Here is a 57,671-nt window from a genome sequence, read left to right on the forward strand (position 1 = left end):
TCTCCTATTGTATTTAGAAAGTTATATGAAAAGCGATGTGCTTAATTTATTGTCCGAAATAAACGGGGAATACCACACCACAGCAAAGTTGATATATCGGGAAAACCAAAGCAGGAACCTTCGCTGTTTATTTTCAGACAAAATAGAAAAGCTGAGTAATGCTCCCAAACCAAGGGGTAGAAGCAGCATGAGTTTGATAAAACTCATGATTTTAATCAGATCATGATGCGAGTTGTAAACAAATTGAATGCCAGCTAACAGTGTAATGGCTAAAACAATCATTAAAAGAATGGTTCGGCGAAAACTTGCCAAGCAACAAACAAATGTTACGACTAAAATGGCAATGGTGCTATTCCAAACGAATAAAGTGAGATCTATACCTAGGTCACTATTCATAATTAAAAAACTTTCGTTTGAATGATTTTTGAGGTCGAAGGTGAGTAGAGCCAGTTTTATTTGGGAGCATTCTTTTTCTGGTTATCATCGTAAGTTTTGGAGAAAGTTTTCCAAAGATTCACAATTTCGGAATCGCCTTTCATACGACTAAGTCCCAAAGTAAAAAGTTGAAGTTCCGTATTCACAACTGATTGGCCATGATACAAATCCAATTGGCTTAAAAGCGACCAAATTTTAGTGAACATTACGCGAAAAATGAAATATGCAGGCCGAGAAGGATTCGGGTATTGACTGCTAGCAGTTGTTAGTTCTCAGGTATGGCTTATACTGGCAGGGTTTTTTAACTCAGGGAGCGGGAAGGGGGAAGAGACATAATCGGGTTGCTAATCCACAAACCCCCGCCCGAGTTAGGGTGGCGGGGAGTGGTTCGTGGGCAGTGCGCTTTCCCCTCTACCACAATTCTCTGAAACTGGCAATGACCTTCGAAGAACTCAAAATTTTATTCCAAATCTTTTCGCTTTTTCGAACGGCTTTCTCCCATTTCGCATCATAGATTTTTTTCAAAAAAAAATGATTTCCTCTCTTTTTTTTCTAGAACCAAATTAAAGTAGGTTGGGACTTTTAATTGTATGAATGACAAATCCTATATAGAACTTCTGGATCAGGCGAAATCTGGAGATCTGAGAGCTTGGACCGTTTTACAAAACCGGTTCTCCGGTTTTGCCAATAAATTTGCATCGAAGATTTTAAAGGACGAGGATCTTTCGCAAGATATCGTCCAGGAATCTTTTTGGGATTTGTATCAGAATCTTGAGAAAATTACAATTCCGGCCGCATTTCCCACTTTGTTAAAAAGAGCTCTCATCAAACACGGAGATCGCATCTTGAGAAAGAAGGAAAATCAAAATTTGGTTTTTGTCGATCCGAATCAAATGGATCAAAATTCTGAAGAGTTACATTCTTCTTATTTAGAAAAAGAATGCTATGAAACGATTTTCAAAAATGTAAAAAAATTGGATTTGGCTGATCAGAGGTTAATCGAACTTTATTATTACAAAAATTATTCATTGGTCGAAATTTCTAAATCAGAAGGAAAAACTTTATCATTTATCAAAAAAAGACATATTCACGTTAAAAAAATTCTCAGACACGGGATCGGTGAGACATTCCGACCAGAGGCCAGTTCAAATTTTATGATGGCAGCTTAGGAGAATCATTTGGAATCAACACAAGTTTATTCGAATGGGCAAATTGAAAATGTGTATTTGGAACAACGAAAAGTATTTCTTTGGGGAGAAGTAAACGACAACTCGGCGAGATATCTGATTGATCGTTTTTTATATCTTGAAGCTGTAGACCCGACAAGACCTATCACCTTATACATTCACTCGCCAGGAGGATCAACATATGCTGGTTTGGCGATCCTTGATGTAATGAAGAGTCTTCATAATCCAGTTTATACCACTTGTTTAGGAATGGCTATGTCATTTGGAGCAGTGTTACTTCTTTCGGGAGCGAAAGGAAACCGTTTTGCCTACCCTCATAGTAAAGTTTTGATCCACCAACCACATGTTATGGGAGAGTTTAAAGGTCCAGCCGAAGACATTCGCATTTTTGCCGAGTCAGTCAAAAGGGAAAAAGATTTATTAAATGAAATCATGGCAAAGGCAACAGGACAACCTTTAGAGAAACTTATGGAAGATACGGAACGTGATACTTGGTTTTCTGCCACGGAAGCCTTGGACTACGGGATCATTGATAAGATTATTGGTGTTTGATTTTGAATTAATGATGAGACATAATCTGATTGCGAATCCACAAACCCCCGCCCGAGTTAGGGTGGAGGGGAGTGGTTCGTGGGCAGTGCGCTTCCCCCTCTACCACAATTCTCTGAAACTGGCAATGACCTTTGTTCATACCATTTTTTTTATTAAAATTTGTTCGCCTTTTGTTTCATTTTTTCAAGTGAACATATGTTTTGCTCTCTAATTCGTAAACCCAGACGGAGTGATTCGTATTTTTATCATCATTTCGGATCTTGATTTGCGAATGTTTTGAAAAAAGAATCATCCGATTCCGTTCGAAACTTCCAAGTTTTCTGAAAGACTATTTTTCCTAATTGGTTTTTTATTTTTGCATTCACCGTATATTCAGAGTTAGGTAAAAAAGGTTCATTCGCCACGAAAGCCACAAACTTCATACTTTTTAAAAATTCTTTTGTATCGGGTGGAGGGTTCGCCAAACTTAATAAACTAATGGGAATCACTTTCTCATGTGAATCTAAAAGGGTGGCTTCTTCCCAAAACAATTCTGTTTCGGGTAAATCATCAAAAAACAGCTGTACTGTGATGGCTGTCGAATAAGAAAGATATTGTAACTGTGGAAATGGATTTGGTAATTCAGGAGGCATACGTAGACGGATATCTACATCGTTTTGGACTGGATAATGAACAAAGGCAGGTTTTTTTCCCGTGATACAATATTCTGCAAAAAAAACTAAGATGTATTTTCCATTCTCGTAAGCTACCCTTTTCATACCGACACGTTGGATTGCAGGGTGCAATACCATCGATCTATGAAAGGGAGTATCAAGCAGTCCTCTAAACAAAAATTCCGGTGATTCTCTATGATTTTTTTTCATCAAAGGTAACACAGTGTTTCCTACGTAACAACCGGTGTCAGGTTTGAATCCTACTGCCATTGCCTGGTCTTGGGGAGTTTTGCCAATGAATCCAGGAAGGCCCTCTCTTTCATTGTGAACCCAATCAATGGTTTCCATTTGACTATCAATTTTGATATTTGTATTTTGATTGAGAGATAAATAGTCCCCATGTTTTTCCGCAGCCAGATTTAATTTAGAATCTAGTTTAGGAGAAGGGAATTGGTTTGCTTGTAGAATAGTTTCTAAAATTTTCAGCCCTCTTTTTTGATACTCAGATTCTGAAATCGAAAATGTTTGTGAATAGGTAGGGAAATAAAAAACAAACAGAAACGAGTGAAGAGTTAAGGCTAAAAAAGTTTTCATAATTTTTTACCTACGGCAAAATTTTGAGAATCGAAAAGTTAAACTCAAATGACAGGCGCTTAGTTTATAACAAATGATATCGGTGTCAATTTTTTTCAAAGCCTTTATTATCGATAGGATTCAATGATAATAATCGCAGAGTCATTAGAATTGATACCTAGTTTTAAGAAATGACGGATGAATGTTTCCGATTGATAATTTTTGGTTTTGTTTTTATATAGACCATAACCTTTATTTAAAACGTTTAAGAGTTTCCTTTTCACTTTTGAACTATGTGATCATGATGTTATTGACTTTATCTATTGTATTCGTTTCTAGTTTTATTGCTTTTGCCATTAGTGCTATTTGTGGTGGTGGAGCTGGCCTGATGCTAATTCCTATTCTTGGCAGTTTTCTTCCTATCACTCAAGTTCCAGCAGCGTTATCCATTGGAACATTTACGAGTTCATCTTCAAGGATCATTGTTTTTCGTCAAAATATCCATTGGCCTATTGTAAGGTGGTTCATTCCAGCGGCTCTGCCGGCACTTTTACTAGGTGCTTGGTTATTAAAGTTTGTGAATCCATTGTATTTGGAAATTGTTTTGGGAATTTTCCTTGTGACCAATCTTCCTTTGCTTTTTAAAAAGCAGGAAGAAATCTCGGAAATCAGAAAACTATCTCCGTTTAAGATCACATGCATAGGGTTTGTGGCTGGTTTTTTATCTGGGTTTACAGGTGCCGTGGGATTGTTATTCAACAAATTTTATTTTCGTTATGGCCTTACCAAAGAAGAAATCATCGCGACTAGGGCTGCGAACGAAGTGATTCTACATTTGATCAAGATTGTGCTTTATACTTTATTCGGATTGATTTCAATGAAAGTCATCTCTGTTGGATTTTCCATAGCGGTTTCTGCTTTGTTGTCCACTTGGTTTATGAAATGGGTGTTGCCTAGATTGAGTGATCTGTTTTTCAAAAAAATAGGTTACTTCGCTATGTTTATCTCTGGTTTTTTTATGTTCGGTAATGCTAGCTCCCATCTTATCTTACAAAATGGGGGAGAACTTCTCGCCAATTCGAAAGAGAACGGTATCGAAACTAAATTGAAATGGCTCAATGGAGAGTATGCATTTGAATTAAGTTATGATGAAGGATTTGAATTCGAACAAGTAATTCCGATTTCTGAATTAACAGAAGAAAACCAACAATTGGTAAAAAGTCGCCACACGGAAGCAGATCAAATTGTAGTGGAGGTGGTTTATGCCATTGGTTCTCAGTCTTATGAGGCATATTACTTTAAGGACCAACTGTTGATTGAAAAATATGATTTTTGATATTCCCTAGCAAAAATTCTTTCACCAATTCAAGTGACAATTTCGTTTTGAATTTTAGATGATGCAAAAGCAACGGATCCTAAAAAACAAGGTATCACTATAAAAGAATTGATACTTCCATGAACCATCACCATCAAAGGATATCCAAAAATCGATTTTGGAAACCCTAAATAAAATTCATTTAAAAAAGCCAAGATCAAAGTTAAAGAAAGAAAAAATAGACTACATCTTGCCATGATTCTCGAAATAGAACTTTTGTTTTGAAATAATATCTTTGAATGAATTATGGAAAAAGGGAGTAGAAACAGATACCCAACCACACCGACTTTTTTGAGAAGGTCACTTTTATAAATTCCGAATGCGATCATCAGAAATAGAATCACAATTGTTAAACTAATGATAAGATATGTTTTTGATCTCTGGTTTCTTTGGGAAAGAAAAGTGATTCCTGATAAAAACAACCAACCAATATAACAACTATGGATGGCGGCATAGTAACTCCAGGTTCTATTATATCCAAGTAAATTGAATTCGTTCGTTCCACAAAAGAACCAAATAGAGGAAAGAAATCCAAAACCCATCGGAAATACCCCTATCCAAGTAAAACCTTGAAACAAACGATTGGTATGAATTTGGAAAAATAAAATCAATCCGAATCCACAAAAAGAAGTCCATACGATGCTTAAGATTGGTATCTTAAAGTAGATTGCCAAAATCGTGAGTAGAAAAGAAATTAAGTGAAATCGGGTGTATACCTTTGAGTGATTTAAAAAGTATCGATTACTAAAGTAGGGTGCAATTAGATATCCGAAACTAAGTAAACCGAGTAAAAAATAATTTTCATTCATTGAGCAGATTAAAAATGTCAGAGATACAAGTTCCTACACAAGAAATTTTTAGTTTCCATCAGTTTGAATTGCCATTTTATAAACTGCCTTACTATCTATTTTTCTACCTAAAACAAAAGAAAGTAAAAGGACTCATTCATGCGGAAACATTGATTCCGATGCAATTGGGAGAATCCATCATATCCAAAAATCGATATTTTTTTTCGAGAGTGGTGCTCGTGGCTTTTTGGAAATCGGAGGCGGATTTGGATCAATTTTTAAATCATTCTCCAAGAGATCCTATCCACTCTGGATGGCAGATTCGATTGCGATTGTATCGAAGATGGGGGACAATCAAAGAATTAGATTCCGCAGTTCTTCATTCTCCAAATTCTGATTTAGAAAAATCCGTGGTTGCCATCACCTTAGCGAGGTTAAAACTTTCCCAACTGTTTCGGTTTACAAAATGGGGAAAACCTGTAGAGAAGCAGGTGAGAGATCATCCAGGAAAAAAACTGGCTTTTGCTGCCTTCCGGCCATTGGGAAATTTTTTGACTTTTAGTATTTGGAATTCGGAAAGGGAAATGATCGAAATGGTTCATGGAATGGGTTCTAAAAAAGACGGATTAGAACATAAAGCGGCAATGGCAGAAAGAAATCGAAAAGATTTCCATTCAGAGTTCACAACCCTTCGATTCACAATCATAAAGGAAATGGGTAAGAGGATTGGAGATATGTCTTGAGTTAGTTTAATTAGATTCGTAATCAAAACCTGCAATGTATTTTAAATTTAATAAAGCTCTTTCGTATTCTACCAAAGCATCAATATACTTCAATCTAGTTTCATTATAGGATCTTGTTGTATCCAAAAACTCGAGTAAGGTGGAACCCCCTCCCTTATATGCTAATTCTACAATTTTAACTGCTTGTTGCGATTTTAATAAAGAAATTTGGCGCATCTGTTCCAAAGCTTCAAACCTAACTTTCAATTCCTCTTCGGTAATCGCCATTTCTTTTGCTAAATTTAAATACAACTCTTCACGAAAGAGTGCGGCTTGTTTTCCGGCTGATTGGCTTTTGGCTATTTCCCCTTGGTTTCTTGAAAAAACAGGCAAATCCATATTAAATGACATTCCATACATATATTGATTTTGTTGGACAAGTGAATCAAAAAGAATACTAACATTGGGAACTGCATTTGCCTTTTGTAATTTGAAATTGGCTAGGGCTACATCTTCTGCATTGACTAATGCTAAGTAATCTGGTCTTCCTTGTGTTGCTAATTTTAATAATTTTTCTGAATCAATTTGAGGAAATAATTTTAAGGAATCTAAGTTTCCGGAAAGAAAGATGTCGATTTCACTTGGATTCAATCCCAAAACAACGATGAGTTCGTTTTTTAATTTTAAGTAGTCAACTTGTGCAGATACTTTTGCAACAGCATATTGGTCTTGTGCTACTTCCGATCGTAACAGTTCTAGTTTAGAAATGTCTTCTTTTTTGAATCTGATTTTATTGATCTCAACAATGTTTACTAAGTTTTTATAGTTTTCTTCTGCCAATAAGTATCTTTCTCTAGCTGCGAGTGTGGCGATGAATAGATTTCCTGTTCCTAAGGAAATTTTGCGAAGAGATTCTAAAAAAATCAACTCATCCATTTTGAGTTTTTTGTTTGCGACGTTAATTCTTTCTTCTCGTTTGTTTTCTGTTTCGTAAATAAATCCTAAACTAACACCGTATTGGTTTCTGTTGGGATCAAATTGTTTTGAGTTTGGATTAAAGGGTAAAATATCTGCATTGATGTTTAAAAATGGATTGGGACGAAGGCCGGCTGTAATTCGATCCGCTTTGCTAAATTCGATTTCATATTTTGCAATTGCTACTTGTTTGTTGTTTTTGAGAGCAAAGTTTATCGCTTGATCAAAACTAAATTCTTTTTTTGTTTTTTCCTTTGGAAGAATGGGCAAACAAAAGGAAATATAAATAAAGAAAAAACATACTAAGGAAATGTTTAAATTATATTTAGAACTTTGCATTACGTAATTTTCTTTGTTCATTTAAGTAACAGAGTAGAGGGATGGTGAAATTACCAAGAATAAGGGTAAATAACAATCCACCGACAATAACTGTTGCCATTGGCCTTTGGATGTCAGAACCAATTTCATTGGTTAACATAGCTGGAAGTAATCCTATAATGGCAGTTGTTAACGTTAAAAATCTGGGACGAAATTGAATCTCCGAAACATGTAAAATTAATTCTCTAAGTGTTGCATTATCTTTTACGGGTTTATTTTCTTTTTCATGATTGAAGTTGGAAACAAATAGAACTCCTCCCATAATGGAAATTCCGAAAAGGGAAATAAGTCCTACACCCGAGGAAACGTTAAAGTGCATACCTCTGATAAATAGAAAAGATAACCCTCCGAGTGCTGCCACTGGTATACTTGACATAACAAGTAAACTATCTGAAATCTTGTGAAACATAAGATACAATATAAATAGTATGATGGCAAAAGTGAGAGGTACGGCTACCATCAAACGTTTGCTAGCTCTAGTTAGGTTTTCAAATTGTCCTCCCCATTGGATTTCTACTTCGGATGGAAGTTTGATTTGATTTTCTACGATTTTTTTGGCTTCGTTTACAAATCCACCTTGGTCCCTGCCTTCAATGTTGATCCAAACAGAGACCATTCTTGTGCCGTTTTTTCGTGCAATTTTTGCGGGCATTTCCTTTAGTTCTAACTTGGCCACAGAGGAAAGTGGGTATTTGCTTTCATATTTACTTTTGATATTTATGTTTCCAATGGAGTTAACAGAGGTTCTGTACTCTTCAGGATATCGAACCGTAATATTGTAGATATGATTGTCTAAATATAATTTGCTGATTTCTTTTCCACCAACAGCAATTTCTGTGATGTCCTGGATGTCGGAAAAATTGATCCCGGCTCTCGCAGCGGCTTCCCTATCGATAGAGATAACGAGTTCGGTGTTGGGGCCTTCTTGTTCGATTCCAATTGCCGATACACCATATAATTTTTCTAAGGCCGATTCTATTTCGGTAGCTTTTTGCCAAAGAACCGAAACATCTCGACCGGATAGTTGAATGGATAAGTCAGCTGCAGATCCAGTAACGGCTTCTGCAACATTGTCCAAAATTGGTTGTGAAAAACTAAATTTAGCTCCCGGTACAAGTCGTTCAAATTTTTCTCTTAAAAGATCAAGCATTTCAGATTTTGAATGAACTGTTTTCCATTTGGAATAATTTTCCAAGGTAATCAGTCCCTCGATCCGGTTGGGGCCAAAAGGATCTGTACCATCATCGTTTCTGCCCGATTGCGTTATGATGACTTTTGCTTCTGGAAATTCTCCTACAGCTTCTCGTAATAGGTTTGCTACATTGGCTGTTCTATCTAAATGAATTCCCGTTGGTAGTTTGCATCGAAAATTGATGGCACCTTCATCTAACTCAGGCAAAAACTCTGTTCCTAGTCCCCAAAATACAAAACAAAGTAATACGAAAACAACGATATAAATTCGATAAATAATCTTTTGAGAGTGTTCTAAAAAAGAATGAAGGAATTGGACAAAGTAGGTTCGTGCATGAGTGAGTATAAAAAATTCTTTTGTTTGGCGGCGATGTTCTTCTTGGAAGAATCGAGAAAAGATTACAGGTAATACAGTTAAAGAAAAAAGTAAGGCTCCAATTAATGTGAATGCTAAACCAAATGCCATAGGTTTGAATAATTTTCCTTCCACACGTTCAAATAAAAAAATGGGAAGGTAAGCACAAAGGATCACAGCGATAGAAAAAAAGACTTCCTTCTCCGTATGGCCAGAGGAACGAAGGATGAGTTCATCTAAACTGGATTTTTTCTTTGTACTCATCGATATGGCGATTGTAGCAATAATTCCTTCTATGATTACGATTGAACTATCAACGATGATTCCAAAGTCGATGGCACCTAGCGAAAGTAAGTTGGCTGGAATTTCTACAAGATGCATCAGGCAAAAAGAAAACAATAAGGAAAAGGGGATGGTTATGGCTACTGCCAGTGCAATTCGGTAATTGCCAAGAAGAAAGATAAGCACTATCATTACGATTGTGATTCCTTCCAACATAGTTTGGAGAACTGTTCTTAAGGTATTGGATACTAGTTCTTGGCGATCATACAAAATTCTGATACGAATTCCTTTTGTTTTGAGAAACCCTTCCAAGTTTTTGATTTTTTCTTTTACTAACTTTAATACTTCAGAAGGGTTCTCTCCTTTTCGCATCATTACAATTCCTTGTACTCCGGAATTGACTTCCTTTCCTGATTGTAACCGATAACCTAGGATTCCTTTTGGTGGATGCGGAATGACTCTTACTTTTCCGATATCTTTTACATAAATGGGGATATCTTTTTTTTCTGTAACAATGATGTTTTCAATGTCTTTTTCGTTTTCAATGGCACCTAAGGCTCTTACAGGAATGGCTTGGTTTCCATGTTTAAAAATATTTCCACCAGTATTGGCATTGTTTTCTTCAATCGCTAAAACCAAATCTCTTAAGAATACATTGTATTTGTCCTGATTGATCGGATTGATTTCGATTTGGTATTCTTTGATATCACCACCAAACGTAATCACGTCGGCAACACCTTGGATTTGTTGGATACGAGGTGCCAGTTCCCAATCCTGGATACTTCGAAGTTCCATAGTGGGCATTCCATCACCTTCCACTGCATAACGTAGAATTTCTCCAACAGGGGAAGTTAAGGGACCTAATTCCGGAACTTCGGTTCCTTCGGGTAATTGAATGGATTTTAATCTTTCGTTTACTTGGTTCCTTGCAAAATACTCATCTGTATGGTCTTTGAAAGTGAGTCGAATGACAGAAAGTCCAAAGATACTTTGGGAACGAGTTGTTGTTAATCCAGGAACACCAGTTAGCGCACGTTCCAAGGGAATCGTCACGAGTTTTTCAACTTCTGAAGAAGCGCGACCATCAAACTTCGTAATGACGATGACTTCTGTATCGGAAACATCTGGATAGGCATCTATCTTTAGATGTGTTACGGAATAAATTCCAAATGCAGAAATCATTAAAAACCCAAATAAAACGATTGGTGAGTTTTTTAATGAAAAGTTAATGAATCCCATTAGTAACCGAAACTAAGTCCTTTTAATAATGTAGATCCATGAGAAACCACTCGATCGTTTTGTGATAGTCCAGACAAAATTTGTGTATAATCTTCTGTTTCGATTCCCGTCTCCACTTGGATTCTTTGGAAACTAGAAGCATCCACTTGTTTGAAGATGTAATTTGTATCACCAATTAAAATTATGGATTCATTGGGAACGGAAAGAGCTTCAATGTTTTCTAACTCGACTTGTCCGGTTCCAAACATTCCTGGTTTGAATTGGTTTCCTGTATTTTTGGTGATGATAATGACTTTGACAGTTCGGCTCACAGGATCAATCACGTCAGAAATGGAATCAATTCGGGTTTCAAATTTTTCTCCCGGAAATGCGGAAAACTTAATATGGAGTTTTGATTGTAATTTTACACGATTTAGTTTTGTCTCAGGAATATCTCCTACAATCAAAATGTTTCCAGGTTTTAATTTGGAAAGTTTTTCAATTGGTATTCCTTGCATTCGTAACCGATTCAGATTTTCTTCCATCGATGCTGCCATTTGTTGTAATTGCACTTGGGCATCGTTTAATTCTTTGCCGGCGGCAGCTTGGTTTTCGACAAGATACTTTAAACGTGAATAGGACTTTTTTGACCCGTAGAGAGCCGCTTTACTTTTTAAATAATCAGAATAGTTAACGGATTGTTCTTCTGTTTCGAAATGATAGGAAAAGTTTGCTTCCTTCGAAGAGACACAAACCACTGAAATTCGAACGGGAATCGAAAGTCCAGCACCTAAGTTGCGATATTCGACGTTTGCGAGTGAAATGGTGGATGGTAGATCACCTTCTGATTTTTTTATGATCTCGCCATCTTGGATGGCATGAAAGCTGGCAATACGAGGTCGAGTCTCTTCGGGTTTTGAATTACAGGCAAAGGAAAAAAAGAATAGAAGGAAGAGAGCGAGATGTTTGGGCATACCGAGTCCTTTTTTCAATGTACTGGGTGAGTAAGTGAAAGCAACCGGAAAAAGGATTTTGGTTTTCTAAAAACTTGAATTCGGCCCCCAAATGCTCACTCATCTTTCGATCATTTGATTCGAATAAAACCCAAGCTTTTTTGATTTTTGCGGGCTGTTTAGATCACTCCATCTAATTTTGCTTCTTTTAGAATTGAGTTTACTTGGTATTGAATGATTTTATTCAACTGTGGTGTTTCTGGGAAAAACGGCCAAAGTGGGAGAAAAATCCAACCCAAGTAAATTTTGATTTCTGATACACGAGTATAAGATTTTGCTTTTCCAGTTTCATTGTTTCTAAAAGTAACTTCGGTAGAGATGATATCGCGCCCAATGGCAGGGATGATTCCAAATGTTGCTCCGGAAATGATTGGTCCATTGCCTCCGTCTGGTTTTCTGGAATAAAATACTAATGCAAAGATTTCATCTTCTTTATTTCCAAGTTTTACCGATTTAAAATATCCAGATTCTTCAAAAGCAAGTTTAATCCGTTTTGCATCGGCCACAACAGTTCCTGGGTGTTCGATGAATGAAGGCGGGTAGATTGTGATTGATTTTGTCGTTGGATTTTGTTTTAATCCCTTAATGAATGTTTCATCAACTTCGGATAATTTCTCTGCAAAGGAAATACAGTTTGTAAGAAATATTAAAATAATCAAATAAAAAGGAATTCGAAAGTAAGGTTGCATCGACAAATCTTAAGTAATTACCACCTAATGGCAAGTTATTTTTTGTTGACAGTGTTTAGTAATTTTCCTCATATAACAGAATGTTTTCTATCCAATTGAATATCGTACAAATTTTGTTTCTTGTCTTTGTTGTTCTGAATTTTTCTTGCAAATCAACCACGGAACGTTTGTTCGATCCTAAAGACTCAGTTGACGAAAACAAAAAAACATTAATCGGTTTTATTCTTTTTGATGAAACAGAGAGAAAAGATGTAGTCATCACTAGTAGTTATGCTTATCTACAGGCCTTGGCTGGAGACAATATCGAATTATACGAAATCGAAGAACTTGACGAAACGAAAGATACGTTTAAGGGTTCCTCCACCAAAAGTTCTTTTTACTATTATGAAGAAGAAGAAATGTCCTATATTTCTTATTCGTATTCTCCCAAAAAAACAATGTTCAATCCCAGTATGCTAAATGGTGATAAAGAGTATTTGATTCGAGGGCTAAAATGGGTTAGAAGTTGTGGCAACAATTGTTCGATGAATATGAACTCTCGTTTAAACCCTTTTAAAAGTTATAAAACATTAAAAATTAAAGGTGCCCCTGGAGAAATTGTATTTTTGGGAATTTTTACGATCAAAACAAAAGTGATTCCTTCTTCTACATCGTTATTTTCAAACTCATCAAGTTTTACCATTGAGTTCAATCAAATCTTAGATAACTCCGAATTTTATCAAAGAAAGATCGAACCGGACCAAGAAAAACAGATCTTTGATTTGAAATTCGGAAAAAACCACCGGTCGGCGGAAATAAGATTTTTACAATCCATTGTGGATATGCAGAAAACAGGATTTTGGTATTCAAAAGCGAAAGAAAAATTAAAATCTCTCGAGAAATGAAGTGAACCAAACTTACTTTTGCGAACTGGAGATGAGTCTAAACTAGAACTCATTTTCGGGAGAGAAGTTTTTGCGATATTTACCCTTATACCTTTTGGTGTTTTTTAGCCTTTCTTATGTTCAATGCAAAGCATTTGGAAAGGACCCGCATGGAGCCCACCTTGAAACAATAAAAAAATCCACACATTATGACCACACTAGGGATCAGTTTGTCAATCGTCGGCCCGATGTGATTGAGAAAATGCGGGAAAACCAAAACTTTGTTTCACTCCTCTTTAAATTTCTATTTGGCGGAGATAAACACCAAAGGCCCGATGTGCAGTTACCAGAAGAAAAACCAGATTTTGCAGAGTTTTTGAAACCAGACGAAAGTATCAAATTTATTTGGTTTGGACATTCTACCTTTCTTGTAAACATTGAAGGAAAAATTTTGTTTTTTGACCCGGTGTTTTCTGGATCTGCTGCCCCTTTTAGTTTTATGGTCAAAAGATTTCAAGATGCAGTAGTGAAGTTGGAAGAATTACCAACAATTGATTATATCATCATCTCTCACGATCATTACGACCATCTTGATATGCAAACCATTGAATTTTTTAAAACAAAAAATACAAAGTTCATCACACCACTTGGTGTCACTTCTCATATAAAAGAGTGGGGTATATCGGACGATCGTCTAACGGAACTTGATTGGTGGCAAAGTTTGGATTTAGGAAAAATCAAAATTGTTTGTACACCAGCCCAACATTTTTCAGGAAGAAGTGGGACAAATGGAAATAAAACCCTTTGGTCTTCTTGGACAGTCATTGGAGAAAAGGAAAGATTTTATTTCAGTGGTGACTCAGGATACGATGTGCACTTTAAAGACATTGGTGATAAGTTTGGACCCTTTGATCTCACCTTTATTGAAAACGGTCAATACAATCCGATGTGGGAAGCCGTTCATGTTTTGCCTGAACAAACCGCAAAAGCACATTTGGATTTAAAAGGCAAAAGACTGGTTCCTGTCCACTGGGGGATGTTCGATTTGTCCTTACACAGTTGGTACGAACCTGCCGAATCTCTAGAGAAACAAGCAGAGATTTATAAGATTGATCTCCTCACTCCTAAATTTGGACAAATTGTCAAAATTCGAGAACCCAACCTAATGGAACGTTGGTGGAAAAAATTCATCCAATCGGAATGATTTTAATCCAAATCATGTAAGAAAACACTGATTGGTTTGTTTGAGCCAATGGTTAAGGAGGTGGGAGTCCCGCCTTTTTAGCCATCTGTAGCAAAATTTTAGACAAAACAGACAAACATTTATTAGTAAAAAGCGAATCTTTTCATTTTTTCCTAATTTATGTTAATCGCTAAATTGCGATTTGACACTCAATTAGAATATTCAAATAATGAACGTTAAATTTTATATTGGTGTTCTTAAATGAGAAAATTTTCCCTATCTGTTCTTTTATTCAGTTTAATCCTTTTTTCCACAATTGGCTGTGAACCGAAGTCAGACAATAATGATTCACTCGCATTACTTTTGCTCGGGGCCGTGGCTTCGGCGAACAGTGCTTCCGAAAACTTAGCATGTCAAAATAAAACACTGAGTTGGACCATCCGTACTCCTGCGTCAGCTGATTCATGGCAATCAGTCAAATTCGCGAATGATCGTTTTGTGGCAATTGCGACCAGTGCAGCAGTAGGTGCCATGGTCTCCTCAGATGGAATCACTTGGACGGGACATGCCACATCTCAACCTTCGCAGTCATTAACCTCGCTTGCTTATGGAAATGGCAAATTTGTAGCAACATCCCCTTCTAATACAGTTAGCATAATATCCTCTCCTGACGGAGTAACTTGGACAGATAGAACTACTAATCCGACGCCTTTTATGCCAGGAGGTGTCTCTTTTGGCAATGGAGTATTTGTAGCATTAGCCTCCGGAGGTGGAGATAAAGTTTGGACATCCACGGACGGACTCATTTGGACAGGCCGTACTGTTCCCGATCCTTCCGCAGCCTGGACGCCAGTTGGATTCGGAAATGGACTTTTTGTGGCTCTCAGAGGCTCAACGGGAAAAGTTATGACTTCCCCTGACGGGATCAACTGGACAGCACGGAATGATGTGGAAGTAAATGGTTGGTCTTCTATTACTTATGGGAATGGTCTATTTGTTGCAGTAGCTAACAGTGGAACCAATAATCGGGTGATGACATCTCCTGACGGAATCACCTGGACACCACGTTCTCCTGCAGCAGGGAACCAATGGAATTCCGTCACCTACGGTAATGGTCTTTTTGTGGCAGTGTCCTCAGATGGAACCAATCAAATTATGACATCTACTGACGGAATTACTTGGAAAGCACAATCTGCCCCAGAGCAAATCACCTGGAAATCCATTACTTTTGGAAAAAATACTTTTGTGGCAGTATCTTTTAGCGGACCTTCCAAAGTAATGACAGCTTCTTGCGAATAGGCCGCTAAGACTAAAAGTTTTTTCTCACCAACTAAATCATTTTGACCCCTCTCTCCTATAGAGGTGGTCAAAATGACAAAAAAATTAATTCTATTTCTGATCTTTAAGATTGGATTGTTCGCTACGTCTTTCTTAGTTGTATGGAGTTGTTCTTCCAAAGATTCTAGCAACACGGATTCTTGGATGGTGAGCCTTCTCGGACTCGTATCCCCAGCCGCAGAGGGAAATAGAGAAACTGGACAGGATTCTGGTTTTGGATCAGAGGATGTTTTTTCTATTGAATCTGTTTCTCCAACAGTGGTATTAGAAAATTCTAATTTTACGATTGTAGGCAAAAATTTAGAAAATGTAACAGAAAAACAATTGTTTGGTGATGATCATTCTAAGTTTTTAAAATTTACAGAGGTTGGAAATACAAAAATTACCGTATCTGTGGAGTTTTGTTCAGATTCTCATTTTTTTGTTCCCTCATCTGGTAACAAAGAGAACAACCACCAAATATCAATTTCCTGTCTTGGACCTTTTCGTTATCCGATTCACTCTGCTAAGTTTGATTTAGGAGTGGCCATCACACCCATCTCTCCCAATTTTTCAGAGAATTCTTTGAAGATTCTAAAATCCTTGGGAGAAATAAAATTTGCTTTAGAATCGAAATTACCAGACGGAATTCTTTTGGATGCAAACACAGGGGAAATTTCGGGAATACCAACGGAAACAACAGGGAATGAGTTTCGGTCTTACAAGGTATTTGCAGAGTCAAAATCAAATCCTTATTTAAAGATCCAATCCCATGTGAGGATGATTGTTCTCACAGTAGAAGAGAAAATCAATCGAACCTGTCGGGCCTTTGTCGAAACGTCTACTTGCAGAGGGCCATCGCCGCACAGATGTTCTAATTCCTCAGTCTGTTATATGAGCCAGTTTGCTTGTGGTATCGATCCAAAATGTGGGTTTTTAGAATCACCTAACGCCAGCGATTGAAGCGGAAATCCTTTTGCAAAGCAAAAGATTGCAGCGGAAAGCGCGGTCGCTGCAAGGGGTGAAGTTCGATTAACAAAAGTTTGCGAGGCGCCCAAATTTTTTCTAAAATTAGGAACCAAACAAACGAATTCAAAACCTATCTAAAAAAACAATAAGTAGGTTATGTATGTTTAAATATTTGGTTTGGCTGTCGTGTCTTTCTCTCCTTTTTGGGAGTTGTGCTAACAAGGATGATAAGAATCTCATTTCTGGGACAGAACTTACGGGAGATAAAATGGTAGATGCGCTTGTGCTTTCTGTTCTTGCCATTCCCCCTTGTCAATATTTAACAGCTGCCAATTCTAGTTCTCCATTTGTTTTGGGAGAAGGTTCCATTTCCATTTGTAGTGTTCAGGCAGTCAATGGATCAATTGTGGTTCAGGCTACTGGAAATTATCAAGTCACCGCAAACTCAGGAAGGCAAACTCTTTCTTCCTCCGGATGCACAGCGAGTGTGTTTGATTATCATATTGCTTTGAAGGATGGAAATACTGAACTTTTTTCTTCTGGGCTTTCTGTTAACAAACAACTAACATTAGAATCAGGGAAATCCTATACTTTGGAATCGTCTGGGTTAGTGGATGCTTCCAAATACAACTGTCAAGGAAGAGGTGTTTCCTCCAGTAACACTCCGTATCGATTCAATCTTCGAAAATTATGATATAGAATTTTACCCAAGAATCCATTTCTCTCTTTTAGATTTAGAATGGAAATCCTTAAGTTTTAGGTAGTTTCCGCAATTGCGGGTACCTCCCATCGCATTCCGGTTAGATTTCCAGTAGAATGCCTGTATGAAACTTCTAGTTGGTATTTTACTGGTTCTATTTCAGTGCACAAGTCTTGACAGAAGGACTTTTTTTTGGACTAAAAATTCCCCGGCTGAGATCGGATGGCAAAACCAAGATACTGCGATTGCGGAATCGGGGTTTTCCTCGGAATGTTTACTTCCCCCAGATGGACAGTATCCTTTCCCTCGTATGAATTATTGTTATGTGGGAAGTCGGCCACTCACTCCACAGCCAAGTACAAATAGAAATCGAAAAGAAATGATTCCGCTCTCTTTTTCGGTCGTTCCCATTTATGCATATGAAGGGCATGCCAATCCAGAAATATACAAAGATGTTACATTCGGACGCGGGCCATTTCATAACCGTTCCTTAAAGGAAAATATCTTACGCCAATCTATGCAGCAGAGTTTGCCTGGGAAAATTTCATCACCCCAGCATTCGCTAGGAGTCGGGAGATGAAACCTTCTCGAAAGAAGTTCCATCTATGGTATGTTTTCCTTTCTCTGATTGTATTTTTATCCATATTCGAGTGTACTACTTTGGATAAAAAAACGGCTCTCAGAGGATTGGTTGATACCACACATCTTCGATCGCACCAACAATTGGCATATGCAGAAAAAAATGGATACAATTCGGAATGTTTGGTGTTAATGGAAGGGCCAGTTCCCAGTCGGATGGAACCATGTTCGATTGGAGATAGAAGGTCTGTCAGGGATATGTATCAAGAAACGGAGGTGGAGGTGGCAGGAGAATTTTTTCCAGATGATTGGCCCTTTACTGGATATATTTATGGGTTACATGTCAATTATGGATATTACCAAGAAGTGGTTCTCTTTAATACTTCTTTTCAATGGTGGGATTATCCGAGATACCATCGGTTGTACACTTATCGTAATATGTTTTCGACAGAAGTAATGCGAAATAATATCTACGGATCTTCAAATGCAATGGGTAGGCCCGATAGCACCTATATGAGAGGTTTCTATAGGGGAGGGCGTTAAGAGATTTCCGATTGACGGGAGAGAATTCATTCCTAAAAATTTTAAGAATCTTTTTCTTTTCAATTTTTGGAATTTGTATGAAACAGCCTTTCGCCTTCGTTTTGTTTTTTTCACTAATGGTTTCTTTTGTCCAATTTCCGTTTTCGCTTGAGGCAAAAGACTCAAATCGTTTACACATTGGATTTGGATCTTGTTTGCATCAGGATAAAGAAAGCCCAGTTTTGCATCAGTGGACCAAAGAATCCTTCGATCTCCTTCTTTTGTTAGGTGATAATATCTATGCAGATAGTTTGGTTGCTTCCGAAAAAATCCCAGCTTACAAAAAACAATTGTCGAGACCAGAATGGAAGACCATTCGCTCTAAGTCAAAAATTTTGGCCACTTGGGATGACCATGACTATGGAATCAATGATAGTGGTGGTGAATTTGAAGATAAGGAAAAGAGCCGTGAAGTTTTTATCTCCCAAATGGGTTCTCTTATGCCAAAGGGTAGGAGTTTCGGAACCAAAGATGGAAAGGGGATTTTTCATTCGTACTTTCTTGAGTTCCAAAATAAAAAAATCCATATTGTCATTCCCGATACAAGGTTTTTTCGTTCTCCACTGAAACGAAGGTTTTTGTCTTATTTCACAGGAAAAAAACAATATGGTCCAACGGATGCCGATGATGCCACAATGCTCGGCGAAGAACAATGGAGTTGGTTAGCTACGGAATTGAATAAACCTTCAGACTTACTTGTATTTGTCTCCAGTGTTCAAGTGATTCCCACCGAACAACCGTTTGAGAAATGGGGAAATTTTCCAAAAGAAAGGGAAAGGCTTTTTCAACTTTTAGATTCAGCCAAAACTTCGGATTTGGTGATTCTATCTGGGGATCGCCACATCGCGGAAATATACGAATATCCGTTATCGAACACACGTAAGTTAATCGAAATGACTTCGAGTTCTTTGAATTTACCGCTGCCGTTTTTGCAATTGGAATACGATTCCGAATACAAACTTGGTTCTGCATTCCGAGAAGAGAACTATGGAACGCTTGAGATCCAAGTACAATCAGGAAAATTGGTTTGGCGTTCTCTGGTGAAGGACAAAAATGGAAATGTTGTCCTTTCTTATCCTAAAAATGATTCTAATTAAAATTATATAAAAGGAAACTTCGGGAGTGTGTCTATTTTGAAACCAAAACAAAAAATCTTAGAAAGTTCCTTTGCCTTGTTTCGCGAAAAAGGATTCCAAGCTACGGGAATTGCGGAGATTTTAGAAAAGGCCGGCGCTTATAAAAAAACTCTATATGATCATTTCCCATCCAAGGATGATATTGGATTCGAATATTTAAATTATCTTTCTGAACAACAAAGAGTTGTGATGTTAAAGGTATTAGCCAAATCAAGTGATATGTCTGACTTCATTGAAAAATGGGTTAATTTTATTGTCAGAAACCAAAGAAATACTTCCAGAAAGGATTGTCCCATTGCCCTTTTTTCCGGTGAAATTTCTCATTTGAGCCAATTTGATACCTACAGAAATAAGGCAGTCCACCATGTTTTGGAAACAGTAGAAACTTGTATTCTAAACTTCGCACCCACTTTACGTTCTGATCTTGTAAAGGCTCTCAGTTATGAATTGTATATGAGTTATCTGGGTGGACTTCGTTTGTATGCCTTAACCAAAGATCGTAAGGTCATCGAAAGAATGAAGTCACAGATGATCGTTTCCGCAGAACGTATCATTAAAAATTAAATTTATGATACATTCTGTTCGTGGTTTCAGTTACCAAGCCCAGTTTAATTAAAACTAGGTTAGTTAAACTGAATTCCTTAGTCAGGGATTTCTGTTGTTTCCTTGGGAATCTCTTGGACAAAAAGCCAAAGAACTCCATCTTTTACTTTCCCAAGTCCTAAATAGAGATAGTAAAAAGGTAACCCTAGAGGACCTGGTTTGTATTCTTTTTGCACAACAGGTTCCCATTTCTGACGAACTTGTACATGGACAGAAGATAGTTGAACTGCGCTGGAAAGGTATTTTAATCTTCCTTCAAACCTTTCAATGGATTCAGAGACCTTACTTAGTTCGGCTTCTACCTTCAAAGTTTCTTCTAATGTTTTTGCCGTTTTTAAAATTTCTAAAAGTCGAATTCTCATTTTGAGTGAATTCTCCATTCGGATTTCTGTATCAGTAAAATCTTCTGTTACATCTTGTGCAGAAACTTCTTCTGAATAATTTTGAGATTGGTTTCGTAAGGTAAATAAAAACTGTTTTAGTTTTTCTGCAGGAATTTTTAAGTTAACTCTTCCATTCGAACTGTATTGGAGTGCAAAACCTCCGAATGACTCAGCAAGTTTGATCACTTCAGTGACTTTGGATTCAATTTCTTTGGATTGCAAATTGACATTCACCGAATACACCATCATTCGTTTTAATGGTTTTGTTGTATTTTGTGAGATTTCTCCTGATGGGGCCGCCTTGGGGCTTGCAGCCATTGATGGGGCAATCCGTTCTGCTTCATCATAAGATAAGTTTCTCTGTCTTTCCATTCCTTCGGTGGAGGAACACTGGGTAAAACTAAAGGTTAGTCCGAGGAAAATTACGGATGTGATTAATTTTTTAGAAATTTCCATGTCGGATACTTAGACGAATTTCGCACTCGCATCCGACATAGAAATATTGATTATCTGCCGATGGTTGAGGCCAAGAAACTTCCGTATCCTTTTTCTTTTCCAAGTGCTGGAACTGGTTTTCCTTGGTCAATTGCTAGTTTTCCGTTGATATATACTTTTTTTATAGTTTCATCGTTACGGCGAACCCAACGTTTGAAGTCTTCCATAAAAGGCATAGGAGCTTCCACATCCTTTGCAAGAGAGTCGTCTAATTTTGTAGGATCAATAAGGACAAGGTCTGCTCTTTTTCCTTCTTTGATATAACCGGCATCAATGCCAAACCAGTCTCCAATTTCTCCTGTTAGACGGTGAACTGCTTTTTCCATCGTCATAAAAGGTTTTTTCTCAAGTTCTGCATCCTGAACAAGTTTTAACATACGAAGTGGAAAGTTATAATGTGCCATCCCACGTAAGTGAGCACCGGCATCAGAAAAACCGATCAGAATGTCTGGATAGGATACAATCTTTTGTAACGGTTCTTTTCTATGATTGGCCATCACCGTATACCAACGAACTTTGTTTCCATGTTCGGCGACAAGATCAAGAAAAGCGGTTACGGAATGGACACCTTTTTCTTTGGCCACTTCATCAATTGATTTTCCAATCAATGATTTGTCAGGTGCATCCACAATTTTTGTTTCTTTGAAGTTTCTATGGAAAACACGGGGCAAAAACCAATTTGTCCATTGGCGTTTGAACCAAGATCGGTAAGTTGGGTCTTTCATGAGTTGTTTTCTCTCCAACTCGTCTTCGATATGATTGGCTTTGGCACCGGCTGCAAATTCTTCAAACACAACCACATCCATTCCATCAGCATACAAATCAAATGGTTCAGGGAGAGCTTGGAATTTAAAATCAGATCGAAAAATTGTATTTGTGATTCTACCAATCACATTGAGGAGTTTATACAAACCTGGATCAAACTTCACATCCATAAGTGAGATAACAGTCGTTTTGAGAGGTTTTCGAAAAATACCAAATGCTTCTTTTAAAAACATTAACACATTGATTTTTGTAGAAACATTGGGAACACCTTGAAAGATTTTCCCTCTTTTTCGTAAGGTTTTGTTTAGGTATTCGTACTCACTCCAATTTGCATAAGTGGAAGGGAGTGGTCTTGATCTAAATCTAGATCCATCCATTTTGTCCCATACTAAAGTATTAATGGATAAACCCATAAAACCGGCATCAAGAGCTTCCTCTAGATGTTGGTTCATTTTCTCTAACTCTTGTTTTGTGGGATTTTCGCCTTTTGTGAGAGAACGTTCGAGTCCCATCACATGCGCGCGAATGGCAGAGTGACCCGCAAAGGATGTGACATTGGGACCGAGTGGCATAGAATTTAGATGGTTTTTATATTCGGAGGCGGAGTTCCAATTTTTTTTACTCTCTAAAATGGATAATACATTCTTTCTGGGAATGGCTTCCACTCTGCTAAACATATCAGCAAGATCTGTCGGATCTCCCACTGCCAAACTCAAGGAACAACTTCCAAGGGAAATGGTTGTAACTCCATGACGAACCGACTCAGAAAGATCCGGTGCCATTTCAATCTCTGCATCATAATGAGTATGAAAATCTATAAATCCAGGTGTGAGCCAAAGTCCTTTTGCATCGACAACAGTTTCTCCAGAATTTGGACTCAATTCTGTTTTTGAAATTTTTTGTACAACTCCGTCTTTGATTCGCACATCACCTATAAAAGATGTATCAGTGCTTCCATCAAAAATTCTCGCTTGTTTGATGAGAGTGTCTGCCATAATACCTCCGGAAAAACCAAACAAAATTATGGCAGATTGACAATAATTTGTCAATGATTCGTTATAAATAACGAAAAAGATTCTCTGGACGAAACCCCCTCTTGTTCAGAGGGACGCTGTCAAATTGCTCGCTAAATCCACTAACTCCGCTTCGGTGATTTCTCTGTTGTTTTCGTTGGAAGAGACCGTTTTTGCTATTTCAAACAAACGATGGATTTCTTCTGTTGGAATGATTATCCCTCGTTTTTCTAATAAAAACTGGATGGCTCTATGTCCTGATTGGTTGGTAAAAGAAATGGTTTCAGAATCTTTTCTTCCCACAAATTCGGGTGAAAATGTTCGGTAAGCACCTTTGGATTGTTTTATGGTCTTGGCAACTCCATCTTGGTGGATCCCTGATCTATGAGAGAATATATCTTCCCCAATGATAGGAGTTTTTTCTCCAATCGGAATCCCTGTCATCTCTGCAATTCGTTTGGCTGTTGGATAAATTCTTTCAAAGTTGATTCCTAAGTTTTCACCATTTTGATGTAATGCGATGACAGTTTCATACAAATTTGTATTTCCCGCCCTTTCCCCTAAACCATTAAGAGCCACTTCGATTTGTTCGGCACCAACATACATACATTCTACGGAAGTTGCCGTAGCCATTCCTAAATCATTATGAGTATGAACCGATACTTTGGCTCGTTCCCCAATAAAATCCTTCATCTCTTTCACCATATTGACAAATACCATCGGACGGTATCTTTCCACTGTGTTGGGTAAGTTGATGATATTGGCACCTGCTTCTATCGCCGCTAAAAACGCTTCTTTTGTGAACGCAAAGTTTTCAATTGCATCACCAAAATGTTCACCTGAAAATTGGATCTCAACATCTGGACCTACAATGGATCTGGCAAAGGAAACGGAGTTATGAATTTTTTGGATGACTTCTTGTTCTGAAATTTTCAAAACATGGCGAATCGAAAAATCACTTACAGGATAGACAATATGCATTCTAGGTTTGTTTGCAAACCGGATGGCTTCCCAGGTTTTTCTAATTTCCGTTTCGTTGGCCCGAGAAAGTCCCGCAATGGGCATTCCCACTGGTGCTCGTTTTGCTAAGGTTTTACTTGCGACAAACTCTGTTTCGTTGGAAGAAGGGAATCCCACTTCGATCCCATCGACACGCAATGCGACAAGCAAATCGAAGACTTCGATTTTTTCCTCTAATGTCCATGGTTTGCGTAAAGCTTGGTTTCCGTCCCTTAAGGTAACGTCTTGGATTTTGATTTGTTTTGGTTTCATGGTTCCTCCGTATCCGCTCAAACTCTCGACCGGTGGGGACCAAAATAAAAAAAGCCCACTTCCCGGTTGGGAGTGGGCTTTGTCACACAGCGCTGTCTCCCTCGATCTATACTAGTTCGAGGAGGAGGAGCAACTGAATGTTAGCAGATAATTTCATTGTTAACTTTTAGACGAACTGATCTGCGAGTTCCTGTCAATTTTTTTTATAGAAGAATCGAGAAATTTGAACAAGGCATACAAGGGTTCCAAATCCGATAGGGATGAGAAGGGTAAAGGAAATTTTGAATCCGACTCCAATGGCTACGGTGCTAAGGATACTCGTGAGAAAAAATACCGAAAAAACGCTGCCGGAAACGGGTAAGTCCTTGTTTGCTTTTGCCAAAAAGAAAACGGCAATGGATGGTCCGAGTGTATAGGAAAAAATAGTGAGTCCCATTTCCAATAGCCCCTTTTCCCAAGTTTGGATGAGAAAATAAGGAATGAGGCTGGAGACAAATAAAGTGATTCCGAAGAAGAGAGATAGGCTTTTGGGAGAAAACCATTTGTCCATTCCCCAATCCCGTGCCCAGGTAAGGGAAAGGGAGTTGATGGTGGAGCTAAGTGTGGACATGGCACTGGCTAGGATTGCTGCCACAAGGATTCCTAAAATGGGAGAGGGGACTTCATTCACAATGAACTGGCTAAACACTTTGTCTGGAGCCATGGTTTGGCCTTGGTAAAATAGATAAAGAAGAGATCCGATCAGAAGAAAGAGTACGAATTGAAAGATCACAAGAATCCCACTTCCAATCAAAATCTTTTGGCCAGAAATTAAATTTTTTGTGGCAATGACTCTTTGCACTAACATTAAATCGGTTCCATGGGATCCAATAGAGATAAAGGCTCCACCTATCAAAGCAAATACGACAAAATAACTGTTATCACCTTCAGCTAGGTAATCCAATACAAATAGATTCCATTTTCCTAAAGTTTGGAGATTTGTGATTCCTTCGCCCAAAGGAATTTCTAATTTATAAATTAAAAGTCCGAGTGCAAATATACCGCCTAAGATATAAATAAACCATTGGAGTACGTCTGTAAATACAATCGCACGAAATCCCCCAACCACCGAATAGATGATAGTGACAATGCTGAGAGTTGTGAGTGCGATCATTCCTAAAACTTCTGGCGAAAATCCTAGTCCCATCTTTTCCAAAAGAAAAGCGATAGGTAAGGAACTAATGTACAATCTGATCCCATCACCAAGCAAACGAGAAATGGTAAAAACAAATGACATAGTTTTTTGGGGAGATTTGCCTAATCGGTTTCCTATATACTCATAAACAGAAATTGTGTTTCCCGAAAAATAAGATGGTAACAAATACAAAGCAACAACTGTCCTTCCAATCAAATACCCGAAAGCAATTTCAAGGAACCGGTAATCACCTTTGAAAGATAAAGAAGGAATACTTAAAAAAGTTAAACTCGAAGTTTCTGTTGCTACGAGAGACAACAAAAGAAAAATCCAATGGATTTCTTTTTTGGCTAAGTAGAAGTCTTCTTCTTTTTGGTTGTTCTTTGCAAAATGGAATCCAAAATAAAAAACGATGATAAAATAAAAAATAAGAACTAATATATCCCAGATCATAAATTTCCTTACGCGATAATATTCAAATTTGGATACTTGAGTAACAGACGAAGTAAATCCGATCTGGTGATCATACCAATAGGATGATTATCGTCATCTACCACAGGAATACATCCAATTCTTTCTTCTAAAAGAACTTTCGTAACTCCTCGAATTTCCGATCCAGGTGATCCAACTAATACTCGTTTGGTCATTATATCAGAAACCGGCCAGTCTCTTTCGTAGGATTTACTTTTTTCCAAAATGTCTCTGTCTGAAACAAAACCAACGAGAGTTCCTGATTCGTTTGTGATGGGGAGATGACGGATTCGTTTTTCCAACATAAAGTCCAAACAACGGGTGATTGTTTCTGTGGAGGGAAGGGTATAGGTTGGCGTGGACATGATTTCGTGGAGGAAATAAACCGGTTTTTCTGTTTGGGCCGCCGATTCCTTGTAAACATCCCTGGCGGAACGGTGTAAAAAAGAGGAGGAAGGTGAATTTGGGGATTCACTTCCCTCACCGGAAACCGGAAAACTTTGACCACCGGGATGGATTTTGTGAACCCGATCCGAATGACTCGGCGGGGTTGTCTGTGAAATTCGCCCATCATGAATCCAAAAGAACATAATTATGCCCTACCTTTCTGAAAAGTTTGTCAAAAATAAGAAAAAACTTGCAAAAAACGAACAGTGGTTTTTTATACACCCTACATTTCCGTAAAAGTTCCAGACGAAAAGGCAAAAACCCATGACCCAAAACTACGAAAACCTCTACCAAGCCCTCGCCCATGTCGCAGAAACTCTGCCAAACAAAGTTTCCTTTCGCAAACGAAAATCAGCCACCGAATTTCCTGGGATCAGCTTCGGGGATTTGAAGCAGTTTGTCGACCAATTGACTTTGGGATTTATCGATCTTGGTGTGGAGGTAGGAGACCGGATTGGGTTTTTCTGCGATGCCACTGTCAATTGGCTTCGAACGGATATCGCCATTTTGACCTCTGGGGCCGTGGTGGTTCCACGAGGGACAGACATTGTTCGAGAAGAGATTTTATATATTTTAAATCATTCTGAAGCCAAATATCTGGTGGTACAAAAACCAAAGGATAAAAAACGTATCGATGATTTGTTAGGCGAACTCCCTCACTTAAAACAAATTTTTATTTTGGAAACAGACCAAGGGGAATTGTATGATGGTGACAATTCTATTCTATCCATTGTAGGTAAGGGAAAAGAACGATGGAATCGTGACGGCAAACAAATATTAAAAACACGAATCGAACAAACGGATCCAGATTCTCTTGCCACTTTGATTTATACTTCAGGAACCACTGGAAATCCTAAAGGTGTGATGTTGTCTCAAAAAGGTTGGATCACTGCGATTCAAAATACCATCTCTCGATTGGATATGAATTCCAGCGATAACGCTGTGAGTTTACTTCCTCCTTGGCATGCATTTGAAAGGGCAATTGAATATGCTGGAATTTTTCTTGGATTGGATTTTTTAATTTCGAATATGTCATCACTCAAAGATGACTTAAGAGATTTTCGACCAACCATATTTCCATCGGTTCCTCGCATTTGGGAATCTGTCTATAATGGAATCATTGCGAAAGTAGCAAAAGAAGGTGGGTTCAAAGAAAAATTATTTCATTTCTTTTTGAAAGTAGGATCCACTTGGGCTCGATATTATGCAAAATGTTTTGGGTTTGAATTTGAAATTCACAAACCAAGTATTTTGGTTTCCATTGTAAAAAGAACTTATGCTTTTTTCATTTTAGTTTTGCTTTCTCCATTAAAACTTCTTAGTATCAAAATCTTTTCAGCAATTCATAAGGCGTTAGGTGGTAGAATCCGTATTTGTATTTCTGCAGGTTCCGCCCTTCCTAGTGTTGTGGATGGATTTTTATCTGCCATTGGGCTCAAAGTCCTAGAAGGTTATGGAATGACAGAAACTTCTGCTGTTGTGTCCATTCGATCCAACACCAAACCAACCAAAGGAACTGTAGGAATTCCAATCGCTGGTTATCAAATTCGTTTGAAGGATGATACAGGTAAGATTGTTACGGAAATCGGTGCAAAGGGAACTCTTTGGATCAAGTCCAAACAAATTTTAAAAGGTTATTACAAACGACCTGAACTCAACCAAGTTGTATTTGATACAGATGGTTTTTTTGATACGGGAGATCTAATGGTTATCTCTCATCGAAACGAACTTGTTTTTGCTGGTCGTTCCAAAGATACCATTGCTCTCATCGGTGGGGAAAACGTAGAACCCATCCCAATCGAAGACAAACTTCTTACCTCTCCTTTCATCGATCAAGTGATGGTTGTGGGTCATGATAAAAAAACTCTGGGAGCATTGATTGTTCCTAACTTCGAAGCAGTAGAATCTAAAGTTCCAGGAATTTCCAAAGAAAAAGCTGGAGAATGGAATTCAAATCCAAAAGTTCGGGAATTATACCGAGCTGAGATTTCACGCATTATATCTAGAGAAAACGGATTCAAAGGATTCGAAATGGTGCCAGCTAACAATTTTTATGTGGTTCCTCGTCCCTTTGATCCCGATGTCGAAATGACACGAACTTTGAAAATGAAGCGAAATGTCATTTCGGATGTATTTTTAAAACAAATTGAAGGAATTTACCAATGATACACCCGAAACTGAATCCCTATTTGAATGAGGAGGAAAGAAGTTTTTACAATACAGTATTTCAATTTTCTGAAGACAAAGTATTTCCCTCTGCAGAAGAACGAGACGAAAAAGAAATTTGGTCAGATGAACTATGGAAAGAGTTTAGTAAGGCTGGCCTTACTGGACTAACCATTCCATCGGAATATGGTGGAGAAGGCGCAAGTTGTTTACAATGTTCCATTGCTACAGATGCCTTCGCATCAGGATCGTTAGATGGCGGAATGGGGCTTTCTTGGGTTGCCCATTTGGTGATTGGTACCATGCCAATTATTTTCCAAGGTACCAATGAACAAAAATCAAAATACCTTCCTAAACTATCTACAGGTGAATGGATGGCAGGGTTTGCACTCACAGAACCTGCTTCTGGATCGGATGCGGCTTCGCTTTTGACAAAGGCTGAAGAGGTTGAGGGTGGTTGGAAATTAAACGGGACAAAAATGTACATCACGAACGGCCCCGTTGGACAAGTATTTATCGTAATGGCAAGGACTTCTGAAAAAGGAAGAGGGCCTATGGGTATCTCCGCTTTCATTGTAGAAAGTGATACACCTGGATTTAAGGTGAGCAAAATTTTAAAAAAATTGGGTCATCATACTTCCATGACCGCCGAACTTGTGTTTGAAGACATGCTGATTCCCAAAGAAAACTTACTTGGCCCAATCAACACAGGTTTTATGCGAATCGGTAAGGAAACCTTGGAATGGGAGCGGACTGTATTCGTTGCGGGTCTTGCAGGTGCTATGGAGTTTTGTTTTCGTAAAGGACTTCGATATGCAAATGAAAGAGTCCAATTTGGAAAACCAATTTCAAGTTTTTATGGGATGCGTGACATCCTCGTTCGTAACTGGGTGTACATCCAAGCCGCAAGAAGGCTGATTTATTGGGTAGCCGAAAGGAAGGATCGAGGAGTTCCATCTCCATTAGAAAGTAGTTTAGGAAAACTGATTTCTTCTGAAATTGCAGAAGATGTGGCAAAGGATTCTGTTCAGTTGTTTGGCGGGTATGGGTATATGAAAGAATACTCTGTGGAACGATTTTACAGAGATGTAAAGTTAGGAACCATTGGTGGTGGAACTAGTGAAATCCAAAGGTCCATTATTTCTTCTTTGTATCCAGGAAAAGAAAAGTTTCAGAAAGAATTTTATAAAATCGAGAACGAATCTGGATTACCAGACAAAATTCAAAACGTACTGTTTGCTATCATTCTTTCTATGGATGCTGAACCTAGCCGTAAAAAATACCAATCGGTCGAATTTGCTTTTGCAGACGTTTTGTCCGTTTTTGTGATTCTATTTCTGTCAGAAATTGACACCCATAAATCCTCAGAATACTATTCTTCTGATGAAAAATTGATGGATCGAAAGTTACTTTTGTATTATCTTGTGGGGAAGTATCTTATGTCCTTCAGTAGATTGTCAAGTTATGTTCCTTCTGAACTCGAACAGTTGTGGAGCCTTTATTCTCAATTGGGCAAAACAATCGAAGAGTCTGTACATACACGATTCCAAACTCTCCAGGATCTTTTGTAATCAATGAAAGCAGCTGGCCGAATAGCATTTTTCTATTTGTTATTCGGCTATGTCTGGATTTACTTTTCTGATCATACTATTTCTCTAATATTTGATTCTCCCGAAGAAATTCGTGAATTTCAAAGTTTGAAAGGTTGGGGTTTTGTTACTGTTTCTGCTGCGATTATTTTTGTACTACTCGTTCGAGAATTACGTCGGCAAAAAACTGTATTGTTTGAAAAAATAGAATCCGACCAACTTTTCCAGGTAATTTTAGAAAGGATTGAAGACGCTGTTATCGTTTTTAATTTAGATACTTGGAAAATTGATTTTCTTAGCGAACAAGTTTCTCGACTTTTTGACATTCCTACAAAAGAGATTCTCACCCATCCCCAACTTCTAATTGACAGAGTCCATGAAGCCGATCGTGATCGGATGACCAATATATGGATGAACAAACTAAGGGAAAATCATACAGGGCTTTTGTATCGCATTCGAAAGTTAGATGGCCAAATTAATTGGGCGTTAGAACATAGACTTTTTATACCTAGTAATGAAAGTAGTGCTAACAAAGCAGTTGCCGTCATTACTGATATGACGAGTTATATGGAAAACCAATCCAAACTCGAACGGTCATTACGAGAAAACGAAACCTTACTCACAGAAGTCCATCATCGGGTTAAAAACAATTTAGCAGTTGTTATATCTTTTTTGCAACTCCAAGTTTATTCCTCTCCGCCAGAAACGGCAGACATTTTGGAACAAAGTATCGTGCGGATCAAAGCAATTGCGTTGGTTCACGAAAAATTATACAGTAGCAAAAATTTATCGGGCCTTAGTTCGGTAGATTATATCACAAGTCTTGTTGAAAATATCAAACTAATGTACATGCGAACTGATATCAGTATAGAACTTGATATTCAAAAATTGGAATTTAATATTGTGGATGCGATCCCAATGGGACTCATGATCACAGAGATGTTAACTAATAGTTTTCGTCACGCCTTTACTGCAGGAAAGTCGGATGCTTTAATTAAAATTGATTTTATTGTCACGGATAGATTTAATTATGAATTAAAATACAGAGACAATGGAAAAGGATTTCCTCCTGAACTAAATTATAAAAAAGCAGAGTCTATTGGGTTATCTGTTATTTTTTCATTATGCAGTCAAATGAATGGTCGAGAAGTAGAATGTTCTTCCAAACCCAATGAAGGTGTGTTTTATCATTTTGCCTTTTCACCAAAAAAAGTAATTCTTAAGGAAAATTCTAATGTACCAAAAGGGTAAAAGTTTTTTAGAAATTCAAATAGGAGATTCCGCATCCTTTACCAAAACCATTACAGAAACAGATGTGTATTTGTTTGCTGGTATCAGTGGTGATTTTAATCCTCTTCACGTAGATGAAGAATATGCAAAAACAACAAACTTTGGAACAAGGATTGCCCATGGTGGACTTGCGGCTTCCTTACTGGCTCCTGTTCTTGGGATGAAACTACCTGGATTGGGAACGGTTGCCTTAGAAACCACAACCAAATTCAGGAAACCTGTTTATTTTGGAGATACAATCACTTGTTTGGTGGAAGTTGTCGAAAAGGTGGAACGATTGAAAGCAGTAAAAATGAAAATTGTTTGGACCAATCAAAAATCTGAAGTGGTGAGTAAAGGGGAAACTCTTGTCATTCCTCCCGGTTGAGAAATTGTCCAACGAGTCCAATTTCATCTTCTACATATTCTCGAATTTCTTCTAATTCATCATCATCTAGAATTTCTTCTAAAATTTCTTCCCCGGCTTCATCTTGTCCAATTCGCATAACAATGTAACCTGGAACATCGGAATCCGGATCGTCCATTTCAACATTGACAAATTGAAATTCTGCTTCGGTAGCCGGAAGGAAAACTAGATAATCATTCCCCATTTGTGAAAAGGAATAGAAGACCTCCCATTGGTAGTTGTTTCCTTTTTCATCCACAAGATCTATTTCTTCAGTGACTCGTGAAGGAAGAAAGTCGTCGCCTTGGAATCCTAAATCCTTAATGTCCATTAGGAAAAGAACTCCTTTTCAAAGGGTAGACTATGTTTTTTTTTGAAATTACATTCCTTACAAGCTGGAACCAAATTTGCCTTTACCGATTTCCCTCCTCGAATAAGGGGAATTAGGTGGTCCATTGTGATTTCTTCCACTTTAAACTTTTTTCCGCAGTAATGACAAATTCCAGTGGAACGTTTGTTTTTCCACCAAGCAGTATTTTTTAGTTCTTTCGCTTTCCTTCTTTCCCTAGCGATTTCTTCATCACTCACATCGGAAAAAAATGAATCGGAGGGAGTTTCCGTCATAGTTTAAAAAAATCTGTTTTTTTCCCTTCGTCAAGAAAAAGATGGAGGAATGGGAAGATTGATTTACCTAGACAATTTACGATCCTTTGCTCTCCTACTCGGAATTGTGTTTCATGCGGCCATTGTGTATGCTTCGGAAATCAAATATGCCATCCAAGATGAGAACAGGAGTGATGTTCTTTCTTATTTTTGTTATTGGATCCATAGTTATCGGATGCCAATGTTTTATATGATTTCCGGTTTTTTCTCTGCTATGGTTTGGGAAAAAAAAGGTGCCAAGTTTTATTTGGAGGCTAGGTTCAAACGAGTTCTTGTCCCGACAATTTTTGGTCTGATCTTTCTTGCACCCATCCAGTATTACCTCACCGAACGATTAAAAACAAGAGAGCTAGAACTTCTTCCTTTTTTGGATTATTTTTTTACTAAGGATCACTTCCAACATTCGCATATTTGGTTTCTCGTCGATTTATTTTGTTTTAGCATTCTTTATAGTTTGATTCCTAAGTCCTTCTTTACTCTAAAGTTTTGGGATAAAATCCCTAAGGGACTTGTAAGATATTTATTCCTAATTGGTTTTTGTTTTCTTTTCGTATTTTTTTCTCATTCGCAAATTTCAAAAGGGGAATCCTATTACGGAATCTTCAAACTTACGTTTCTATTTCAGTTTGCCTTTTTTCTTTCGGGAGTGTTTTGTTTTCAATGGAAAACAGTTCTGATTCAAAAAGATAACAACTCTAAAGTGAAAACTATGGCTGTCTTTGTTTGGGCAATTTTTGTGTATTTATTATTTAAAGATTTGGAAATTGAAGATCCACTCTGGATCTACTTTCAGTATGCGAATGTTTGGATCAGAGGATTACATATTTTTTTCTGGGTATTGTCTCCTTTTTTATGGACTAGTTTTCTTGTTTCTGTTTTTCAAACTTTTGGAAACAGAGAGGGGAAAGTCGGTTCTTATCTGATCGAAGCAAGCCTTCCTATTTATTTGGTCCACCATCCGATTTCTCTAGTGTATGCATTTTGGATACGGGATGTGGAATGGGGGATATGGATTAAATTTTTAGTCCATATCGTTGTGGTGTTGGTTGGTAGTTTTTTGTTGTATGAATTTTTAATCCGAAAGATAAAACCATTACGGTTTCTCTTCGGATTAAAAAGTACATAAGTTTACGTTCTGCTGATGGCTTGGATTGCGGAGGCAACAGCAGAATCCATACTTCCTGTATGGAATGCTAAATGTTCTCCCGCAAAAAATACTCTTTCGAATGGTTCTGCCCAAACATCTTTAATTCCAAAACTTCCTGGTGGAAACAAGGAAACAAATCCAGGACGTCCAGTGGTTTTTTGGAAACTATGGAATACAAAAGGTGATTCGAGGATGAGTTCTAAATCGCCCACCTCTTCTAAAGATGCGGTCATTAGATTTTTTTTCTGACGATCACTTCCTTTTTCAAACAAAGACGCTCGATCTCCCGTGCTGATCGATGTAACGGCAGTTACGTTGTTTCCGATCGCTGGTTCTGAAACATACAAAGTTTCTGCAGGAGTGTTTGTCGATAAAAAGAATTTGGACAATGAGTCCTTGGATTTTACCAAACTTAAATTCTTAGAAATTTTTCCTGTTTGCATGCGGAGAGCTGAATAAATCAAATCTTTTGGTAAACCTGGAGTCCATTTGATATCAAGAACAGCGGCAGCAGGTAAGGAACAAATAACCAAACTACCTTTCACCGTTCTTCCGGAAGATAAATCTACCGTGACTTGGTTTTTTTGTTGAGAAACTTTGGTGACACTATCACCTAAAATGATTTCTTGATTTCGCAGAGCATTTGTTAGTTCTTTGATGATCCTTTCTGCTCCTCCCCTTACTTGGAATTTAGGTTTGAGTGCTGATTGGAATGCAGAAAGATCATCGAGTACTGATTCACTTGAAATCTGATTTAGGTCAGCTCCTAGGATCACTCGGTATAAATCGTTCATAGAACGGATTTCTTCTTCTGTTAGTCCTTGGTAACGTGCGTAGGAGGAAAAATTGATTTTGTCTAATCCTTGTTTTTGTGTATTCCCCAACGATTTATGGAGCTCAATCACTTTGTCTAAGGTTTCAATGGAAGTGGAAGAAATTTTTAGTAAATCCGCATTTGATTTTTGAAGGGAAAATCTTTCCGTTACATTAGAAGAAACTAAATCTAAGTTCAGTTGTTTGATCAAACTTTTGACATCAGATTGTCCTTCTCCAATCCATTCACCACCTAGGTCTTGTAAGATGCCTAGTTCGGAATTTTCATAAGTGGCAATCCTTCCACCTAATTTTTCCCCTCTTTCAATCACAGTAACCTCATACCCAGTTTGTTTTAAAAGGTAAGCAGAGTAGAGGCCCGAGAGGCCACCACCTAAAACGATGGCTTTTTTTCCACCGCTGGACTTTGGTTTGGTTTCCGCAGTCGTGATTGTTGTGGTTTGTCCGAATGATTTTTTGGGAAGGATTAACCCTGCCCCGATGGTAACAGCGCTCAGTTTTTGTAGGAAACGTTTTCGATTCATAGAACTTTCCCCTATTTTAACAATGGAAACAAAAAAGGCTAGAAAAATTAGAAAAATACAATCTAGTAACTTTGTCTTTTTAAGCGAATTGGGAGATTTGAACTTTGTCTTTCCACCATATAAAATATTTTTTATTAAGTTTCTTTCTGTTTTTACCCGAGATTTTGTCTTCGGAAACAGTCATTCCCCTAATGGCTGAAGTCTCTGGGAAATCCATTTGGCAAGAGGTCCTGGTTCTAGAGGACAAAGACCAGTCGTTATCTGAATCAAGTATCACCAATGGATCCAATGATTCCCGATTTCAAAAAATCACCTCACCCAATTTGGGATTTTCAAAATCAACTTTTTGGGTACGGATCCAGATCAAAAATCCTACAGAGGAACTCATTCGTTGGAATTTGGTTTTTGATTTTCCGCTCTTAGATGAAATTCAAATTTATGGAAACAACCTTCCTAAAAATTTGATTCGCACCTTAGGGGACATCCATCCATTTGTGAATCGAAATTTGGATTATAGAAATCCCGTTTTTCCATTAGAATCTGTGCCGAGTTCCAGTTCCGTTTATTATTTACGAATCCAATCTGAATCAACAATTCCGCTAACGCTTGGTATATGGACAGAACGTGAGTTTTATGACCAACTGAACAAAGAACAAATGATCTTTGGATTGTTTTATGGGATTTTGTTTGTGATGGTTGCTTATAACTTTTTTATTTATATTTTTACGTATGAAAAAAGTTATCTATTTTATCTTTTTTTTATTAGTTCCATTTTCTTTTTCCATTTAATCAATAACGGTTTTGCCTTCCAATACCTTTGGCCAAACGCTATTTTTTGGGGAAATTATTCTCTTCCATTTTTTATCTCTTTCTCCTGTATCACTGGGATCTTTTTTACGGATAACTACCTTAATTTAAAAAAACACTTACCTAAAATTTCAAAACTAATGTGGGTATGGGCAGGGATTGTTTTTTTATTTTCAGGGGTTCTGTTTTTTTTGCATTACCGTATTGCAATGGTCACAGCTATTTTTCTTACTGTTCCGACGGCTCTTATCATTGCGTTTAGCGCGGTATCTACTTATTTTACGAATGTCCGCGCGGCTCGTTATTATTTGATCTCATGGTCATTTTTTCTATTAGGTGTTTTGTTGTATTCTTTAAAGAGTTTGGGTTTTTTACCTGATAACCAAATCACTCGTTGGACCATTCAAATTGGAACTGCTTTACAAACCATATTGTTATCTTTGGGACTTGCCGATAGAATCAACTTCCTCACAAGAAGTTTAAGGGATAATATTCGTGAACTTTCTCATGCAAAATTAAAAATTGAAGAATCAGAAAAAAGATTTCGAGAAATTTTTCAAGGATCTGATGAAGTCATTCTGATGATGAATGAAAATTTTGAAGTCATCAATGCAAATAGAGCTTTATCTAAACATATGGGATTTCGATTGGATGATTTACGTGGTAAAAAAATCACAGACTTATTGTATACCGGTAAGGATCAAAAGTCAGATTATAATGTTATTTATGTAAACGATAAACTCACTGATCTGAAAATGACTGGATCTATCATTAATTTCAAAACTGAATTTGAACAAAAATATGTAAAAGAACCAAAAGAGATGTATTGTCGATTGCAGTACATTGACTTTGACGAAACAAGAGAAGTCCTTGTGACCATGTCATCTCAGTATGAAGACACAATCATCCAACTCATTGAATCTGAAAAAATCGAACTTTCGATGAATAATTATCTGAGAAATGCTGAACTTGTTTCTCAAAAGATTACTTCACAACTTGCTAAGTATTTAACTACGATAGAACAAACAGAGGTCAGATCTTCCATTCGGGAAATTGTGATCAATGCAGTGGAACATGGAAATTTAAATATTAGTTTTGATGAAAAATCGAAAGCTCTCATCGATGGGAATTATTTGGAGTTTTTACAAAAACGACAAGAGGATCCGAGATACAGTCAAAAACGAGTAAAAATCGAATATTCATTTACACATGAATATGTTGCTTATCGAGTCACAGATGAAGGCCGAGGATTCGATCACAAAAAACATATGGAAAAATCTTTGGAAGAAATGAACGAAGCCCATGTACAACATGGACGTGGAATTCTAATGACAAAATCTGTGTTTGACCGTATCGAATACAACGATCGTGGAAACCAAGTTAGTTTGATTAAGTATTTAAATAAAGATTAGTTTCGAATCCAATCTAGTACCCACCATTCATTCCATTCTTTGGAGTAGATGAGTTTTCCTGGTAGGTGGCTTTGTAATAAACTAAGGAACTGGTCTTTTTTATCCGTAATGATTCCGGAAAATATAATTCTAGGAGCTTCTATTTTTGCTAGGTTACGAATGTTTTGTGAAAGAACAGCATAAGTAATATTGGCAATGGCTAAATCATATTTGGTATTTGACAACTTTGGATTGTCAATCCCTGATTCTTCTACACTAAATTGAAATCCTTTTGGGTATTCGTTTTCAGTCCAGTTCGACCAAGCGGCTTTCACAGCATTGGGATCAATGTCCAAAGCAAAAATTTTGGAAACTCCAAATTTTGCGAGGCCTATAGAAAGGATACCAGAACCCGTTCCCACATCGCAGGCTGAGGAAAACTGGAACTCACCTTTTCCGTACAATTCATCCAAATACTCTAATATAAGTTTGGTGGTCTCATGATGACCGGTTCCAAAGGCAACACCAGGATTGATGAAAAGTGGAATTCCTTCGTTTGGTTTCCAAAGTTTGATTGTATTGGGTTCGTTTTTTTCCCAAGTAGGAATCACCCAAAGTTTTTTTCCAATTGGAAATGGTTTATAGTATTCTTTGTAAGCCTCTTCATAATCACGAGTTTCAATATTTCGAGATTCGGCGTTCGAATTGTCTGGTGCGTGGATTTTTAAAAAGATAAGAACTTGTAGTTCTTTGTTTATTTCATCTGTTTGTAAATAAATTCGAATGTTGGTATTATCTCTGATGAGGCCCTGGTCTTTTTCTTTTGGAGCTTCTCCATCAAATAAAATTTCATAATAACCAGCGCATTGTAGTGTATCCAACAGTTCATAAAAACTGTCAGATAATTCTTTTGGTAGATTGACTTTGAGTTCTCTGTATTCCAATCTTAACCTATTTCGTCCGTATAATCCATTACAAGATACATTAGAGTTTCTTGGTCTGTTGGATTGGAATACTCATGCGAAACATCAGCTTTAAAAAATACAGAATCTTTTGGTTCGAGTTCCACAACCTTTTCGCCAACGCGTAATCGTAGTTTGCCGGAAACAACAACTAGGTTTTCAGTAGTTCCTGTTTTGTGTGGTTCCGCAACTTCATGTCCACCTGGTTTTAATACCAGTTCATAAAACTCAGTTTTACGATTTCCAAGAAAAGGGAAAAGGGCTCGGCTTGCAAAAACCTTGGAGTTGGAATATAGAACTTTTGAGTTTTCTACTTTGAGGATATGGATTCCATCTTGGTTTTTTTCTTTCAAAAGTTCTGAAAAGGGAACGTTGAGTCCGTTTGCAATTTTCCATAATACCGAAATTGTTGGGACTGATTTGCCTTGTTCAATTTGCGATAACATCGCGCGGCTCACACCACATCGATTTGCGAGTTTGTCCAAAGAAAAACCTTTTGTATGACGTATGAGTTTCAGATTTTCTTTGACGACATCTGTTATATAATCGCCAGATTCTGAAATTAATTGTTCTATTCCGTCACTCGGTTGCTCTACTTTACTTACCATTGTCCAAGCGTCCAATATAACAGAGGTACTGTCAAGAAACTATCGTTTGAACCTTTCTTTTTTCTCTTCAATCACAAAGACGGGAGGGAGTTTTAGGCCAGGGGGAAACTTTTTATGGATCTCTTTGGCGGAACCTCGGAAGCTCGTTTCGTTTGCCATGGAAATTCCTAGAGCTAGAAAAATCTGGCGGTCTCCTGGTAGGATTTTGGCTAAGGTTTCCAGGCAGTGTTTGGCACGATAGGGTGTCTCATAAAAGGCGATGGTAATCCCGAGACCAATGTATTGTTTCAGAGTTCGTTCTCTTTCTTTTTCTTCGCGGGGCAAAAAACCCAAAAAAAGAAAAGGGGAGGTGGCAAATCCGGAACTTGTGAGGGCTGCAATGAGGGCAGTGGGTCCAGGAGCCGAACGCACTTCCACTCCCATCTCCCAAGCCAGAGGGACAAGCCATTTCCCTGGATCTTCCAAGCCAGGACTTCCTGAATCAGAAATCAGACAGGTTCTTTTGGTGGTCGCCAGTTTCATTCCAATTTCATCCATTTCTTCTCTGGATGTATGTTCATTTAATAGATCAAAGGGTTTTGTGATTCCTAACTTTTTTAAAAAAGTGGAGGTAGTTCTTTGTTCTTCCCCAATGATCCACTCGGCTTCCTCTAACAAGGTTTTGGTGCGAGGAGGAATGTCTTCATCATTTCCAATGGAATTGGATACTAAATAGAGTCGGTTCATGTCAGTACTGGAGGAAAGGTAAAGTAGGGTTGGATATAAATTCCTTTGGCGGCACAAGCAGAAGCGAACTCTGGATTGTCGCGATTGATAGCAACAGCCATTTGTTTGGCCTGACAAAGCATTGGATAGTCATTAAAGGAATCGCCGAAGGCAAGGTCTGGATACACTCCAATTCTTTCTTCGATGGCTTTCACTTTACCTTCACCATAAGTATAAGGTTCAATAAGTCTGTGGGTGTATTTCCCATTTTCACCTAACTCTTGTCTCATCCCAATTACCTTGGATTCTTCTACAGGAAAAAAATGGGCAATGGCTGCAATCCCCGGTTCAGGGGAAGCAGTCACAATATAAACAGTCCACCGGTGGTAGTTTAAATAAGAGATAAGGTCTTTCATTTCCACTTGAGGAAAGACACCAGATTCTTTATCAGGAACGTTCACTCGATCCCATGCACGTCTAGACACTTCGTAGTATTCTTTTTGGTCCATGCCCTCAAAGATAAAACTAGTCCAACGGTATCCTCTTTCGATTCCGTATTCTTTTAATTGGTAAGTGTATTCTTCCCAAACCAATCTTTCTTTTTCGGCGGAGTCTAGTTTGGAATGGTCTTTCCAAGTTTCTTTATCACGGAAAAAATCAGATAAGTCTTTTTTTACGTAAACGAGTCCATCTCTGAGGAGTTCGTCCATGATTTTTTCGCCGAAGTCGTTGCGGATGAGGGTGTTATCGAAATCAAAACAGGCGATGCCTGGCGCTTTGGGTATGATGGTTGTCAGACGGTTGAAAATTTCATCCGTCCAACTGTTCTTTGTCAGGTTAGTCACTAATACTTAGTCTGCAAATCCAACGACGCTTGTGGCAACTCCTTCTTCATAAGGGGTAAGAAAGTTTTCTGGATTGAGATACACATTATGAAATCGGACTTCAAAATGGACATGGGGGCCAGTAGACTTTCCAGTATTTCCTGAGAGAGCAATGATTTGTCCCTTACGAACTACATCCCCTGGTCTTACGAGTAATTCTTGGTTGTGTCCGTAAACGGTATGGAAATGGTTCATGTCATGGTGGTAAATTTTGACAGCCAAACCATAGTCACCACTGCGGCCTGATTCTTCGACCACTCCATCAGCAGCGGCAAGAACGATGGAATATTTAGGAATGGCGATGTCGAGACCCGTATGCCAGGTGTTCCAACGCCTTCCAATTCGAGAAGAAATACGAGATTTATTATTGGGTAGAACAGGCCAAATGAATTGGTCGATGGGAGATTCGACTGTTTCGCGAAAGAGCTCTTTTTCTTGGAGCCCCCGCATGTATTCGGAAGAATAAGGAAAGAAAATGGGGCGTTTCAAACGTTTGAGATCTGCTTCTGTCAGCTGGTTGATCTCCATCACCTCTTGGGCAAGGATCCCAAACTCGGATGCTTTCTCGAGAAGGCTTTTTTTCTCGGTGTTTAGGTCTACCCAAAGACCCCACTGCTCGTTATAACGTTGGAATACATGGTTGTCCAAAAAAACAGGACCATTTTTTTGCTTCTGGTAGGCCGCATATGCGGAGTAGGTCACTACAAACAGGATCAGGACTAGAATGATATAGTAACTTCGGTTTCGCTTCATCTCATTTCGCCTCAAAAACTATGGTGCAATGCCAAATTCTCACGACCCCCCTTCCGGTCAAGGGGAACCATCGGCGAATCCGCCCCAATCATGGCATTTATGTGACATAACATTGGGAGTGGTTTTCAGGTCATTCTTTTTTCTTTTGGGAAAATGATTAGAGAACGCTGTTTAGGGAGGTTGTTTGCAAATTCCTACCAGAAAGTTTCTGATAGGAGGTGATTTGGTTCGGTTCTGATTTTTAAATTTGGATCAGGCGGCCTGGGCTTTTTGTCCGCTTGTTCGGTAGAGATAGATTCCCGCGACAAGAAGGCAAACAATGCCAATCAGATAGTAGTGCCAACTCAGATCAAAGTATCCAATCACAAGAAATCCAAACAGGAGTCGAGTGATTTCCATCGCTCCCGCCCAAGACTTTCCTTCAATGAGGGCATTGATAGCAAGTAAGGAAAGAGTCACCCATACGGTCACAAGAATTTGAGAGATCACTGAGAATTTTGCTACAAAGAGAAGGAAGGCAAAAGACAAAAGGAGAACGAGAACAAACCAAGTAGTGGTATAGGTTCTGACTTCTGGCTGAGGTTTTGGATCATACTTATAGAAAGTTGCGGGACTGACTTCTGGAATCGGTAAAAATCCCGCCGGTTTGGTTCCTTCTCTCGGATACCAACCCGGTGGTTTGAAAAACACCTTAATTTTATCTAAGAAATAAGGTGCGCTTGCCGCTTGTTTGATCAGTTCCCAATAATAATGAACATTCGCATACACAGGATTGAAACTACGGAGGGGTTTTACCGTTCCATAAACACAAGGTTCTGTTTCTTCTCGGAAAGTTCCAAACATTCGGTCAAAGATGATGAAGATTCCACCATGGTTTTTATCAATGTAGATTGGGTTGATCGCATGGTGGACGCGGTGGTGCGAAGGAGTAGAAAGTAAGTATTCTCCAATCTTTCCAATTTTGCCCACGGCTTTTGTATGTACCCAAAATTGGTAGACCAGGTTGATCTGTCCGCTGGCAAGATACATCCAAGGATGGAATCCCACAAGTGCCAAGGGAACATAGAAAATCCAAGAGACAATTCCACCGAGACCTGTTTGGCGGAGTGCCACAACTAAATTGTATTCTTCACTGTGGTGGTGGATCACATGTCCTGCCCAAAGGATATTGACTTCGTGGGCCAAACGGTGGGACCAATAGTAACAAAAATCTTGACCGACAATACAAAGGATCCAAGCCCAGGGGTTGGTCAGGGCAAATTCAAAAAATCGAAAATGTTCGTAGATATAAAAATAAGCAAAAAGTCCGATCCCTTTTTGGAAAAGGCCCCAAATTTGGGAAACGATCCCCGTACTTAAGTCGGCGATGGAATCGTTCAGTCGGTAGAGGGCTTTGTTTTTGCGGTATCCGATGTAGACTTCTATTCCAATGAGTAAGAAGAATACGGGGATGGCGTACGTGACTATGGGCGGAGGTGTAAAATTCTCGAACATGGCGGGAATAATTTTGCCATCATTTTGACAAATAGTCAAGTAAATGTTGACCCAAAGTCAGAAATTGTTCACGGTTCAATTCTTCTGGTCTGGCGGTGGGAGGAATTCCTGCTGACTGGATGGCCTTTCCTAGAGCCTCGCGAAACACAGGGTCTTCCGAAAAAGGAGATTCTCTTAGGCTCACTTGGATTTGCTTTCGTTTTCCCCAAAAGAGTGTGCGAAGCATCCGTGACCAGAGTTCTACTTCTCTTTCTGTTTCCAGTCTCCATTCATTCGGTCTTGTTTGGCTTTTGGGTTTCAAAAGGATGAGGGCCGAATGGATTTTGGGAATGGGAAAAAAACAGTTTTTGTGGACGGTTTTCAAATACTTCACATCACAAAAGGCAGAGAGAAAAACAGATAAGGAGGAGGTTTCTTTGACGAGGCGTTCGGCAAATTCCTTTTGCACCATAAAAATTCCGCCTTGGAAATTTCTACAATGAATGACAAGAGTGTTGATGATTTCTGTTGTTAGGTGGTAAGGTAAATTTCCAAATACAAAAACCTTTTCCTTGTAGATATGAAAAAGATTATCTATTGCATCTCCCTCGAATAACAAAGCTTTTGGAAATTTAGGTAAAATTTCATCTTTTGCCAATTGGATGTAAGCATGATCGATTTCGAAAAGAAAAGTTTTTTTGTCCAAACTGAGAACGGGATAAGTTAAGGTTCCGAGTCCAATCCCTATTTCCGCGAGCGTAATGGATTCATCTATTAACATGTGTTCAGCGGAGTTTGCAATAAAATTGACTATGTTCTGGTCGATGAGGAAGTTTTGGCCAAATTTCTTTTGGGCACGGATTCCCTTGGCTTCAAAGAAGGTCTGGATATTGGAGATGGTGGCGTAAGGGGATTTCAAAATGATCCTCAACGAGTATCATTTTCCAGGCAGTAGAAATCCCAAGTAGTTTTTGGTATTGGATCCATTCTTTCGCCTCCTTTTTTTTCCAAGGGGGAAAGTCCAAAAGAAGGATTCCTTTCCAATCTCTGTTGGTTTGGGATTTGTCGGCCTCTCTTGTTTGTTTTAAAAATCTTTCAATGGTCTTTGGGTTTCCATCAAAACGAATGATCGAAAATAAAGGATTCATATCTGACCCGAGAATTTCTTTTTCTTTGGGTTTGATCGGTAATTGGAATTTTTGGATCCATTCCATATCTTTATTTGTCCCATGCCAAAAAACATCTGTTATTTGATGTTTTGACATCTGCGAAAGAATTCCAGATAAACATGATTCCGATTCGAAAGATATTTTTTTGGGTGGGGGAAAACCGGAAGAGGATTCTGTTAGTTTTTTGGAATAACAAGTCCCAAAAATATACAAATGATCCTCCAAACGAATGGAAAGATTCCCTTTCCGGAGTTTGGTTTCGAGGTCGGGAAATTTCTCTTTGGGAAAGAAAAACGAAAAACAAAAAAACATACAGGGAAGGAGATAAAGAGAAGTTTTCAGGATGGGCCAGTTTCGGATCGGTAGTTTGGGATAAAAAGTGAAACAGAGAATGAGGAGGATGGAAATCATACAAAGTCCTGTTGGAACCACCGCCCAGGTTTGATAACCTCGCACGTAGTATGCCAATGAGGAAAATAGTTTTAGAAAGATAGAAAGTTCGAAGGAAGCCGGAACCCAAATCCAAGAAGAAAGGGATTCTATTAAAAATGTTGGGACAAGGCTTTGTAAAAACAAACTTAAATACAATGTGGGCAAAAGAATTCCTGCCAAAGGGACTAACAAAAAATTGATTCCAATCCCTCCAAAAGAAAAAGATCGAAAATAATACACTAAGATTGGAAAACTACAAAGAGAACAAGCAAACGTTAAGTGAAGGTTTTCTTTGAAAAAAGATTTTGATTTGGGAAGAAAACAAAAATCAAAACTTGGTTTGATAAAAAATATTCCAAATACTGCCCCAAAAGATAACAAAAATCCAATGCTTAAAAAATCATAAAATAGAAAAAACGCAATGGAAGCAGATGAGATCACTAGTAAATCTGCCGGCCCGATTTTTCTATAAAACAAGGAAGCCGTGAGAGATAAAAAAACAAATAAATAAGCACGCAAAAATGAAACGGGAAAATCAAGTGCAGACAAATAGAGGAAACCGAGTCCTAAGGAAAGTAAAAGAGAAATCCATTTTTGTTTAGAGAAACAAAGATTTCCAATAAATTGTAAAGAACCAATAAAAATTCCCAAATGGAGACCTGAAGCAGCAAACAAATGTAAGATGCCTGATTCTTTTGCCATCTCTTTGAAACTTGGCGGAATTTCTTTGGTGGATCCTGTAACTAGACCCATCACAATCCTTGATTCAAATTTACTAAGGGGAGAGTTTTGGATTTGGGTTTCTAAATAGGAACGAAAGAGAGGATTTATGGTTCTTGGACGTGGACTCGCCTGGATATTGGCAAAAAACAAAAATAGGAGAGAGGAAAGAATACAAAGGTAAATTCTTTTGTCATTACTTTGGGAAGTGATTTTTGGAAGGATGGTATAGAGGATGAGTAGAGTTAGAGAAATGAGGATTAGAAAAGAATGAAATCCTGGAATACGACACCCGAGTTTTAGAAAAAAAGCAGTGCTGCAAATTCCCAAACAGAACCAACCGAAATCGGATCTGGGGAGTAGGTAGATCTCCGGTTTCATAACCGAAAGAGGTGTAAAAAAAGGGATTTTGGTTCTTTAGAAATTAAAAAGGATAGATGCCGAGAGTTTTTCGAACGTCTTCTAGTTTGGATTCCGCTGCGGCTTTTGCTTTTTCCTTTCCTTCTTTTAGAACTTGGTGCACATAATCTAAGTTTTGTGTCAGTTCTTCGCGTTTTACACGGAAAGGGGCAAAATGGTTTAGAATGGAATCGAGAAGATCTTTTTTGAGATCTCCATATCCGGCTCCACCTCGTTTGTATTTTTCAATTTGTGATTCTTTTTCCGTTTGGGAAAGAAAAAGCGAATGGATTTGAAAGATAACAGAGGTTTCTGGATCTTTTGGTTCTTCTATGGCACGAGAATCGCTCACAATCGACATAACTTTCTTTTTGATTTCTTTTTCTGTTCCAAAGAAGTCGATGGTGTTTTGATAAGACTTGGACATCTTGGCTCCGTCCACACCAGGTATTATTGCCGTGTTTTCATCAATATCTGGTTCAGGGATTGTTAATACCTGTCCAAATTGGGAATTGAATCTTTCTGCGATGTCACGAGCAAATTCTAAATGTTGTTTTTGGTCTTTTCCTACGGGAACTTTTTCTGCAGAAAAAAGTAAGATGTCACTTGCCATGAGTACGGGATATGTAAAAAGTCCAGCCCCTGGAACAAATCCTTTTGCCACTTTGTCTTTAAAGGAATGAGCAAGTTGTAATTGAGAAACAGTGATGGATTGGGATAGATACCAAGTGAGTTCTGTCACTTGTGGAACATCGCTTTGAACCCAAAATACAGATTTTTTTGGATCAACACCTAGTGCAAGTAAGTCGATCGCACATTCTAAAGTGAAAGTTTTTAATTCTTCTTTGGATCGGAATGTTGTGAGTGCATGTAAGTTTGCGATGAAAAGAAACAACTCTTCTTTGGATTGGTAGTCTAAGATTTTTTTGATCGCAGAAAAATAATTACCTAAATGAAGTTTGCCTGATGGTTGTAATCCAGTAAGGACTCTCATGATTCTCCTTCTGTATCGGAAAGGTCAATTGGATCGGAAGTGTTTTTGTTTTCCAAAGATTCCGAACTCGCAATTTCACCACCTTCTTTGTTGAAAGTCGAGTAAGTGAGTCTTTCGTATTCTTTATTTAATTTGATGAGTTCTTGTTCGATTTTGCGGTGAGCTGTGAGTTTAGATGTGGTTGCTTGGTCTTTGAAGATTACCGCATAGTTGTATAAATACTTTGTGAATTGTATAAAGACATCTTCCACTTTCATTCCATTGATTCGTTCTTTGGCCACAACGGATTTTTCAGAATGAGGAATGAATCTTTGTGCAATTTTAACTTCTTCAATGACTTTATCTTTTGTAGATACGATTTTATCGTTCACTTTCCCTTTGGCTTCTGTGGCTTTTGCCATCAAATGGTTTTCTACAATGATATTGAGTTTGCCTGCAAAACTTCCGAAAAATTCAGAAGATTCTTGTAATGCGAGAACGATTGTTCCTGCAATTTGATCGTTGGCTGCATTCCCTGTGCTGTTATCCATTCCGTATTGTTGGAAACTGTATTGGAAACTTGGAAATTTTTTGTTAAAATTATCTATGGTTCTGACGAGTGAATTGAGTTGGTCAATTTCATTTCTGAATAGTCCTGGTTGGATGAGAAGGAGTTCTTGGTTTTGGTTTTTATCACCAAGGCGGACATATCCTTCAATTAAGTTGATATATACTGTTTGTAAATCACGTAACAAAAGATAAACGAGTCTATGCGGTTGTGATTTGTAACTATTTTTGACTGTTTGGCTTTTTGCCGATTCTGGCATATGGTGTGCCATAAAATCATCCACAACAACATTCAAAAAATCAAAACTGATTTTTCCTTTGTCATCAATAGAGAAATAACGAGTCCGTAAATTCGTTAGTTCTTCTTTTTTGAAAGATCTGGTATTGATATCGTCAGAAATTTTAGCAACAGTGATCTCCACTTCTTTTTGGATTTCACGAGCTGCTTGGAATTTATGTTCTTGGATGGCCGGTACTCGTAAATCAGCTACGATCTCTGGCCAAGTATACATTTTTTTCTTAGCAACAATATAAAAGGCAGTAATAGCATCAGTTAACCTGGGTTTGTTGTTCTCTAAGTTGAGAGCATAGTTCACACCTTCCATAATTTTGTTTAGTTTTGGTGTGAGTTTTTCATCCATCTTGACTATGTCGGGTAAATTGGATAAAATGATATCTTTTGCATCATCTCTTTGTAAAAAACGCACATAAAACATCTGCATTTTGAGAGAACGTTCTAAGAAAATATCTGCGGAAATTTTATCTAAGATAAGGGCATCAAGGGATGCAAAAGAATTAAAAAACTTATTAAAATTATTGATGATATTATAAACAAGCGGAGTCCAAATCCTCCAACCTTGTTGTTCTGATACACGGAGAGCTTGAATGGTTGGGATGAGGACATCTTCTTTCAGTCCACGAAAAATCTTTTCCACATTATTCGAGATAGTAGGGTTCCTACCAAAAAGTCCAATGTCGATGGTTCCTGTATCTTTTCCAAATTTACCGATAGAGTTGTTTGGATTTCCTGCTCCACCACCAAATAATCCCGCAAGTAAACCACCACCTTGTCTTTGTTCGATGGCCCTTTTTTTTGCGGGGTTTTGTTTTTGTTTGGCACTATCGATTGTGACTAAGTCACTAGAACGTTTTGGTTTAGGTTCTGGAGTATTGGTGCGAGAAATGATTTCTCTTTTTGGTTGTTCTCTTTCGGGAAGTCCTCGATCGCGGCTGTCTTCTTTTTTTGGTTTGTTTTTGTTTTCAAAATCTTCATCCACTTTTCGGATGAGGTCAATACGAATGAAGACGTCGTTTGATTTTAAGATAGCCTCATCGATGAGCTGTTGGTGTTCCGGTGTCCGCGTTTTACGGTACAAGTCGGCGAATACCCTATGTGCTTCTGTACGTGAGACTGGAGTCACAATCACTCCTTTTGGTTGAGAGGGTTCTCAACAATTTGTGAGCTTGTGGGAGGTTGAAAGTTAAATAGTCCGGTTCCAAGACCAATATTTGTAGCAATGCCAGAGAAGGCTACTTCAGTGATTTCTTCATCGGAACGTTTCATTTTGAGTACACGAGGTAGGTCGTTTTCGGAAACAACCAAGATAATTTCATTATAACGCTTTGTATTAGAAGTAAGACGAAAAGTTCTGCCACTTACCGACACATTTTCGTAACCAGAAAGAAGGCCACCAAGGCCACCCGAAACACCTTTCAGGTCTTGTTTTCCTGCAATCGATGAGTCTGGATTGTAAAACCATAAAATTCGACCATTGGAAGAAATGATCCTTCCATCACTGAAACGAACGTGGAGTTGGTTTGGGCTTTTGAAGGAAACTACACCAGTCAGACCACCATTGATGGCAACTGAGGCGCGAAAACTTTCAAGGGAATTCATTTTGCCAATGACGGCATTCAGACGATCCCTTCCATCCTCTGCCCAAAGGAAACCCGTTTGGACAGAGAAAAGGAGAACAATCGAAAATTTAGGAAGGAAATTCCTCAAAGTTTGATAGTTCGTATTGGGAATTAACCCAATACTTTTTTGAACTCAGAAGTAAGTGCAGGCACTACTTCGAAAAGGTCTGCAACCACACCGTAAGTTGCTACTTTGAAAATAGGAGCATCTCCATCTTTGTTGATGGCAACGATGTATTTAGAAGAACCCATACCTGCTAAGTGTTGGATGGCTCCGGAGATACCACAAGCAATGTAACAGTTAGGGGAGACAGTTTTACCTGTTTGTCCTACTTGGTGTGAGTGAGAAATCCAACCAGCATCTACAGTCGCACGGGAAGCACCAAGTGCTGCACCAAGAGTATCAGCCAAGTCTTGGATGATAGGCCAGTTTTCTGGTCCTTTGATTCCGCGTCCGCCAGATACAATGATAGAAGCATCAGCAAGTTGCACTTTGTTTCCACCAGAAAGATCTTTAGAGATAGACTTAGTTCTTACTTCACCAGCTGCTGCACCAGATTTTTCTACTGCACCTGCTCCGTCTTTAGGAGTTACTTCTTGTGAGTTAGCACGAACTGTAAAGATTTGAATGTCAGAAGTGACTTTGAAATTTGCATACGCTTTTCCAGAGTAAATTGGTTTCTTAGCAACCACTTTACCACCGTCAACAGAAAGACCAACCGCATCCGCAACGATTCCAGCATTTGCTTTGATCGCTACTCTTGCAGAGTATTCTTTTCCTTGCGCAGAGTGTGGAATTAAAACCACTGCTGGTTTTTTCTCTTGGATGATTGCAAAAATTCCATTTGCATAACCTTCAGGAGAAAATTCACCAAGGTTTGCACCGATTACTGTATCAGCACCAACCGCTTTCAAATCACCTGCAAACGTATCAACGTTTTCAGTAATGACTACTGTATGAACTTTTCCACCAATGGAGTCCGCAATTTTGCGAGCTGCAGAAGTGAGTTCTTTTGAGATTTTTTTAAGTTCGCCGTTTTTTAATTCACCAACTACTAAAACATCAGCCATGTTCGTCTCCTTAGATGACCTTCGCTTCTTCGCGAAGAGCTTTTACAAGTTGAGATGCAAAACCTGCTGCATCTGCTGCTTCCAGTTTTCGACCAGCGATACGTGGAGGAGGTGGTTCGAGAGATACTACTTCGAGTTTAGATCCTGTTGCTCCGAGTTCTTCCGGTTTTTTAACATCTACCGGTTTTTTCTTCGCAGACATGATCCCTTTTAAACTTGGGTATCTTGGTTCATTCAAACCTTTTTGCGCAGTGACTGCTAGAGGAGCTGTAGTTTCTACTACTTCTGTTCCACCTTCGATTTCACGAGTTGCAGTTACTTTGTTTCCGTCAAACTCAAGTTTGAGGGCCATAGCTACGTGAGGAACATTCAATCTCTCTGCAATTTGAACTACAACTTGTGAGCTGTCAGTGTCGATAGATTGACGACCACCAATGACTACATCTGCATTTTCTGCTTTGATGAGGCTTGCAAGAAGTTCGGAAGTGTATGTAGAGTCAAAAGTTACATAGTCATCCACTTTTACATGAACGGCTCTGTCTACACCCATAGCATAGGCAGTGCGAAGAGCTTCTACTGCACGGTCTGGGCCGAGGGACACCGCGATGACTTCTCCACCGCTTTTTTCACGAATTCTAATTCCCTCTTCGATTGCAAATTCATCATAAGGAGAGATGATCCATTTTACGCCAGCTTCGTTGATCGATTTGTCGCCGACTTTGATATTGGTTTCCGTATCCGGAACCTGCTTTACTAGAACAACAATTTTCATTCCTTAACCCCGTTATCGTGGATTACCTAAGACCAGAAAACGTGAGGGAAGTCATAAGGGAAGTACATTATTCTCTCCAGAACGTGTATTTGCTCCAATTGTAGGCCCAAATGATCCAAAGAATGACAACAAGGACGTTTGCATCGGTTTTCAGGTAGAAGGAAAAGCCTAGGGTCAGAGGGAAGAGAAGGAAGAGGACAAAAGCGCTCAGGAGGACGAGATTCGGAGTGGATTTCCAGTCGTCTGTGGCCAGATGGATTTGCACTAGGATATTTTCTTCGGGATTTGACACCAATTTTCGAAATCGGAAAGAATAGAGTAGGACAAAGAGAAAAAGTGCAATCGAATGTAAGATGAGTAACCACATAAACCCACCCTAAATTTTAAGGAAGTAGGGAGAAGAAAAAAAAGATCTGGGGTAGGAAGAGTGGTAGGTAGGAGAATTCGCAAAGAGACTTGAATTGAAAGTTTCCTCCTCTCAAAAAACTGCAAACACCAAGCCATAGATAGGCGAGACCCATCCCCAAAAGAAAAGGAAGCTGGAGACCACCCCAAATTCCCATCCCCAAGAGAAGGAGAGAGCCCAAACACAAAAGAAAGCGGACAAACTTTCTTACGGTTTCTGGTTTCCCAAATTGGTTTAAGGTAAAGGTGTTTTGCACGAGATCAAATTCGCGGTCAGTATTGTAGGTGAGAAGGACGTTGGCGAATACATGGATCAAAAATATCCACACCAATGGATCCAAACAGGTAATGGATGTAAAAGGGGCGATCACACCTAAGGTATAAAATACGGAGACCAAAATTTCTTTGGGTATAGGAGAACAATAGGTCACTATCAAAATTAGGAAAAAAACAAAACTAAACGTTAGGGGAAAATTTCTCAGAAGGAAAGAAAATTCAAAGTAGATACCCGTGAAAAGAGAAAGGAAAATCATGAAGATCAAAAAACTAACAATAAGAAGTCGGAAATTTTGATAAAATATTCCTCGTTCTGAAAAGGGTTCCTTCTCTCGGAATGAATCCCATAGATGGTCTGCCAAATAAAGAGCCCAAACAGAACTGGTATAAAAAATTAGGAGGGTGAAACGAATCTTCTCGTTTCCATAAAGAGAAAAAAAGGAAAGGTTTGCCAAAAGCGAAACAAGGACATCGATCGCAAGGAAGGAGCTAAGTTTTCCGAATCGAATGGCAAATCCGTTTGGGAACATGATTCATTGAAATCCTAAGGATTCAAAATTTGCAAAAAGAAAATTCCCTTGCACCAAAACTTTCCGTGTTAGAATGTCTGGCTATGTTCGCCTCTATTGTTCGTGCCGTTCGTTCTGTTTACTGCATCCGAGACCAGTTCCCTCGTTATATGTCTGATCTTTTATTTCGAGAAGAACAAATGGGTGCTTTATTTGCGGTTCGGTTTCGGTATGTGATTGGAGTGGCCCTGGTTGCCAGCGCGGTTGCCAATCTCAGCAATATAGATTCTATTTTTGGATACTTGATTAACTTTGTTGGGATCACAATTTATTTTTTAAATACGTTTATCCATTATCAAATTCTAAAGAAAAGTAGGGGTCATTGGAAAACAAAATATGATTATATTAGTTTGTTTATCGATAACCTACTCATAACGGTTACCATTTATAATTGGTACATTTTAAAAGGAGAAGGAAACCCAAACTTTCTTGTCAAAACTCCTTTGGTTGTATTTTATCTTTTGCCATTGTCTTTGAGTTTGTTTCAATACCGGTTTTCACTCGTTAATTTTTCCTTTGTTTGTTTTCTAATCAGTTATTATGGATTTCTTTTTTATGCCTTAGTCGATACAAATTCTGTTAGCGGTATGGATTGGCATGAGTATGTACTCGGAGACCAAATCATTTTGTCGGATGCTTCTGTGACCAAACCTACTGTGTATCTGGTTTTGGTTTTTGCGATCTCCTATGCGATCTTTCGAAGCCTAAGGATGTTATTGAAATTTGCGGCCGCAGAATCCCAAAAAACAACTTTGTCTCGTTACTTTTCACCAGATCTGGTTTCTGAAATTGTATCGGAGCCTGAAGTGATTGCAAAAGGCAAACGACAAAAGGTTACCGTACTTTTTAGTGATATCAGAGGATTCACTCAGTTTTCGGAACCTATGGATCCAGAAGAACTTTCCATCTTCTTAACAGAATTTCGCCGTCGTATGGTGCGTGCCATTTTTAAACACAGCGGAAGTTTGGATAAATTCATTGGGGATGCGGTGATGGCTACCTTCGGTACTCCTTCTCCTTCCGACAAGGAGGGAGAAGATTCTAAAAATGCAGTCCTTGCCGCCAAGTCTATGTTAGAGGAATTAAACAGTTGGAACCAGGAGCGAACTTCTAAGGGAGAGTCTGAAATCAAAATTGGAATCGGGATTCATGCGGGAGAAGTTTTTTGCGGAAGTATTGGTTCCGAAGAGAGAATGGAATACACCGTCATTGGAGATACGGTGAATACAGCATCACGTATCGAATCTGCGTGTAAAGATTTGGGAGTTTCTTTTTTGATTTCGGAAGCAGTTTGGTTGGAGACAGGTTCTCCTCTTGGTTGGGATAAAAAAGAATCTGTATCTCTTTCTGGAAGAGAACAAAAAATTCATTTATATGCACCAAACTTAGTTTAGGAGGCCATATTGATTTTGTAAACAGCTTCGTGAAGGGCAGGGTTCAGTTCGGGATCAATGATATAAATGACACGAGATGTACCAGCTTGTAAGGCCAAGTCCATAATGGCTTTTCTACGATCGATTTTAATACTATGCAAATCAAAATCAGCAATTTTGAATTTGTTTCCTTTTTGAAATACAGGATTGATGCTGCATATTCTTTGGAGTTTGGGTCTTGTTTGGTAACGGCCTACTTCTAATACAATACAAATGTCAAAATGCGCACGTCTCTCTGAATCCACGGAAGCAGTGATGACAAAGTCTCCAAAGTTCACAATGTTTTCGTTGTTAGTGAGAGAACTTCCTACATAATCCAATAGATGTCTGATGTTTTTGTTACTATAAGAAAAAAATGAATCGTTTAGAATCATTTTCAGTGCCGTGGAGGATTTGAATGCAGGTCTCCAAGGTTGATTGGAAGTGAGGGATGCGTATTCGCTGGCAAGGGAAAGTATGGCAATGTCTTCTTCAAAACTTCCAGAGGTAACATTGTTTTCTTGTAAGTGGAGTTGGAGCTCAATGTCTTGTGTGATTCTTTCTTTTCCGACTTCTTTATTGTATTTATCACGAACTGACATGAGTTTGGTGAATAAAGACCTTGGATCAGGAAAGTTATTGTTTACGCCGTTCCCGCGGTAAGGTCTATGATGGTTTAAAATTAAAGTGCGAACATGGGAATCAATTTCTGGAGCAGGAAGAGTCATCAAATAACTGATGATAGGATGTTGTTGGACAACGGCATATTCTTCTTTGGTGAGTTTAGGATTGTTTTTGATATCAAGCCTAGAGTATCCTACATCCGCCAAATAACTTGCCATCATTAGACTCAAATGGTCTTTTTTATTGGATTCTTCTTTCCCTTCGTTCACGATCTTTTTGGTGCGAACCTTCATCCCCATCGCCACAACAGTGCGTTTGGTCATAAGCTCTGATTCTACAGAAACCCCAGCCACTCCCAGGATTTCTAAAATATTAAAAATACCAAGTTCGTAATCAGGATTGCTAGTGAAGTCGGTGAGAAGTTCGTTCACAGAGTTTTGAACGAAAACAGCTTGTTCTGAAGAGAAAGAGGTTTTGCGAAGATCTTCGATGAGTGCTTGGGATTGTTTGGCAAAACGAGACGTTTTTTCCTGATCAAATAGTTTGGTTGTGCGACCAGGTTCTAAAAATGTATGATCATTGCCGTGATGTTTGGCTTTTTTCAATTCAGAAATAAGAAAGTAAACCCCTTGCATTTCGAACTTGAGTAGTTTTCCAAAATCTGCTTCTGTAGGGTTTCTTTTTTTATGAATGAGGATTTGTCCGTCCTTGTTGTAAAGGTCGAGAGGGATATTATTATTTTTGCGGAAGCTGTTTAAAGATTCTTCAGTTAACTCAAATTTGGCGAGCTTATCTCGAGGTACTATGTTTGTATCGTTAGTGCTCATTGCATTTCGGTTGATTCGACGAAAGATTTTTTCGAATGTTTTAGTGATGTTTCAATAGAATCAATAAATTGTAAAGTATTCCTGTATTTAATGATTAGTTTTTATCATCTAGGATTTTCCTCATAGGATAATCACTAATTATAAGTAGTTCTTCTATTGGTAAATGTAGTTTTTGTTTTATCATTATGAAACTTGTGTCAATAATGAAATTGTAGGATAACTTTGGTTAGTGTATTCCGCTATCTTTAAGCGTAACATAGATTTCTTTACTGATTATCTGTTCGTTTTTGTAGCAATTTCGCTAGTTGGAATGTAGAGAGCTCTGGTTTTTTCGTTTACAGGTTCAGGAAAAGTACGAAAAAATATTCTCTATGAGTATCGTTACTACAAAAAAATCATCACTAGATTTATTCAATCCCACAGAAGACCATTTGGCGCTCCGCGAGTCAGTGGCGTCCTTTGCAGAAAGGGAAATGGACGAACAAGCCAAAGAAAACGATGAAAAAGAAACGTTTAATACAATGTTATTCAAACGTCTTGGTTCCGAACTTGGAATTTTTGGAATCACAGTGCCTGAGGCCGATGGTGGTCATGGACTGGATCCTCTTGCCTCTGTCATCATCCATGAAGAGATGTCTAGGTTTGATCCCGGATTTACTTTATCATATTTAGCCCACGAAGTACTTTTTGTGAATAATTTTTTCTATAGTTCTAATTCTTCTCAAAGAAGTCGTTATTTGAGTAAGGTGATCACTGGGGAATGGATCGGTGGTATGGGAATGACGGAACCTGGGGCCGGAACTGATGTCCTTGGAATGACCACACATGCAGTGAAGAAGGGAGATCGTTATATCATCAATGGAGTGAAACAATACATCACCAACGGATCCATTGGTCAGGTTTTTGTTCTTTATACCAAGTTAGAAAAAAATGGAAAAAAGATGACGTCCTTTGTCATTGAATCGTCTTACAAAGGTTTTTCGGTCGGTAAAAAAGAAGAAAAAATGGGAATGCGTTCTTCACCAACAACACAACTTGTGTTCGAAGATATGGAGGTTCCTGAAGAGAATTTACTTGGTGTAGAAAATGGTGCTGTTACCCATATGATGCGCAATTTAGAAATTGAACGAGTGACACTGGCAGCACAATCACTTGGGATTGCTCGTCGCTGTATCGATATCATGTGTGATTATACCATTCGTCATAGAGAAGCCTTCGGTAAAAAATTAATGGAGTTTGGCCAAATCCAAAGGATGGTGGCTGAGTCTTATGCAGATTACCAAGCCGCACGTGCTTTGGTATACCAAGTGGCAAGTGAACTTGGACCTGACGTTCGTAACTCGCTTGGTGCTGCTTCTGCAAAACTTGTGGCCACTCAAATGGCGGAACGTGTTTCCAGAAATGCCATCCAAGTATTAGGTGGGTATGGGTATTGCCGCGAATATCCGGTGGAACGATTACACAGGGATGCCATTTTACTCAGTATTGGTGGCGGAACGAACGAAGCCATGCAAAAGAACATTGCCAGTGACTTAAAAAAACTTTGGTCTGAGTGATCCCATTTTTTTAAATAGTATCTGTCCTCTCGTTGACTTCTGTCTACAAGGAGGATGGATATAGATTGGGATGTAGTGGTCATTGGTTCCGGGTTTGGTGGCCTTAGTGCCGCTTTGTCCCTTTCTGAAAAAGGCAAAAGAGTTTTGGTTTTAGAAAAAAGCACGGCTCCTGGTAGTTGTGCATCTAGTTTCCGAAAGAGTGGTTTTGTCTTTGAATCAGGGGCAACAACTCTCGTCGGTTTGGAACCTGGACTTCCTTTCCATAAACTCTCTACCGAATTCAAAATTCAATTTCCTCTTATCCCTCTAAAACGATCGATGGTGGTTCATTTGCATGAAAAAACCATTGAACGTTATAGGGATCGCGCAGAATGGAATAAAGAGGCCAAACGTGTGTTCGGTGGTGGTTTGCGGATGGAGGTATTTTGGAAACTTTGTTTTTTTATCTCTGATTCACTTTGGAGTTTGTCCGAGAGATACAAATTCTTTCCTTTTAAAAATCTTTCCGATGTATGGAAATCGATTGGTTCGTTTCGACCTTCAGACGTAATTGTTTTATTTTTTTCTTTTATCTCCTTACGTTTGGTTTTAATCTCTTTGGGTCTGACTCAGAACAAGGAATGGATTCGGTTTTTAGAAGAACAACTTTTGATCACAAGCCAAACAACATCGACAAAAATTTCCATGGCCTTTGCCTCCGTTGGTCTCACTTACCCACAATTACAAAACTATGTTGTTCGGGGAGGAATGGTATCTCTTGCGGAAACGATCCTGAGTCGAATAGAAGCCAATGGCGGAAAGATTCTCTACAAACAAGAAGTCACAGATCTGAAAAAAATCAGTTTTGCCGAAGGGAAGGAGGATTTGGTTTGGGAGTTAAGAACTAAAAATAGAGAGAATTTTTTATTTTATGCTCCATTGGTGGTTTCGAATCTTCCTATTTGGAACCTAACAGAGATTACTGAGGATCTACCAAAACTAAAAAAGAAAACTACAAAGTTTGAAAAAGGAATTTGGGGTGCTTTTTCCATGGGGATTGCCATACAAACCAATCCTTCCGAAGAATGGACAAAAACAGAATGCCTTCACCACCAAATCCATTTGAAGGACGGTCTGCCATATGGAGGAGGAAATTCGCTTTTTCTTTCTCTTTCCCATCCCGAGGATCCCATTCGTTCCCCAGAAGGCATTCGTATCCTTTCGTTTTCTACCCATATAGAAAATCCTGAATCTTGGATTCGGGATGTTTCTTACCCAGAAAAAAAGAAAAAAATAGAATCGATCATCATTCAAACCTTAGTAGAAAAGTTCCCTTGGTTTCAAAAAGACAAAATTTTATTTTTACATTCTGCAACGCCTGTTACATGGAAAACCTGGACAGGTAGGAAATTTGGTAGGGTGGGAGGGATTCCCAGTTCCTATTTTTCGAATCCATTCAAAATGTTGAGTAACCGTTCGGAAGA

At 38.5% G+C, this 57,671-nt stretch carries 54 protein-coding genes (1 of these 54 running past the window's edge); 22 read left to right on the top strand and 32 right to left on the bottom strand.

Annotation, left to right across the window (positions count from 1 at the left end):
- Positions 1–21: 21 nt before the first annotated feature.
- Both EHQ70_RS17460 and EHQ70_RS17465 read right to left on the bottom strand, forming a co-directional pair.
- Entirely contained in the window at positions 22–396 is a 375-nt protein-coding gene (locus tag EHQ70_RS17460) for a hypothetical protein (protein WP_244288400.1), read from the bottom strand.
- 56 nt (positions 397–452) lie between these two features.
- Positions 453–641: a hypothetical protein gene (locus EHQ70_RS17465; protein ID WP_135588582.1), complete on the bottom strand. Its 189-nt coding sequence runs from the start codon at positions 639–641 to the stop codon at positions 453–455.
- Between the two features lie 384 nt (positions 642–1,025).
- On the opposite strand from EHQ70_RS17465, the gene EHQ70_RS17470 reads away from it, so the two are divergent.
- Together EHQ70_RS17470 and EHQ70_RS17475 are read left to right on the top strand one after the other, a co-directional pair.
- Positions 1,026–1,604, top strand: a complete 579-nt coding sequence (locus EHQ70_RS17470) for an RNA polymerase sigma factor (RefSeq protein WP_135588584.1) — start codon at positions 1,026–1,028, stop codon at positions 1,602–1,604.
- Between the two features lie 9 nt (positions 1,605–1,613).
- The gene (locus EHQ70_RS17475; RefSeq protein WP_135588586.1) at positions 1,614–2,174 is read left to right on the top strand and encodes a ClpP family protease; all 561 of its coding nucleotides are present in this window, start codon (positions 1,614–1,616) and stop codon (positions 2,172–2,174) included.
- A 248-nt stretch (positions 2,175–2,422) separates the two neighbouring features.
- Here EHQ70_RS17475 and EHQ70_RS17480 read toward each other — a convergent pair whose 3' ends face one another.
- Positions 2,423–3,421, bottom strand: a complete 999-nt coding sequence (locus tag EHQ70_RS17480) for a hypothetical protein (RefSeq protein WP_135588588.1) — start codon at positions 3,419–3,421, stop codon at positions 2,423–2,425.
- Between the two features lie 181 nt (positions 3,422–3,602).
- On the opposite strand from EHQ70_RS17480, the gene EHQ70_RS17485 reads away from it, so the two are divergent.
- A complete protein-coding gene (locus tag EHQ70_RS17485; protein WP_244288401.1) occupies positions 3,603–4,736 on the top strand; it encodes a sulfite exporter TauE/SafE family protein in 1,134 nt (377 codons plus the stop codon).
- A 29-nt stretch (positions 4,737–4,765) separates the two neighbouring features.
- Here EHQ70_RS17485 and EHQ70_RS17490 read toward each other — a convergent pair whose 3' ends face one another.
- Positions 4,766–5,584: a YndJ family transporter gene (locus EHQ70_RS17490; protein WP_135588590.1), complete on the bottom strand. Its 819-nt coding sequence runs from the start codon at positions 5,582–5,584 to the stop codon at positions 4,766–4,768.
- A 14-nt stretch (positions 5,585–5,598) separates the two neighbouring features.
- Here EHQ70_RS17490 and EHQ70_RS17495 point away from each other — a divergent pair, with 14 nt between their 5' ends.
- Positions 5,599–6,306, top strand: a complete 708-nt coding sequence (locus tag EHQ70_RS17495) for a hypothetical protein (protein WP_135588592.1) — start codon at positions 5,599–5,601, stop codon at positions 6,304–6,306.
- A gap of 6 nt (positions 6,307–6,312) precedes the next feature.
- Here the strand turns inward: EHQ70_RS17495 and EHQ70_RS17500 are convergent, their stop codons facing one another.
- The 4 genes from EHQ70_RS17500 to EHQ70_RS17515 form a co-directional block, all read right to left on the bottom strand.
- Entirely contained in the window at positions 6,313–7,599 is a 1,287-nt protein-coding gene (locus EHQ70_RS17500; protein ID WP_135588788.1) for a TolC family protein, read from the bottom strand.
- Entirely contained in the window at positions 7,586–10,705 is a 3,120-nt protein-coding gene (locus tag EHQ70_RS17505) for an efflux RND transporter permease subunit (RefSeq protein ID WP_135588594.1), read from the bottom strand. Before EHQ70_RS17505 ends, EHQ70_RS17500 begins: the two co-directional genes overlap by 14 nt.
- Positions 10,705–11,658 carry an efflux RND transporter periplasmic adaptor subunit gene (locus EHQ70_RS17510; protein ID WP_135588596.1) on the bottom strand — a complete coding sequence of 318 codons (954 nt, stop codon included), beginning with the start codon at positions 11,656–11,658 and terminating at the stop codon, positions 10,705–10,707. The genes EHQ70_RS17505 and EHQ70_RS17510 overlap by 1 nt, the downstream gene beginning before the upstream one ends.
- Positions 11,659–11,816: 158 nt before the next feature.
- Entirely contained in the window at positions 11,817–12,386 is a 570-nt protein-coding gene (locus EHQ70_RS17515; protein WP_135588598.1) for a hypothetical protein, read from the bottom strand.
- Positions 12,387–12,466: 80 nt separating this feature from the next.
- Between EHQ70_RS17515 and EHQ70_RS17520 the strand changes: the two genes are divergently transcribed.
- From EHQ70_RS17520 to EHQ70_RS17560, 9 genes are all read left to right on the top strand, one after another.
- A complete protein-coding gene (locus EHQ70_RS17520) occupies positions 12,467–13,270 on the top strand; it encodes a hypothetical protein (RefSeq protein WP_135588600.1) in 804 nt (267 codons plus the stop codon).
- A gap of 70 nt (positions 13,271–13,340) precedes the next feature.
- A complete protein-coding gene (locus tag EHQ70_RS17525; protein WP_135588602.1) occupies positions 13,341–14,453 on the top strand; it encodes an MBL fold metallo-hydrolase in 1,113 nt (370 codons plus the stop codon).
- Positions 14,454–14,693: 240 nt separating this feature from the next.
- Positions 14,694–15,731, top strand: coding sequence for a DUF6242 domain-containing protein (locus EHQ70_RS17530; RefSeq protein ID WP_135588604.1), 1,038 nt, complete (start codon positions 14,694–14,696; stop codon positions 15,729–15,731).
- Between the two features lie 72 nt (positions 15,732–15,803).
- Positions 15,804–16,712, top strand: coding sequence for a putative Ig domain-containing protein (locus EHQ70_RS17535; RefSeq protein WP_244288403.1), 909 nt, complete (start codon positions 15,804–15,806; stop codon positions 16,710–16,712).
- 166 nt (positions 16,713–16,878) lie between these two features.
- Positions 16,879–17,412, top strand: a complete 534-nt coding sequence (locus EHQ70_RS17540; protein WP_135588606.1) for a hypothetical protein — start codon at positions 16,879–16,881, stop codon at positions 17,410–17,412.
- Between the two features lie 130 nt (positions 17,413–17,542).
- Positions 17,543–17,998, top strand: coding sequence for a hypothetical protein (locus EHQ70_RS17545; RefSeq protein ID WP_135588608.1), 456 nt, complete (start codon positions 17,543–17,545; stop codon positions 17,996–17,998).
- Positions 17,995–18,540, top strand: a complete 546-nt coding sequence (locus EHQ70_RS17550; RefSeq protein WP_135588610.1) for a hypothetical protein — start codon at positions 17,995–17,997, stop codon at positions 18,538–18,540. The genes EHQ70_RS17545 and EHQ70_RS17550 overlap by 4 nt, the downstream gene beginning before the upstream one ends.
- A gap of 77 nt (positions 18,541–18,617) precedes the next feature.
- The gene (locus tag EHQ70_RS17555; RefSeq protein ID WP_135588612.1) at positions 18,618–19,676 is read left to right on the top strand and encodes an alkaline phosphatase D family protein; all 1,059 of its coding nucleotides are present in this window, start codon (positions 18,618–18,620) and stop codon (positions 19,674–19,676) included.
- A gap of 36 nt (positions 19,677–19,712) precedes the next feature.
- Complete coding sequence (locus tag EHQ70_RS17560; protein WP_135588614.1) at positions 19,713–20,279, top strand: TetR/AcrR family transcriptional regulator; 567 nt, start codon at positions 19,713–19,715, stop codon at positions 20,277–20,279.
- Positions 20,280–20,356: 77 nt separating this feature from the next.
- Here EHQ70_RS17560 and EHQ70_RS17565 read toward each other — a convergent pair whose 3' ends face one another.
- From EHQ70_RS17565 to EHQ70_RS17585, 5 genes are all read right to left on the bottom strand, one after another.
- Positions 20,357–21,157 (bottom strand): DUF4349 domain-containing protein, encoded by an 801-nt coding sequence (locus EHQ70_RS17565; RefSeq protein WP_135588616.1) that lies wholly within the window; start codon positions 21,155–21,157, stop codon positions 20,357–20,359.
- Positions 21,158–21,207: 50 nt separating this feature from the next.
- On the bottom strand, positions 21,208–22,956 hold the full coding sequence (locus tag EHQ70_RS17570; protein WP_135588618.1) for an N-acyl-D-amino-acid deacylase family protein: 1,749 nt from the start codon (positions 22,954–22,956) through the stop codon (positions 21,208–21,210).
- Between the two features lie 105 nt (positions 22,957–23,061).
- On the bottom strand, positions 23,062–24,246 hold the full coding sequence (gene leuA2 / locus EHQ70_RS17575; protein WP_135588620.1) for a 2-isopropylmalate synthase LeuA2: 1,185 nt from the start codon (positions 24,244–24,246) through the stop codon (positions 23,062–23,064).
- Between the two features lie 193 nt (positions 24,247–24,439).
- A complete protein-coding gene (locus EHQ70_RS17580; RefSeq protein ID WP_135588622.1) occupies positions 24,440–25,873 on the bottom strand; it encodes a sodium:solute symporter in 1,434 nt (477 codons plus the stop codon).
- Between the two features lie 8 nt (positions 25,874–25,881).
- Entirely contained in the window at positions 25,882–26,481 is a 600-nt protein-coding gene (locus EHQ70_RS17585; RefSeq protein WP_135588624.1) for a CBS domain-containing protein, read from the bottom strand.
- A gap of 121 nt (positions 26,482–26,602) precedes the next feature.
- Between EHQ70_RS17585 and EHQ70_RS17590 the strand changes: the two genes are divergently transcribed.
- The 4 genes from EHQ70_RS17590 to EHQ70_RS17605 are packed head-to-tail and all read left to right on the top strand — an operon-like array spanning position 26,603 to position 31,750.
- A complete protein-coding gene (locus EHQ70_RS17590) occupies positions 26,603–28,504 on the top strand; it encodes an AMP-dependent synthetase/ligase (protein WP_135588626.1) in 1,902 nt (633 codons plus the stop codon).
- The gene (locus EHQ70_RS17595; RefSeq protein WP_135588628.1) at positions 28,501–30,075 is read left to right on the top strand and encodes an acyl-CoA dehydrogenase family protein; all 1,575 of its coding nucleotides are present in this window, start codon (positions 28,501–28,503) and stop codon (positions 30,073–30,075) included. The genes EHQ70_RS17590 and EHQ70_RS17595 overlap by 4 nt, the downstream gene beginning before the upstream one ends.
- 3 nt (positions 30,076–30,078) lie before the next feature.
- Entirely contained in the window at positions 30,079–31,344 is a 1,266-nt protein-coding gene (locus EHQ70_RS17600; RefSeq protein WP_135588630.1) for a sensor histidine kinase, read from the top strand.
- The gene (locus tag EHQ70_RS17605; protein WP_135588632.1) at positions 31,328–31,750 is read left to right on the top strand and encodes a MaoC family dehydratase; all 423 of its coding nucleotides are present in this window, start codon (positions 31,328–31,330) and stop codon (positions 31,748–31,750) included. Before EHQ70_RS17600 ends, EHQ70_RS17605 begins: the two co-directional genes overlap by 17 nt.
- Here EHQ70_RS17605 and EHQ70_RS17610 read toward each other — a convergent pair.
- Both EHQ70_RS17610 and EHQ70_RS17615 read right to left on the bottom strand, forming a co-directional pair.
- A complete protein-coding gene (locus EHQ70_RS17610; RefSeq protein ID WP_135588634.1) occupies positions 31,734–32,099 on the bottom strand; it encodes a DUF1292 domain-containing protein in 366 nt (121 codons plus the stop codon). The two genes, EHQ70_RS17605 and EHQ70_RS17610, sit on opposite strands and share 17 nt — an antisense overlap.
- Complete coding sequence (locus tag EHQ70_RS17615) at positions 32,099–32,392, bottom strand: HNH endonuclease (protein ID WP_135588636.1); 294 nt, start codon at positions 32,390–32,392, stop codon at positions 32,099–32,101. Before EHQ70_RS17615 ends, EHQ70_RS17610 begins: the two co-directional genes overlap by 1 nt.
- Positions 32,393–32,441: 49 nt before the next feature.
- Between EHQ70_RS17615 and EHQ70_RS17620 the strand changes: the two genes are divergently transcribed.
- On the top strand, positions 32,442–33,557 hold the full coding sequence (locus EHQ70_RS17620; protein ID WP_135588638.1) for an acyltransferase family protein: 1,116 nt from the start codon (positions 32,442–32,444) through the stop codon (positions 33,555–33,557).
- Between the two features lie 2 nt (positions 33,558–33,559).
- Here EHQ70_RS17620 and EHQ70_RS17625 read toward each other — a convergent pair whose 3' ends face one another.
- Positions 33,560–34,936: a flavin monoamine oxidase family protein gene (locus tag EHQ70_RS17625; RefSeq protein ID WP_135588640.1), complete on the bottom strand. Its 1,377-nt coding sequence runs from the start codon at positions 34,934–34,936 to the stop codon at positions 33,560–33,562.
- Positions 34,937–35,040: 104 nt separating this feature from the next.
- Here EHQ70_RS17625 and EHQ70_RS17630 point away from each other — a divergent pair, with 104 nt between their 5' ends.
- The gene (locus EHQ70_RS17630; RefSeq protein ID WP_135588642.1) at positions 35,041–37,155 is read left to right on the top strand and encodes a 7TM diverse intracellular signaling domain-containing protein; all 2,115 of its coding nucleotides are present in this window, start codon (positions 35,041–35,043) and stop codon (positions 37,153–37,155) included.
- Here the strand turns inward: EHQ70_RS17630 and EHQ70_RS17635 are convergent.
- From EHQ70_RS17635 to EHQ70_RS17705, 15 genes are all read right to left on the bottom strand, one after another.
- Positions 37,152–38,078, bottom strand: a complete 927-nt coding sequence (locus tag EHQ70_RS17635) for a 50S ribosomal protein L11 methyltransferase (RefSeq protein ID WP_135588644.1) — start codon at positions 38,076–38,078, stop codon at positions 37,152–37,154. The two genes, EHQ70_RS17630 and EHQ70_RS17635, sit on opposite strands and share 4 nt — an antisense overlap.
- Positions 38,079–38,080: 2 nt before the next feature.
- Positions 38,081–38,704: a helix-turn-helix domain-containing protein gene (locus tag EHQ70_RS17640; protein ID WP_135588646.1), complete on the bottom strand. Its 624-nt coding sequence runs from the start codon at positions 38,702–38,704 to the stop codon at positions 38,081–38,083.
- Between the two features lie 39 nt (positions 38,705–38,743).
- Entirely contained in the window at positions 38,744–39,430 is a 687-nt protein-coding gene (gene rsmI / locus EHQ70_RS17645; protein ID WP_135588648.1) for a 16S rRNA (cytidine(1402)-2'-O)-methyltransferase, read from the bottom strand.
- Positions 39,427–40,254 carry an HAD family hydrolase gene (locus EHQ70_RS17650; RefSeq protein ID WP_135588650.1) on the bottom strand — a complete coding sequence of 276 codons (828 nt, stop codon included), beginning with the start codon at positions 40,252–40,254 and terminating at the stop codon, positions 39,427–39,429. The genes rsmI and EHQ70_RS17650 overlap by 4 nt, the downstream gene beginning before the upstream one ends.
- Positions 40,255–40,260: 6 nt before the next feature.
- Positions 40,261–41,046, bottom strand: a complete 786-nt coding sequence (locus tag EHQ70_RS17655) for a M23 family metallopeptidase (RefSeq protein WP_135588652.1) — start codon at positions 41,044–41,046, stop codon at positions 40,261–40,263.
- A 252-nt stretch (positions 41,047–41,298) separates the two neighbouring features.
- Positions 41,299–42,540, bottom strand: coding sequence for a sterol desaturase family protein (locus EHQ70_RS17660; RefSeq protein WP_135588654.1), 1,242 nt, complete (start codon positions 42,538–42,540; stop codon positions 41,299–41,301).
- 19 nt (positions 42,541–42,559) lie between these two features.
- Positions 42,560–43,438 (bottom strand): 16S rRNA (adenine(1518)-N(6)/adenine(1519)-N(6))-dimethyltransferase RsmA, encoded by an 879-nt coding sequence (gene rsmA / locus EHQ70_RS17665; protein WP_135588656.1) that lies wholly within the window; start codon positions 43,436–43,438, stop codon positions 42,560–42,562.
- Positions 43,392–45,221, bottom strand: coding sequence for a ComEC/Rec2 family competence protein (locus EHQ70_RS17670; protein WP_135588658.1), 1,830 nt, complete (start codon positions 45,219–45,221; stop codon positions 43,392–43,394). Before EHQ70_RS17670 ends, rsmA begins: the two co-directional genes overlap by 47 nt.
- Before the next feature lie 43 nt (positions 45,222–45,264).
- Positions 45,265–46,233: a tryptophan--tRNA ligase gene (gene trpS, locus EHQ70_RS17675; RefSeq protein WP_135588660.1), complete on the bottom strand. Its 969-nt coding sequence runs from the start codon at positions 46,231–46,233 to the stop codon at positions 45,265–45,267.
- Positions 46,230–48,200 carry a hypothetical protein gene (locus EHQ70_RS17680; protein WP_135588662.1) on the bottom strand — a complete coding sequence of 657 codons (1,971 nt, stop codon included), beginning with the start codon at positions 48,198–48,200 and terminating at the stop codon, positions 46,230–46,232. The genes trpS and EHQ70_RS17680 overlap by 4 nt, the downstream gene beginning before the upstream one ends.
- Positions 48,201–48,202: 2 nt before the next feature.
- The gene (locus tag EHQ70_RS17685; protein ID WP_135588664.1) at positions 48,203–48,784 is read right to left on the bottom strand and encodes a LolA family protein; all 582 of its coding nucleotides are present in this window, start codon (positions 48,782–48,784) and stop codon (positions 48,203–48,205) included.
- A gap of 23 nt (positions 48,785–48,807) precedes the next feature.
- Positions 48,808–49,767, bottom strand: coding sequence for an electron transfer flavoprotein subunit alpha/FixB family protein (locus tag EHQ70_RS17690; RefSeq protein ID WP_135588666.1), 960 nt, complete (start codon positions 49,765–49,767; stop codon positions 48,808–48,810).
- A 10-nt stretch (positions 49,768–49,777) separates the two neighbouring features.
- Positions 49,778–50,539: an electron transfer flavoprotein subunit beta/FixA family protein gene (locus tag EHQ70_RS17695; protein WP_135588668.1), complete on the bottom strand. Its 762-nt coding sequence runs from the start codon at positions 50,537–50,539 to the stop codon at positions 49,778–49,780.
- A gap of 67 nt (positions 50,540–50,606) precedes the next feature.
- Entirely contained in the window at positions 50,607–50,906 is a 300-nt protein-coding gene (locus EHQ70_RS18790) for an LIC10362 family protein (RefSeq protein WP_135588670.1), read from the bottom strand.
- 16 nt (positions 50,907–50,922) lie between these two features.
- On the bottom strand, positions 50,923–51,750 hold the full coding sequence (locus tag EHQ70_RS17705) for a hypothetical protein (RefSeq protein ID WP_135588672.1): 828 nt from the start codon (positions 51,748–51,750) through the stop codon (positions 50,923–50,925).
- 83 nt (positions 51,751–51,833) lie between these two features.
- On the opposite strand from EHQ70_RS17705, the gene EHQ70_RS17710 reads away from it, so the two are divergent.
- On the top strand, positions 51,834–53,183 hold the full coding sequence (locus EHQ70_RS17710) for an adenylate/guanylate cyclase domain-containing protein (protein WP_135588792.1): 1,350 nt from the start codon (positions 51,834–51,836) through the stop codon (positions 53,181–53,183).
- On the opposite strand, the gene EHQ70_RS17715 is transcribed toward EHQ70_RS17710, so the two are convergent.
- Complete coding sequence (locus EHQ70_RS17715; protein ID WP_135588674.1) at positions 53,180–54,652, bottom strand: HD domain-containing phosphohydrolase; 1,473 nt, start codon at positions 54,650–54,652, stop codon at positions 53,180–53,182. The two genes, EHQ70_RS17710 and EHQ70_RS17715, sit on opposite strands and share 4 nt — an antisense overlap.
- Positions 54,653–55,023: 371 nt before the next feature.
- Between EHQ70_RS17715 and EHQ70_RS17720 the strand changes: the two genes are divergently transcribed.
- Both EHQ70_RS17720 and EHQ70_RS17725 read left to right on the top strand, forming a co-directional pair.
- Complete coding sequence (locus EHQ70_RS17720; RefSeq protein WP_135588676.1) at positions 55,024–56,208, top strand: acyl-CoA dehydrogenase family protein; 1,185 nt, start codon at positions 55,024–55,026, stop codon at positions 56,206–56,208.
- Positions 56,209–56,262: 54 nt separating this feature from the next.
- Positions 56,263–57,671: the 5' portion of a phytoene desaturase family protein gene (locus tag EHQ70_RS17725; RefSeq protein ID WP_135588678.1), read on the top strand. It continues 112 nt past the right edge of the window; only the first 1,409 of its 1,521 coding nucleotides appear in the window; the start codon lies at positions 56,263–56,265; its stop codon lies beyond the right edge, outside the window.

The organism is Leptospira congkakensis (assembly GCF_004770265.1).
GTDB classification, from domain to species: domain Bacteria; phylum Spirochaetota; class Leptospiria; order Leptospirales; family Leptospiraceae; genus Leptospira_A; species Leptospira_A congkakensis.

Coding starts and splice junctions, on each gene's coding strand:
- EHQ70_RS17460 (WP_244288400.1), bottom strand. CDS start 396: ATGAATAGTGACCTAGGTATAGATCTCACTTTATTCGTTTGGAATAGC.
- EHQ70_RS17465 (WP_135588582.1), bottom strand. CDS start 641: ATGTTCACTAAAATTTGGTCGCTTTTAAGCCAATTGGATTTGTATCAT.
- EHQ70_RS17470 (WP_135588584.1), top strand. CDS start 1,026: ATGAATGACAAATCCTATATAGAACTTCTGGATCAGGCGAAATCTGGA.
- EHQ70_RS17480 (WP_135588588.1), bottom strand. CDS start 3,421: ATGAAAACTTTTTTAGCCTTAACTCTTCACTCGTTTCTGTTTGTTTTT.
- EHQ70_RS17485 (WP_244288401.1), top strand. CDS start 3,603: ATGTTTCCGATTGATAATTTTTGGTTTTGTTTTTATATAGACCATAAC.
- EHQ70_RS17490 (WP_135588590.1), bottom strand. CDS start 5,584: ATGAATGAAAATTATTTTTTACTCGGTTTACTTAGTTTCGGATATCTA.
- EHQ70_RS17495 (WP_135588592.1), top strand. CDS start 5,599: ATGTCAGAGATACAAGTTCCTACACAAGAAATTTTTAGTTTCCATCAG.
- EHQ70_RS17500 (WP_135588788.1), bottom strand. CDS start 7,599: ATGCAAAGTTCTAAATATAATTTAAACATTTCCTTAGTATGTTTTTTC.
- EHQ70_RS17505 (WP_135588594.1), bottom strand. CDS start 10,705: ATGGGATTCATTAACTTTTCATTAAAAAACTCACCAATCGTTTTATTT.
- EHQ70_RS17510 (WP_135588596.1), bottom strand. CDS start 11,658: ATGCCCAAACATCTCGCTCTCTTCCTTCTATTCTTTTTTTCCTTTGCC.
- EHQ70_RS17515 (WP_135588598.1), bottom strand. CDS start 12,386: ATGCAACCTTACTTTCGAATTCCTTTTTATTTGATTATTTTAATATTT.
- EHQ70_RS17520 (WP_135588600.1), top strand. CDS start 12,467: ATGTTTTCTATCCAATTGAATATCGTACAAATTTTGTTTCTTGTCTTT.
- EHQ70_RS17530 (WP_135588604.1), top strand. CDS start 14,694: ATGAGAAAATTTTCCCTATCTGTTCTTTTATTCAGTTTAATCCTTTTT.
- EHQ70_RS17535 (WP_244288403.1), top strand. CDS start 15,804: ATGACAAAAAAATTAATTCTATTTCTGATCTTTAAGATTGGATTGTTC.
- EHQ70_RS17540 (WP_135588606.1), top strand. CDS start 16,879: ATGTTTAAATATTTGGTTTGGCTGTCGTGTCTTTCTCTCCTTTTTGGG.
- EHQ70_RS17545 (WP_135588608.1), top strand. CDS start 17,543: ATGAAACTTCTAGTTGGTATTTTACTGGTTCTATTTCAGTGCACAAGT.
- EHQ70_RS17550 (WP_135588610.1), top strand. CDS start 17,995: ATGAAACCTTCTCGAAAGAAGTTCCATCTATGGTATGTTTTCCTTTCT.
- EHQ70_RS17555 (WP_135588612.1), top strand. CDS start 18,618: ATGAAACAGCCTTTCGCCTTCGTTTTGTTTTTTTCACTAATGGTTTCT.
- EHQ70_RS17565 (WP_135588616.1), bottom strand. CDS start 21,157: ATGGAAATTTCTAAAAAATTAATCACATCCGTAATTTTCCTCGGACTA.
- EHQ70_RS17570 (WP_135588618.1), bottom strand. CDS start 22,956: ATGGCAGACACTCTCATCAAACAAGCGAGAATTTTTGATGGAAGCACT.
- leuA2 (WP_135588620.1), bottom strand. CDS start 24,246: ATGAAACCAAAACAAATCAAAATCCAAGACGTTACCTTAAGGGACGGA.
- EHQ70_RS17580 (WP_135588622.1), bottom strand. CDS start 25,873: ATGATCTGGGATATATTAGTTCTTATTTTTTATTTTATCATCGTTTTT.
- EHQ70_RS17585 (WP_135588624.1), bottom strand. CDS start 26,481: ATGTTCTTTTGGATTCATGATGGGCGAATTTCACAGACAACCCCGCCG.
- EHQ70_RS17590 (WP_135588626.1), top strand. CDS start 26,603: ATGACCCAAAACTACGAAAACCTCTACCAAGCCCTCGCCCATGTCGCA.
- EHQ70_RS17595 (WP_135588628.1), top strand. CDS start 28,501: ATGATACACCCGAAACTGAATCCCTATTTGAATGAGGAGGAAAGAAGT.
- EHQ70_RS17600 (WP_135588630.1), top strand. CDS start 30,079: ATGAAAGCAGCTGGCCGAATAGCATTTTTCTATTTGTTATTCGGCTAT.
- EHQ70_RS17605 (WP_135588632.1), top strand. CDS start 31,328: ATGTACCAAAAGGGTAAAAGTTTTTTAGAAATTCAAATAGGAGATTCC.
- EHQ70_RS17610 (WP_135588634.1), bottom strand. CDS start 32,099: ATGGACATTAAGGATTTAGGATTCCAAGGCGACGACTTTCTTCCTTCA.
- EHQ70_RS17615 (WP_135588636.1), bottom strand. CDS start 32,392: ATGACGGAAACTCCCTCCGATTCATTTTTTTCCGATGTGAGTGATGAA.
- EHQ70_RS17620 (WP_135588638.1), top strand. CDS start 32,442: ATGGGAAGATTGATTTACCTAGACAATTTACGATCCTTTGCTCTCCTA.
- EHQ70_RS17625 (WP_135588640.1), bottom strand. CDS start 34,936: ATGAATCGAAAACGTTTCCTACAAAAACTGAGCGCTGTTACCATCGGG.
- EHQ70_RS17640 (WP_135588646.1), bottom strand. CDS start 38,704: ATGGTAAGTAAAGTAGAGCAACCGAGTGACGGAATAGAACAATTAATT.
- rsmI (WP_135588648.1), bottom strand. CDS start 39,430: ATGAACCGACTCTATTTAGTATCCAATTCCATTGGAAATGATGAAGAC.
- EHQ70_RS17655 (WP_135588652.1), bottom strand. CDS start 41,046: ATGAAGCGAAACCGAAGTTACTATATCATTCTAGTCCTGATCCTGTTT.
- EHQ70_RS17660 (WP_135588654.1), bottom strand. CDS start 42,540: ATGTTCGAGAATTTTACACCTCCGCCCATAGTCACGTACGCCATCCCC.
- EHQ70_RS17670 (WP_135588658.1), bottom strand. CDS start 45,221: ATGAAACCGGAGATCTACCTACTCCCCAGATCCGATTTCGGTTGGTTC.
- trpS (WP_135588660.1), bottom strand. CDS start 46,233: ATGAGAGTCCTTACTGGATTACAACCATCAGGCAAACTTCATTTAGGT.
- EHQ70_RS17690 (WP_135588666.1), bottom strand. CDS start 49,767: ATGGCTGATGTTTTAGTAGTTGGTGAATTAAAAAACGGCGAACTTAAA.
- EHQ70_RS17695 (WP_135588668.1), bottom strand. CDS start 50,539: ATGAAAATTGTTGTTCTAGTAAAGCAGGTTCCGGATACGGAAACCAAT.
- EHQ70_RS18790 (WP_135588670.1), bottom strand. CDS start 50,906: ATGTGGTTACTCATCTTACATTCGATTGCACTTTTTCTCTTTGTCCTA.
- EHQ70_RS17705 (WP_135588672.1), bottom strand. CDS start 51,750: ATGTTCCCAAACGGATTTGCCATTCGATTCGGAAAACTTAGCTCCTTC.
- EHQ70_RS17710 (WP_135588792.1), top strand. CDS start 51,834: ATGTTCGCCTCTATTGTTCGTGCCGTTCGTTCTGTTTACTGCATCCGA.
- EHQ70_RS17715 (WP_135588674.1), bottom strand. CDS start 54,652: ATGAGCACTAACGATACAAACATAGTACCTCGAGATAAGCTCGCCAAA.
- EHQ70_RS17720 (WP_135588676.1), top strand. CDS start 55,024: ATGAGTATCGTTACTACAAAAAAATCATCACTAGATTTATTCAATCCC.